At 33.3% G+C, this 57,671-nt stretch carries 48 protein-coding genes (2 of these 48 only partly in view); 27 read left to right on the top strand and 21 right to left on the bottom strand.

Annotated elements, in window-relative coordinates; genetic code table 11:
* Together I5M07_RS02855 and I5M07_RS02850 are read right to left on the bottom strand one after the other, a co-directional pair.
* Nucleotides 1-707 carry the 5' portion of a hypothetical protein gene (locus I5M07_RS02855; RefSeq protein WP_200104677.1) on the bottom strand. The gene continues 241 nt to the left of window position 1, outside the view, so only the first 707 of its 948 coding nucleotides appear in the window; its start codon is at nucleotides 705-707; the stop codon falls past the left edge of the window.
* The gene (locus tag I5M07_RS02850) at nucleotides 691-1,671 is read right to left on the bottom strand and encodes a stage II sporulation protein M (RefSeq protein WP_200104676.1); all 981 of its coding nucleotides are present in this window, start codon (nucleotides 1,669-1,671) and stop codon (nucleotides 691-693) included. Before I5M07_RS02850 ends, I5M07_RS02855 begins: the two co-directional genes overlap by 17 nt.
* A gap of 19 nt (nucleotides 1,672-1,690) precedes the next feature.
* Here I5M07_RS02850 and I5M07_RS02845 point away from each other — a divergent pair, with 19 nt between their 5' ends.
* From I5M07_RS02845 to I5M07_RS02820, 6 genes are all read left to right on the top strand, one after another.
* Complete coding sequence (locus I5M07_RS02845) at nucleotides 1,691-2,434, top strand: RDD family protein (protein ID WP_200104675.1); 744 nt, start codon at nucleotides 1,691-1,693, stop codon at nucleotides 2,432-2,434.
* 7 nt (nucleotides 2,435-2,441) lie between these two features.
* Nucleotides 2,442-3,053, top strand: coding sequence for a trimeric intracellular cation channel family protein (locus I5M07_RS02840; RefSeq protein ID WP_200104674.1), 612 nt, complete (start codon nucleotides 2,442-2,444; stop codon nucleotides 3,051-3,053).
* Nucleotides 3,020-4,030: a GNAT family N-acetyltransferase gene (locus tag I5M07_RS02835; RefSeq protein ID WP_233621921.1), complete on the top strand. Its 1,011-nt coding sequence runs from the start codon at nucleotides 3,020-3,022 to the stop codon at nucleotides 4,028-4,030. Before I5M07_RS02840 ends, I5M07_RS02835 begins: the two co-directional genes overlap by 34 nt.
* Complete coding sequence (locus I5M07_RS02830) at nucleotides 4,027-5,124, top strand: DegT/DnrJ/EryC1/StrS family aminotransferase (RefSeq protein ID WP_200104673.1); 1,098 nt, start codon at nucleotides 4,027-4,029, stop codon at nucleotides 5,122-5,124. The genes I5M07_RS02835 and I5M07_RS02830 overlap by 4 nt, the downstream gene beginning before the upstream one ends.
* A 207-nt stretch (nucleotides 5,125-5,331) precedes the next feature.
* The gene (locus I5M07_RS02825; protein WP_200104672.1) at nucleotides 5,332-5,694 is read left to right on the top strand and encodes an acyltransferase; all 363 of its coding nucleotides are present in this window, start codon (nucleotides 5,332-5,334) and stop codon (nucleotides 5,692-5,694) included.
* Nucleotides 5,691-6,980, top strand: coding sequence for an O-antigen translocase (locus I5M07_RS02820; protein WP_200104671.1), 1,290 nt, complete (start codon nucleotides 5,691-5,693; stop codon nucleotides 6,978-6,980). The genes I5M07_RS02825 and I5M07_RS02820 overlap by 4 nt, the downstream gene beginning before the upstream one ends.
* Before the next feature lie 93 nt (nucleotides 6,981-7,073).
* Here I5M07_RS02820 and I5M07_RS02815 read toward each other — a convergent pair whose 3' ends face one another.
* On the bottom strand, nucleotides 7,074-7,958 hold the full coding sequence (locus tag I5M07_RS02815; RefSeq protein ID WP_200104670.1) for a glycosyltransferase family 2 protein: 885 nt from the start codon (nucleotides 7,956-7,958) through the stop codon (nucleotides 7,074-7,076).
* Between the two features lie 266 nt (nucleotides 7,959-8,224).
* Between I5M07_RS02815 and I5M07_RS02810 the strand changes: the two genes are divergently transcribed.
* Genes I5M07_RS02810 through I5M07_RS02800 form a run of 3 tightly spaced genes read left to right on the top strand, consistent with a single transcriptional unit; the run spans nucleotide 8,225 to nucleotide 10,593 of the window.
* Nucleotides 8,225-9,337 carry a glycosyltransferase gene (locus I5M07_RS02810; RefSeq protein ID WP_200104669.1) on the top strand — a complete coding sequence of 371 codons (1,113 nt, stop codon included), beginning with the start codon at nucleotides 8,225-8,227 and terminating at the stop codon, nucleotides 9,335-9,337.
* Between the two features lie 52 nt (nucleotides 9,338-9,389).
* Nucleotides 9,390-10,187 carry a glycosyltransferase family 2 protein gene (locus tag I5M07_RS02805; RefSeq protein ID WP_200104668.1) on the top strand — a complete coding sequence of 266 codons (798 nt, stop codon included), beginning with the start codon at nucleotides 9,390-9,392 and terminating at the stop codon, nucleotides 10,185-10,187.
* Nucleotides 10,180-10,593, top strand: coding sequence for a sugar 3,4-ketoisomerase (locus I5M07_RS02800; RefSeq protein ID WP_200104667.1), 414 nt, complete (start codon nucleotides 10,180-10,182; stop codon nucleotides 10,591-10,593). Before I5M07_RS02805 ends, I5M07_RS02800 begins: the two co-directional genes overlap by 8 nt.
* On the opposite strand, the gene I5M07_RS02795 is transcribed toward I5M07_RS02800, so the two are convergent.
* Genes I5M07_RS02795 through I5M07_RS02785 form a run of 3 tightly spaced genes read right to left on the bottom strand, consistent with a single transcriptional unit; the run spans nucleotide 10,570 to nucleotide 13,063 of the window.
* Nucleotides 10,570-11,496, bottom strand: coding sequence for a glycosyltransferase family 2 protein (locus I5M07_RS02795; protein WP_200104666.1), 927 nt, complete (start codon nucleotides 11,494-11,496; stop codon nucleotides 10,570-10,572). The two genes, I5M07_RS02800 and I5M07_RS02795, sit on opposite strands and share 24 nt — an antisense overlap.
* Before the next feature lie 5 nt (nucleotides 11,497-11,501).
* The gene (locus tag I5M07_RS02790; RefSeq protein ID WP_200104665.1) at nucleotides 11,502-12,380 is read right to left on the bottom strand and encodes a glycosyltransferase family 2 protein; all 879 of its coding nucleotides are present in this window, start codon (nucleotides 12,378-12,380) and stop codon (nucleotides 11,502-11,504) included.
* Nucleotides 12,380-13,063, bottom strand: coding sequence for a cell division ATP-binding protein FtsE (locus I5M07_RS02785; RefSeq protein ID WP_200104664.1), 684 nt, complete (start codon nucleotides 13,061-13,063; stop codon nucleotides 12,380-12,382). Before I5M07_RS02785 ends, I5M07_RS02790 begins: the two co-directional genes overlap by 1 nt.
* A gap of 245 nt (nucleotides 13,064-13,308) precedes the next feature.
* On the opposite strand from I5M07_RS02785, the gene I5M07_RS02780 reads away from it, so the two are divergent.
* Nucleotides 13,309-16,323 (top strand): tetratricopeptide repeat protein, encoded by a 3,015-nt coding sequence (locus I5M07_RS02780; RefSeq protein ID WP_200104663.1) that lies wholly within the window; start codon nucleotides 13,309-13,311, stop codon nucleotides 16,321-16,323.
* Between the two features lie 45 nt (nucleotides 16,324-16,368).
* The gene (locus I5M07_RS02775) at nucleotides 16,369-18,123 is read left to right on the top strand and encodes a TonB-dependent receptor (protein ID WP_200104662.1); all 1,755 of its coding nucleotides are present in this window, start codon (nucleotides 16,369-16,371) and stop codon (nucleotides 18,121-18,123) included.
* 117 nt (nucleotides 18,124-18,240) lie between these two features.
* Here I5M07_RS02775 and I5M07_RS02770 read toward each other — a convergent pair whose 3' ends face one another.
* Complete coding sequence (locus I5M07_RS02770; RefSeq protein ID WP_200104661.1) at nucleotides 18,241-18,789, bottom strand: DUF2911 domain-containing protein; 549 nt, start codon at nucleotides 18,787-18,789, stop codon at nucleotides 18,241-18,243.
* Between the two features lie 243 nt (nucleotides 18,790-19,032).
* Nucleotides 19,033-19,773 carry a DUF6261 family protein gene (locus tag I5M07_RS02765; RefSeq protein WP_200104660.1) on the bottom strand — a complete coding sequence of 247 codons (741 nt, stop codon included), beginning with the start codon at nucleotides 19,771-19,773 and terminating at the stop codon, nucleotides 19,033-19,035.
* A 424-nt stretch (nucleotides 19,774-20,197) separates the two neighbouring features.
* On the opposite strand from I5M07_RS02765, the gene I5M07_RS02760 reads away from it, so the two are divergent.
* From I5M07_RS02760 to gatB/aspS, 9 genes are all read left to right on the top strand, one after another.
* Nucleotides 20,198-21,139, top strand: a complete 942-nt coding sequence (locus I5M07_RS02760) for a DUF4238 domain-containing protein (RefSeq protein WP_200104659.1) — start codon at nucleotides 20,198-20,200, stop codon at nucleotides 21,137-21,139.
* Between the two features lie 425 nt (nucleotides 21,140-21,564).
* Nucleotides 21,565-21,810, top strand: coding sequence for a type II toxin-antitoxin system ParD family antitoxin (locus tag I5M07_RS02755; RefSeq protein WP_200104658.1), 246 nt, complete (start codon nucleotides 21,565-21,567; stop codon nucleotides 21,808-21,810).
* A complete protein-coding gene (locus tag I5M07_RS02750; protein ID WP_200104657.1) occupies nucleotides 21,810-22,109 on the top strand; it encodes a type II toxin-antitoxin system RelE/ParE family toxin in 300 nt (99 codons plus the stop codon). Before I5M07_RS02755 ends, I5M07_RS02750 begins: the two co-directional genes overlap by 1 nt.
* 127 nt (nucleotides 22,110-22,236) lie before the next feature.
* Nucleotides 22,237-22,767, top strand: coding sequence for a hypothetical protein (locus I5M07_RS02745; RefSeq protein WP_200104656.1), 531 nt, complete (start codon nucleotides 22,237-22,239; stop codon nucleotides 22,765-22,767).
* A gap of 241 nt (nucleotides 22,768-23,008) precedes the next feature.
* The gene (locus I5M07_RS02740; RefSeq protein WP_200104655.1) at nucleotides 23,009-23,233 is read left to right on the top strand and encodes a DUF2683 family protein; all 225 of its coding nucleotides are present in this window, start codon (nucleotides 23,009-23,011) and stop codon (nucleotides 23,231-23,233) included.
* 146 nt (nucleotides 23,234-23,379) lie between these two features.
* On the top strand, nucleotides 23,380-23,829 hold the full coding sequence (locus tag I5M07_RS02735) for a hypothetical protein (RefSeq protein WP_200104654.1): 450 nt from the start codon (nucleotides 23,380-23,382) through the stop codon (nucleotides 23,827-23,829).
* Nucleotides 23,830-24,011: 182 nt separating this feature from the next.
* Nucleotides 24,012-24,281 (top strand): Asp-tRNA(Asn)/Glu-tRNA(Gln) amidotransferase subunit GatC, encoded by a 270-nt coding sequence (locus I5M07_RS02730; RefSeq protein ID WP_200104653.1) that lies wholly within the window; start codon nucleotides 24,012-24,014, stop codon nucleotides 24,279-24,281.
* Between the two features lies 1 nt (nucleotide 24,282).
* Nucleotides 24,283-25,680, top strand: a complete 1,398-nt coding sequence (locus tag I5M07_RS02725; RefSeq protein ID WP_200104652.1) for an amidase family protein — start codon at nucleotides 24,283-24,285, stop codon at nucleotides 25,678-25,680.
* Nucleotides 25,680-29,012 carry a bifunctional amidotransferase subunit GatB/aspartate--tRNA ligase AspS gene (gene gatB/aspS / locus I5M07_RS02720; protein ID WP_200104651.1) on the top strand — a complete coding sequence of 1,111 codons (3,333 nt, stop codon included), beginning with the start codon at nucleotides 25,680-25,682 and terminating at the stop codon, nucleotides 29,010-29,012. Before I5M07_RS02725 ends, gatB/aspS begins: the two co-directional genes overlap by 1 nt.
* A 175-nt stretch (nucleotides 29,013-29,187) precedes the next feature.
* On the opposite strand, the gene I5M07_RS02715 is transcribed toward gatB/aspS, so the two are convergent.
* Complete coding sequence (locus tag I5M07_RS02715; RefSeq protein WP_200104650.1) at nucleotides 29,188-29,646, bottom strand: RNA methyltransferase; 459 nt, start codon at nucleotides 29,644-29,646, stop codon at nucleotides 29,188-29,190.
* A 216-nt stretch (nucleotides 29,647-29,862) separates the two neighbouring features.
* On the opposite strand from I5M07_RS02715, the gene asnB reads away from it, so the two are divergent.
* The 5 genes from asnB to I5M07_RS16040 all read left to right on the top strand — a co-directional run bounded on the left by asnB (nucleotide 29,863) and on the right by I5M07_RS16040 (nucleotide 38,482).
* Nucleotides 29,863-31,476, top strand: coding sequence for an asparagine synthase B (gene asnB, locus I5M07_RS02710; RefSeq protein ID WP_200104649.1), 1,614 nt, complete (start codon nucleotides 29,863-29,865; stop codon nucleotides 31,474-31,476).
* 259 nt (nucleotides 31,477-31,735) lie between these two features.
* Nucleotides 31,736-33,676 carry a DNA topoisomerase (ATP-hydrolyzing) subunit B gene (gyrB, locus tag I5M07_RS02705; protein ID WP_200104648.1) on the top strand — a complete coding sequence of 647 codons (1,941 nt, stop codon included), beginning with the start codon at nucleotides 31,736-31,738 and terminating at the stop codon, nucleotides 33,674-33,676.
* Nucleotides 33,677-33,716: 40 nt separating this feature from the next.
* Nucleotides 33,717-34,652 carry a malate dehydrogenase gene (locus tag I5M07_RS02700; protein ID WP_200104647.1) on the top strand — a complete coding sequence of 312 codons (936 nt, stop codon included), beginning with the start codon at nucleotides 33,717-33,719 and terminating at the stop codon, nucleotides 34,650-34,652.
* A 229-nt stretch (nucleotides 34,653-34,881) separates the two neighbouring features.
* Nucleotides 34,882-37,854: a protein translocase subunit SecDF gene (secDF, locus tag I5M07_RS02695; protein WP_200104646.1), complete on the top strand. Its 2,973-nt coding sequence runs from the start codon at nucleotides 34,882-34,884 to the stop codon at nucleotides 37,852-37,854.
* Nucleotides 37,855-38,209: 355 nt separating this feature from the next.
* On the top strand, nucleotides 38,210-38,482 hold the full coding sequence (locus tag I5M07_RS16040; RefSeq protein WP_317191309.1) for an acyloxyacyl hydrolase: 273 nt from the start codon (nucleotides 38,210-38,212) through the stop codon (nucleotides 38,480-38,482).
* A 51-nt stretch (nucleotides 38,483-38,533) separates the two neighbouring features.
* Here the strand turns inward: I5M07_RS16040 and lgt are convergent, their stop codons facing one another.
* The 5 genes from lgt to I5M07_RS02665 all read right to left on the bottom strand — a co-directional run bounded on the left by lgt (nucleotide 38,534) and on the right by I5M07_RS02665 (nucleotide 43,501).
* Nucleotides 38,534-39,463 carry a prolipoprotein diacylglyceryl transferase gene (gene lgt / locus I5M07_RS02685; RefSeq protein WP_200104645.1) on the bottom strand — a complete coding sequence of 310 codons (930 nt, stop codon included), beginning with the start codon at nucleotides 39,461-39,463 and terminating at the stop codon, nucleotides 38,534-38,536.
* Between the two features lie 67 nt (nucleotides 39,464-39,530).
* Nucleotides 39,531-39,773 (bottom strand): membrane protein insertion efficiency factor YidD, encoded by a 243-nt coding sequence (yidD, locus tag I5M07_RS02680; RefSeq protein ID WP_200104644.1) that lies wholly within the window; start codon nucleotides 39,771-39,773, stop codon nucleotides 39,531-39,533.
* Between the two features lie 106 nt (nucleotides 39,774-39,879).
* The gene (gene cysS, locus I5M07_RS02675; protein WP_200104643.1) at nucleotides 39,880-41,361 is read right to left on the bottom strand and encodes a cysteine--tRNA ligase; all 1,482 of its coding nucleotides are present in this window, start codon (nucleotides 41,359-41,361) and stop codon (nucleotides 39,880-39,882) included.
* Nucleotides 41,362-41,432: 71 nt separating this feature from the next.
* Nucleotides 41,433-42,104, bottom strand: coding sequence for a GTP cyclohydrolase I FolE (gene folE, locus I5M07_RS02670; RefSeq protein ID WP_200104642.1), 672 nt, complete (start codon nucleotides 42,102-42,104; stop codon nucleotides 41,433-41,435).
* Between the two features lie 197 nt (nucleotides 42,105-42,301).
* Nucleotides 42,302-43,501 carry a pyridoxal phosphate-dependent aminotransferase gene (locus tag I5M07_RS02665; protein ID WP_200104641.1) on the bottom strand — a complete coding sequence of 400 codons (1,200 nt, stop codon included), beginning with the start codon at nucleotides 43,499-43,501 and terminating at the stop codon, nucleotides 42,302-42,304.
* Between the two features lie 120 nt (nucleotides 43,502-43,621).
* Here I5M07_RS02665 and I5M07_RS02660 point away from each other — a divergent pair, with 120 nt between their 5' ends.
* Nucleotides 43,622-44,947, top strand: coding sequence for a PDZ domain-containing protein (locus I5M07_RS02660; protein ID WP_200104640.1), 1,326 nt, complete (start codon nucleotides 43,622-43,624; stop codon nucleotides 44,945-44,947).
* Nucleotides 44,948-44,963: 16 nt separating this feature from the next.
* On the opposite strand, the gene I5M07_RS02655 is transcribed toward I5M07_RS02660, so the two are convergent.
* Nucleotides 44,964-45,347 (bottom strand): DUF1573 domain-containing protein, encoded by a 384-nt coding sequence (locus tag I5M07_RS02655; protein WP_200104639.1) that lies wholly within the window; start codon nucleotides 45,345-45,347, stop codon nucleotides 44,964-44,966.
* 164 nt (nucleotides 45,348-45,511) lie between these two features.
* On the opposite strand from I5M07_RS02655, the gene I5M07_RS02650 reads away from it, so the two are divergent.
* Nucleotides 45,512-48,148: a valine--tRNA ligase gene (locus I5M07_RS02650; protein WP_200104638.1), complete on the top strand. Its 2,637-nt coding sequence runs from the start codon at nucleotides 45,512-45,514 to the stop codon at nucleotides 48,146-48,148.
* A gap of 97 nt (nucleotides 48,149-48,245) precedes the next feature.
* Here the strand turns inward: I5M07_RS02650 and pheT are convergent, their stop codons facing one another.
* The 6 genes from pheT to I5M07_RS02620 all read right to left on the bottom strand — a co-directional run.
* Nucleotides 48,246-50,666: a phenylalanine--tRNA ligase subunit beta gene (pheT, locus tag I5M07_RS02645; RefSeq protein ID WP_200104637.1), complete on the bottom strand. Its 2,421-nt coding sequence runs from the start codon at nucleotides 50,664-50,666 to the stop codon at nucleotides 48,246-48,248.
* Nucleotides 50,667-50,847: 181 nt separating this feature from the next.
* Complete coding sequence (locus I5M07_RS02640) at nucleotides 50,848-51,414, bottom strand: hypothetical protein (RefSeq protein ID WP_200104636.1); 567 nt, start codon at nucleotides 51,412-51,414, stop codon at nucleotides 50,848-50,850.
* 234 nt (nucleotides 51,415-51,648) lie between these two features.
* Nucleotides 51,649-52,512 (bottom strand): bestrophin family protein, encoded by an 864-nt coding sequence (locus tag I5M07_RS02635; RefSeq protein WP_200104635.1) that lies wholly within the window; start codon nucleotides 52,510-52,512, stop codon nucleotides 51,649-51,651.
* Between the two features lie 28 nt (nucleotides 52,513-52,540).
* Entirely contained in the window at nucleotides 52,541-53,854 is a 1,314-nt protein-coding gene (locus tag I5M07_RS02630; protein WP_200104634.1) for a TolC family protein, read from the bottom strand.
* A gap of 4 nt (nucleotides 53,855-53,858) precedes the next feature.
* Nucleotides 53,859-56,960: an efflux RND transporter permease subunit gene (locus I5M07_RS02625; RefSeq protein ID WP_200104633.1), complete on the bottom strand. Its 3,102-nt coding sequence runs from the start codon at nucleotides 56,958-56,960 to the stop codon at nucleotides 53,859-53,861.
* Between the two features lie 72 nt (nucleotides 56,961-57,032).
* Nucleotides 57,033-57,671: the 3' portion of an efflux RND transporter periplasmic adaptor subunit gene (locus I5M07_RS02620; protein ID WP_200104632.1), read on the bottom strand. Its footprint extends 420 nt past the window's final position; only the last 639 of its 1,059 coding nucleotides appear in the window; the start codon falls outside the window, past its right edge; it ends in the stop codon at nucleotides 57,033-57,035.

The following is a 57,671-nucleotide window of genomic DNA, read 5'->3' as shown; positions in this document are numbered from 1 at the left end:
AAATACGGAATCATTGTGATGATACCTTGAATGATTTGAATGAGAATTAAAACCACCATTGTTGTTCCAGTAACAGCCCAAAATTTTTGTTTTACCATGTTAAAACCAATTCGCAAGGATTCAAAAAAGCTTGTTTTTTCAGATAAATACGAATAAAAGCTAAAGTTGATCCAAGCCAATGAAGCGGGAATAGCGACTAATAATAAAGGCAATCCGATAAGAATGAAAATCATTACAAACAATAAAATGAAAAGTAACATTAGCAACGGAAAAACCAAAAAAAGCATACCTAAGAAAAACAATAAAATTCTTCCTGTATTTTGAATGAGTTGCGAAATTATTTCTTTGCTACTAAAATTGATCGTTTGATTTTCGGACAAAAAGCGCAAGTACAAAACTGGAAAAGCAAAATTAAGTAGCGAAATAATGACGATTAGTACTATAAAAAATACCAACGAACCAATGAATAATCCCGCATTCGAATCAAAATATTGAATAAAATAATTAGAGTTTGAGGTTCCTATTGAAGAAAAAAGCACTTCGAAATATACTTTAATAAGGAAGTAGAGCAAGAATGAAAGAATCAATAAAAAACCGCCGTTTATGAGCAAATAATTCTTAAAATAATGCCCCCCGAATTGCTTGAAAAACGAAATGGTATCCGAAATATAATCACTAAAATTTCTTTTTTTATAAAGTTGAAACATGGGCTTTGGTTAGTTTTTTATGAACAATTTGAGGGAAAATTAAATAATAAAAAGAAATGCAACCTAAGGTGATTAAAATGATTGCAGTGCTTAGCCAAATAGGCATGTCAACCGAATAACGGGTAATAAAACCTTCTAAAAATCCGGCCGAAAAAGTAAACGGTAACGTACTCAAAAATATCTTAAAACTGTTTTTAAATCCAATTTTAAACGAATTGAATCGGCTGTATGTTTTGGGGAATAAAATGGAGGCGCCCAAAATAAAACCGGCTGCGGTTTCAATAACGATAGCAAAAATTTCCATAGAACCGTGAATCCAAATCCCGCGAACACTTTGCCAAAATACGTTTTCTTGATAAAAAAAATACTGAAAAGCACCCAACATAATTCCGTTTTGCAAAGCCACAAAAAAAGTGCCTATTCCCGCAAAAATGCCATACAAATAACATCGAGCCCCCACATAAATATTGTTAGTTGTAATTCCGATAAAACTTCCCCAATTGCTTCCGGAGCCATAAACAGCGACTGGATTTCCTTCTTTAATGTTTTCTAAGGTCATATTTACATAAGCATCACTCAGAATCAATCGAACAAAATTTTGATCAAACTTTGCCGAAACCACTCCAATTCCAACCGTGGCAAAAAATAAAATGAAAGCATATAAAAGGTACCTTTTGTACTCATACAACAATAGCGGGACTTCGATAGAAAAAAAGTGAACCAACTGGTTTTTTTCGGTACGCTTGGTTTTGTAAATTTTTTGGTAAATCTGAGAGGCCAAATAATTCAGATAAACAACTGTTTTGCTTTTTGGATAATACGTTTGTGCATAAGCCAAATCATTCATCATTTGAATGTATAAATTGGCCAATTCATCAGGATTTTTTTTAGCTTTACCAAAAATAGCAAGCTCAAAGGCAAGCCATTTTTCTTTGTTTTGTTTTATGAAGGCAACTTCTCTCATTGGAGCTAAAATATAAAATATGTCAGAATTATCTATAACGACAACACAAAATGTAGTAATTAATTTTAAAGCTGCCACGGTAGGCGAGCGTTTACTGGCTTATTTCATTGATTTAATTATTAAAATAGCCTATGTCATCGTGATAGCAACCGTGTTTTTTTATGTGTTCGATTTCCCTAAAATGTTTCAGTCGATGGACCAATGGTCTATTGCAGCTATCGTTTTTTTGTTGTCCTTTCCACTAATTGTTTATACCATTACTCTGGAATCAATTTTTGAAGGACAAACAATGGGAAAAAAATGGACTAAAATTAAAGTGGTTAAATTAGATGGTTATCAAGCGGGCTTTGGCGACTATGTAATGCGCTGGTTTTTTAGAATTGTAGATATCAGCATTATGAATGGCATTGTGGCAATTGTAAGTATTATTACGAGTAAAAACAGCCAACGTTTGGGCGATATGGTGGCCGGAACAGCCGTAATTTCGCTAAAAAGCACCATCGATATCAATCATACTATTTTAGAAGAAATTGGTAATGAATACGTTCCGACTTATCCTTTGGTTATCAAATTATCCGATAACGATGTCCGTATCATTAAAGAAACGTTTGCCCAAGCGCAACTGAAACATGATTTTGAAACCATCGAAAAATTAGTAGCTAAAATTGAATCGGTAACCGGTATCAAAAACCAAACTGAGGGTAAGGCCGAATTTTTGCGAATTGTTTTAAAAGATTATAATTTTTATACCCAAAATATGTAAACCCTACATGACCGTTTTTACCCTTATAGAACAAATAGGAACTATTGCTTTTGCCATGTCTGGAGCGCTTACGGCTATGAATAAAAAATTAGATCCGTTTGGTGTTTTTATCATTGCTTTTGTAACTGCGGTTGGTGGCGGAACACTTCGGGATATTTTAATTGGAGTGGCACCAGTTACTTGGATGTTGGATATTAAATACGTTTACTTAATTGGTATTGCCTTTTTCTTGTCGATTGTTTTTCGAAATAAATTTGATAAACTTCGAACTTCGTTGTTTTTATTTGATACAATTGGTTTGGGAATTTTTAGTATTATCGGATTTGAAAAAGGGATTGAAGTCAATTTGAGTCCGATAATTTGTATTGCTTTAGGTACAATGACAGCTTGTTTTGGAGGTGTTATCCGAGATATTTTATGTAACGATATTCCGGTAATTTTTCATAAAGAAATTTACGCAACAGTATGTATATTTGGCGGAATTATTTTTTTTGCCTTGAAATTTTTTGAATTTGCTAACGATTTAATTTACGTTATTACAGCAGTAGTTATAATTTTAATACGCTTGTTAGCCGTTCGATTGCAATGGAAATTACCACCTATAGTACCACACAACTAGTGAAACAATTTACAGTTCGAAAATACCAAGATGCCGATTTTATACTTTGGAATGATTTTATAGCCAAAGCCAAAAATGCTACGTTTTTGTTTCATCGTGATTTTATGGAATACCACAAAGATCGTTTTGAAGATTATTCGCTGTTGGTTTTTGAAGGAGAGAAATTAGTCGCGCTTTTACCAGCCAATAAAGTTGGTAATACAGTTTTTTCACATCAAGGTTTGACTTACGGAGGCTTGATTTTGCAGCCAAGTTGTAAATTAAAAAGCATCATTCAGATTTTTAAAAATATTTTGAATTTTTTAAATCAGCAGGATATTTCGAGTTTGTATTTAAAGCAAATTCCTTCCATATATTGCAGTTATCCGTCGGACGAAATCAATTATTTGATGTCTGTTTTGCAAGGAAAAACGGTTATGAAGCATAATGTTTCGGTAATAGATTTGAGACGAAAAATTTTAATTTCAAAATCGAGAAAAGAATGCATTCGACGTGGACAAAAACTCGGTTTGCAAATTAAAGAAGAAACCCAAATCGATGCATTTTGGAATACGCTTTTAATTCCAAATTTACGGGATAAATACCAATCAAAACCAGTTCATTCAGCAGCCGAAATAAAAAAGCTTATGCAATTATTCCCAGCTAATATTCGGCATTTTAATGTCTACCATCAAAACGAATTAGTTTGCGGAACCACTTTGTTTATAACACCTTTTGTAGCAAAACCGCAGTATATTTCGGGTAGTGATAAAAACAATCTTTTAGGAAGTTTGGACTATTTATATGATTATTTAATTCATGAAATAGCTAAAGAAAAAGACTTTTTTGATTTTGGTCCTTCGCATGAAAATAACGGTTTGCAAATAGTAGAAAATATTAATTTTTGGAAAGAAAGTTTTGGAGCGCATTCTTTGGTTCAAGATTTTTATGAAGTACCAACAGTCCATTTTAATCGTTTAGACCGCATTTTGATATGATTAAATTTCTCGACTTAAAAAAAATAAATGCTCCTTATGAAATCGAATTTCAGAATAAACTGAAATCGGTTTTAGAAAAGGGTTGGTATATTTTAGGAGATGAAGTAAAAACATTTGAAAAAGCTTTTGCTACCTTTTGTGATGCCAACTATTGCATTGGTGTTGGAAATGGTTTTGATGCTTTGGTATTAGTATTTAAAGCTTACATTCAACTCGGAAAATTGCAAAAAGGAGACGAGGTCATAGTACCCGCTAATACGTATATCGCCAGTATTTTAGCCATTGTTGAAGCTGGTTTAATTCCGATACTGGTAGAGCCAAAGTTAGAAACGTATAATATAAATCCAGATTTAATTTTAGAAAAGATTACTTCAAAAACAAAAGCAATTCTGGCGGTTCATTTATACGGTCAATTAGCTGAAATGGATGAAATTCATAAAATTGCACTTCAAAATAATTTAGTTGTTGTTGAAGATGCTGCGCAAGCTCACGGCGCTACAATGCACAACTCACAACTCACAACCCATAATTCAGCAGTTGCTTATAGTTTTTATCCCGGAAAAAATTTAGGTGCTTTAGGTGATGGTGGAGCAGTGGTTACAAATGATTCTAATTTAGCTGAAACCATTCAAATACTTCGGAATTATGGTTCTGAAATTAAATACCACAATCAATATAAAGGGGTAAACTCGCGTTTAGATGAATTACAAGCGGCATTTTTAAATTGTAAATTACCTGACCTAAATACAGATAATCAAAAGCGAAGAGCAATTGCAACACGCTATCTTTCTGAAATAAAAAACAAAAAAATCGAGCTTCCTTTTTGGGATTTTTCCGAAAATCATGTTTTTCATTTGTTTGTTATTCGTACTTCAAATCGAAGCGATTTACAAAAGTATTTAGCCGAAAATGGTATTGAAACCATGGTTCATTATCCAATTCCGCCTCACAAACAAAAAGCTTTTTTAAATTGGAATGATTTGTCTTTTCCTATCACCGAGAAAATACACAATGAAGTTTTAAGTTTGCCGATGAGTCCTGTATTGACTAAAGACGAGGTGAGTTTTGTAATTGAGGTTTTAAACAACTATTGAATGAGACTAAATAATAAGATTAAACAATTTTTCTTTGTTGTTTTAAGGGTGAAAAAATATCAGTTTTTATCTAACTGTGAAAGAGTTAGCGGGAATCCGATATTATATCATCCTTTACTAAAAGTAGGACAAGGGCAAATTTTTTTTGGATCAAATGTACAGATGGGTGTTCGCTATGCGCCAAACTATTATTCTCATTATTCATTTATGGAAGTACAGAATAAAAATAGCGAGATTCATATTGGTAATAATGTGGCTATAAGTAATGCTTTTTCGATAGAATGTATGACTAAAGTTAGTATTGAAGACAATGTGTTGATAGGTCATAATTGTTCTTTGTTAGATAACGATGGACATGATCTGAATATTGATAAGAGGAGAAATGGTGTTGTAAAGTCGGAGCCAATACATATTTGTCAGAACGTTTTTTTAGGTTCCAATGTAACTGTTCTTAAAGGTGTTACCATTGGAGAAAATTCGATTATAGGTAATGGTTCTATTGTTACTACCAATATTCCAAGAAATGTAATTGCTTGTGGAAATCCAGCAAAAGTAGTACGGGAATTATGATTTTTAATAAAATTAAGGATAATAAACTTTTAAAAGTTTTGTCAGTCAACTCTTTATCGGTTGCAACTAGTTTTATTTTAGGGATGGCATCTACAAAGATTATTTCTTTTGTTTTAGGAACATCCGGAATGGCAATTTTAGGGAGTTTTAGAAACTTCACTTCTATGCTTAAATCCATTACAACTTTAGGAATGAATACTTCATTAATTAAGTTGTATGTAGAAAACAAAAATAATAAAAATGAGCTTTCGGTTATTTTATCTACTTTTTTCTGGTTTTTTCTAATTATAGCATTAGTGGTGGGTTTTTTAACACTCGTATTTGCAGAATTTATTTCCGATTTTATATTCTTTAATTTAAATTTTGTACTTCCTATCCGTGTTTTTAGTTTGCTTTTACCTGTTATTGTATTAAATGTTTTTTGGTTAACAATTTACAACGGACTAGAAAAAATTAATAGAATTGTAGCGATTCAAATAATTTCAAATATCTTCATTTTCTGCGTTACTGCTATTTTGGTTTGGAATAAAAATATTAAAGGCGGATTGTATGCTCTTGTTTTAGGAGAATTATTGATGTTTATAGTTACGTTTATTTTTGTAAAGAAAGATAAAGATTATTTTACGTTTGAACTTAAAAAGAAAATTAATAGTAAGTACCTGAAGATTATTATTAATTTTTCATTTATGGCTTTTTTGAGCGCTTGTATAGTTCCTTTAACACTCATTTTGATCCGTAATTATATTGTAAAAATGCATTCTGTAAACGATGCTGGTCTATGGGATGCAACAACCAAACTATCTTCTTTTTATATGTCTATTTTTAGTTCAGGGTTGGCATATTATTATGTGCCTAAGCTGACATCCTTAAAAAGCAATTCAGAATTTAAAACCGAATTAAAAACGTATTTCCAGATTTTTGTTCCTTTATTTGCTATGATGTTACTAATTATTTATTTGTTTAGGGGTTTTATTTTGAATCTTGTTTTTACTGATGAATTTCTAAAAATAAAGGAAGTATTAATTTGGCAATTATTGGGGGATTTGGTGCGGGTTATGACTTTGGCTTTTGGATATCAAATTTTAGTAAAATCCAGATTTAAGGATTATTTCATTATCGAAATATTATTTAATGCGTCCTATTTAATCATATCGTATTTTTTTGTTAAAAATTATTCTTATCAAGGAGCGCTTCAATCTTATTTTTATGCTAACTTAATTACATTAATTGTAATACTTTTTATGTTTAGGGAATTGTTTATAAGTAAGATTGGCACAAATAATTAGCCCAATTTGGTTGCTAAATATAAGATATTACTGATAAAACTACCTTTGTTTTGAATCGATTAACTGTTAAAGATAATATTGAAAATACATTGGTTAAAGCGTTTTTAAGCCAAGTCTTAATCGCAGGTAGCAATTTTTAAGCATTACAAGATAGTTTTGGGTGCGAAAAGAGTTGCGTATTTCAATATTAACTCTTGGAATTAATATCTTATGTTCGCTTTTGTTTCTGTTGAGTTTATATGCTTTTCGTAAAATGATGTAGGTAGAATTACTGTTTTTATTTTTTTTGAGATAAAATGAGGCATGTAAGGAGTTAGGCGTTATTCTTTTTTGAACTAAAACGGCATCAATATATTCGATATTATATGCTCTTGAAGCACGAATCCAATAATCAAAATCTTCATACGATAATGTGGTATCATAGCCATTGAGTGCATCAAAAACTGACTTTTTGTACATAGAGGAAACAGAACATAAAACGGTTTCACTGCTAATTACTTTTGAATAAATATCTCCAGAAGGTCGTGAAATCTTGGATTTTAAGTGTTCATCCACTTCAAAATAATAGGAGAAGTGATTTCCGTCCTCGGTTATGTTTTCAGCATTTCCGTAGACCATTGCAAGGTTGGTGAATTTACTTGTTTTAAATGTATTTAGTTGTATTTCAATACAATTGGGTAGTAAAATATCATCAGCAGCGAGGTCTATAAAATACTCCCCTGTAACATATTGCAAGGCATTGGTTACAGATTGTGTTAAACCAATGTTTTTTTTGTTTTTGATAAATATAATTTCTGGAAAATTTAAGATAAAATTTTCTATTACTTCAACAGAATTATCTGAACTAAAATCATCAATAACAATTAATTGGATGTTGTCGTGAGATTGATTCAGGACAGATTCAATACTTTTACAAACATATTCTGCATGATTGTAGCAGGAGCATAATACAGTTACGATAGTAGTAGAATGAGGCATTAATTTTTTTGTTCTAAATTTAGTAAAATATACTTTTGATTACGTTTTTAGGAAATAAAGTAGCTAATTCTAAAATGTAAAGGACAAAAAAAATTTCAATAATATCAACTATATAACATATACCATTAGGGCTATAAGAAAAAATAAATGTTAATATTGCAGGATAGAAAAAAACAAAAATAACTTTAAATGGAAGTTTCATAAGATGTCTTTTTTCAGCAAACACATTGGATGTTAAATGTTTTTTTGTTAGCAATTTACAATTAATGAGTAGTTTAGATAAAACACATAAAATATTTTTATTGGCAGATCAACTCTCCAAGGGAGGTGCAGAACGTTCTGCAGCATTTTTATCTAAATATCTTGCGAGTAAAAACATTGTTGTTAAAATCATGGTTAATAATGATGAAATAGAATATGAATATGCAGGAGAGGTTTTAAATCTTGGAAAAATCAGGGCCAATAATACAAATTATTTCAATAAGTTCAGGCGGCTATATATCTTTTATAAATTTATTAAATCTAATAGGTTTGATTATATAATTGATTTTAGAATGAAACGTTTTGATTATCAGGAGTTTTTGTTTGCCGTTTTATTGTTTAAATCAAAGCTTATTGTTACAATACACAGTTATATGATTTCGTACTATTTTCCTCAAAATAAATTTTTGGCGAAAAGGATTTATAAAAAAGCATACAAAATTGTAACGGTCGCAACAAAAATTAATTCAAAGATTATTTCTGATTATAATTATGATTCAACTCAAATTCAAACCATTTATAATCCGATTGATTTAGAGTATATTACAATTTGGTCTAATGTGCCGTTGGAAATTGAGTATGACTATATTATTGGCATTGGAAGCATGGGGCATGCTAATGTAAAACAATTTGATAAATTAATCGAAAGTTATCTTAATTCAATATTGCCAGAAAGAGGCATTAAACTAATGATTCTTGGTGATGGAGTCCTAAAAAAAAAATTGGAAGCAAAAGTCGAAAAGTTAAATAGGAGTAATGATGTTGTTTTTACAGGATTTGTAGACAATCCCTATAAATTTATGAAAAATGCTAAATTCATGGTGTTGGCTAGTAAATTCGAAGGATTTCCCATGGTTCTTATTGAAACGTTAGCCTGTGGTACCCCAGTAGTTGCTTTTGATTGTTTTTCGGGGCCAAGCGAGATAATTTCTCAAGGGAAAAACGGGCTTTTAGTTGAAAATCAGAATTTTGAAAAACTAACAGAAGCAATAAATACAATGGTTTCAGATAAAGAATTGTATCATGTTTGCCAGCAAAATTCTAAAAACAGTGTTGCCCAATTTTCATTAGAAGCGATAGGTAAAGAGTGGTTAAATCTTATGGGGTTAAATATTTAAAAGCGTGCATAATTCATTTACAGAACATGACTTAGAGATTGTAATTGCTACAATGAAAAGAGATAATCTGGATTTTTTAATTCCAATGTTTCCTTTTTGTCATTTTTCTAATTTTTCAATTTTGATTATTAATCAAACGGATGATGAATATTTGCTGACTTCTGAATTTCCAACTGTAAGAGTCATTAATTCAAACGAAATTGGATTGTCAAAAAGTAGAAATCTAGGATTAAAGAATGTTACAGGTAAAATTATTTTGATTGCAGATGATGATGTGGTTTTTTTTGAAAATTTTCAAGAAAATATAATAATAGAATATAATCAAAACCAAGATTTTTCGGCAATTTGCTTTCAAACCATAACTAAAAAAGGTCACTTATACAGCAAATACCCGAAAGAGAGAAAAAAGTTAAATAGTAAGGAATTAAGGAAGGTTTTGTCTATAGAATTGACTTTTAAAATTGAAGATGTAAAAAAGGAAAATTGTCTCTTTAATGAGTTTTTTGGTTTAGGGGGCAAATTTCAAGATTCAGAAACATTTTTCTTTCTAAAAAGGATGGTACATAATGGATGTAAAGTAATTTTTATTCCTCTGCCAATAGTAATTCATGAAGCCTTTTCTTCGAGTGATGATGCAAGCTCAGATCGGGTAATATATGCAAGAATGGCGGGTTATTGTAAAAGTCATGGAATTTTTGCTTATTTCTTTCTGTTTAAGTATATGTTCTTTTTGCTACGAAAATATAATTTATCTGTACCTGAAATGAAGAAAAAGTTTGGAATTGGCTTATCCGGAATATATGATTATAAATTAATTTTAAATAAAAATTTAGATTCACGCTATGAATAAATCTCCTTTTACTGAACTTATAAATATTCCCAAAATAGAAGACCGTAGAGGGAATCTTTCTGTTATTGAAAATGATATTATTCCTTTTGAAATCAAAAGGGTTTATTATTTATATGATGTTCCAAGTGGTGCCGAAAGAGGAGGTCATGCTCATAAAGAACAATTAGAATTCCTCATTGCTTTAAGCGGTAGTTTTGATGTAATTTTAAATGATGGGAATGAGCAAAAAAAAATTACTTTAAACCGACCAAACGTTGGGCTATTGATTTCAACGGGGATATGGAGAGAATTACAAAATTTCTCTTCGGGTTCGGTTTGTTTGGTTCTGGCTTCTGCCGTTTTTGAAGAGGAGGATTATATTAGGGATTTTAATGAATTTGTATCATTTAAAAACGGAATTTCCTAATCCTACATTTGCAAGTACAGTTTTTAAAGCAATTAAAGGTTTAAGTAGAATCGAAGGAAGAGTTAGTAAAAATCTTTTTTTAAAGCTTAAATTAGATAAATCTATATTCCTATAAAATTTTCTATAACTATTTTCATCTTGTAGCAGTTTTGCTTTTATCGCTAGTGAAAAACGATTTAAATCAAGAAATTTTTTTAAATCAGGATTTGTTTTTTCTAGCAAAGCATATTTTGAAAAATCAATTGATTGTAAAGATGTTTTGTAGTTTTTAGAGAGACTTTTTTCATCAAGTACATATCGAGCGAGAACTTTCCAAGAAAATAAAATAGGATAAATTAATCCAACTCTAATCCATAAATCAGTGTCTTCACCACTCTTTAGTTTTGTGTCAAATACACCTGTTTTTTTGAAAATGCTTTTATGAAAAACACTAGAAGAAGAGCTCAATACAGTTCTTTTTCTACTTGCCTTAAAATAATTTACAATTTCATGGTCGGCAGTTTTTTCTATAGAATACTCGGATTGCAATATTCTTTTCGAAGTTTCCATTTCGATAGCCACAGTAAATGCTTTTATTTTTGGAAAGGCATTAATATTATTGTACATTTCTTTTAGATAATCCGGATACCAATAATCATCTGCGTCTAAAAAAGCAATATATTTTGATTTTGCTTTATCTATGCCAAAATTTCTTGCTGAAGAAACCCCTCCATTTTTAATATTAAAAATTTGAATTCTAGGATCTTTAAATTGCAATACTTTTTCTTCACTTTTGTCAGTTGATGCATCATTTATAATGATAATTTCATAGTCAACGAAGGTTTGCAATAGGACACTCTTTAATGTATCAGATATAAATTTTTCTTTGTTATATAAAGGAATGACAATAGAAAAGTAGGGCATAAGCTTTATTTTAAAGTGCACATATAACCCAATCGATAAACATCAAATAAAACCAAATTAGGGTTTTGCGTTAAAATTCTATTTTTAAGAATTGGTTCCGAAATTTTAAAAAAAACAGTTACAATTGGTATTAAGTGATAACGTTTTATTTTATTATAACTTTTAATCAACGGACTTATTTTTTCGATTTGTTCACAATTGACAAGAAATTTTTTTCTACTTTCTACTGCCTTTAGGCTTTTTTTAAAGTATATTTCGTTCGTTTCTAATCCTAAGTGGTAGATAGGGTTTTCGATATGAAGCACTTTTATTTTTTTTATAAAAAGTTGGTATGAAAAATAAATATCCATACCATAAAAGTTTTTATCTTCTTTAAAACTAGTTTCTAAAAAAGTTTTCTTTTGAATTAAAAAATTACCTGAAAAAATAAATTGGTATGGATTAATATTACGTTCTAATGCCGATTTCTCTTCTCTTTTTCTTCCGTATTTGTATCTAAATTCACTGTTTAAATCAGGATTGATTTTCTGATACTGGTACCCTCCGAAAATAACATTATAGTTCGAATTAAATTCAGAAATATAATTTTTTACGAAGTCTTGATGGACCGGAATTACATCCGCATCCAAAAATAGTAACCAATCGTATGCAGCCGTATTAACTAATTTGTTTCTTGTTGTTGTACGCCCAACATTTTTATCACTTTTTAAAAAGTGACAATTTTGAAATTCATTTATTTTATTGTTTTCATTGTCGAAATAAATAGAACCATCATCCTGAACCAAAATCTCAAAATTAATTCCAGTTGCTACACATTGTTTGTGCAATTCCAATACAAGAGGAAAAGCGTTGTAGTTGTAGACAGGAATTAAAATAGAAAGCATTATACGGTTCGTTGTACCACTTCAAAAATGCGTTCGTCTTCGCATTTTAAAGTTTTTGATGGGTATTTCATTAATAAAGCGTAATCGTGTGTAACCATGATTACGGTTTTACCATTGGCATTAATTTTTCGTAAAACTTCCATTACCTCGGCGCTGGTTTGTGGGTCTAAATTTCCAGTTGGTTCATCGGCCAAAATAAATTCGGGGTCGTTTAAGATGGCTCGGGCAATGGCAACTCTTTGTTGCTCGCCTCCAGATAGTTGGTGCGGCATTTTATTGGTATGCGCTTTCATTCCTACTTTATCAAGAACTTCGTCTATTTTTTGTTCCATTTCGGCCTTTACAGTCCAACCAGTAGCTTTTAAAACAAACAACATGTTGTCCTTGATACTTCTATCAGGAAGCAATTTAAAATCTTGGAATACGATACCAATTTTACGTCTCAAATACGGAATGTCACTTTCTTTAAGTGTGGCCAAATCAAATTCAACAATATGGCCTTCTCCTTGAGTTAAAGGTAAATCGGCATATAATGTTTTCATGAAACTACTTTTTCCTGAACCCGTTTTACCAATAATGTAAATAAATTCACCATGATGAACATCTAAATTAATGTGTGATAAAACTTCTCTTCCTTCTTGAAATATAGTGACATCTTTTAAAGACAGTACGGTTTGCGACATAATGGTATTGATTTGAATGGTAAAAGTACTAAGTTAATGATTGTATTCAAAATAAATTTAAATTGTTTTAAAAAGAAAAAAAGCTACAAAAAATTGTGTTTTTTATAAGATATGAAAAAGAACTAATTAGGGTAAAAAGCACCCAAATTTGGCAAATGTTTAAAATTTTGTTCATAATAAAAACTCAAAAAGTTCCGTTATTAGGCATAGAAATTGATACATTTGATTACTAAACAAAAAAAACAATGCGAAATCTGTCTACGTTTATTGTGTTGCCTACTCTGGTAGTTTCGGGAGTAGTTTCGGCACAAAAATCTACCATTTATACTTACGAACTTAAAAATTTTGATAAAGCACTTTATTTATACAACGACCATCAATACAAATCGGCACAATTGCTTTTTGAAAGTGTCAAAGGCAAAGAAGTTTCCGAAGAAATAAAAGCGGATTGCGCCTATTATATAGCAAACTGTGCCATCAGAAACAATGAGCCTAATGCTGATGTTTTGATGGAGCGTTTTGTAAACGATTATCCAACGAGTACAAAACAAAATCAAGCTTATATTGAGGTAGCTCATTATTATTTTGACCAAGCCAATTATCCTAAAGCGTTGCAATGGTTTGATAAAGTTGATGAAGGATATCTTTCGCAATCGGATTTGGACAAATACAATTTTCAAAAAGGCTATAGTTATTTTAACGCCAAACGAAAAAAAGAAGCAACCACTTATTTTAATAAGGTTTTAAACTCGAAAGAATACGGTTCACAAGCCAAGTATTATTTAGGTTTTATGGCCTACGAAGGGGATGATTACAAGGAAGCTACCAAATATTTTGATGAAGTTTCGGGAGAAGAAAAGTACAAAGAAAAATTATCGTACTACCAAGCCGACATGAATTTTAAGTTAGGTAATTTTCAAAAAGCAATTGATTTAGGAAACCAAGCTATGCCAAAATCGAATGCCTTAGAACAATCGGAACTTAATAAGATTATTGGAGAAAGTTACTTTAATTTAAAAAAATACGACCAAGCCATTCCGTTTTTGGTAAAATACAAAGGAAAAAAAGGAAAATGGAACAACACTGATTATTATCAATTGGGTTATGCGTATTATCAGCAAAAAGACTATGAAAATGCCATTTCGCAATTCAATAAAATTATTGAAGGGAATGATTTTGTAGCCCAAAATGCCTATTACCACTTGGGTCAAAGTTATTTAAACACTGATAAAAAACAACAAGCTTTAAATGCTTTTAAAAATGCATCCGAAATGCCTTTTGATGCAGCGATTCAGGAAGATGCGAGTTTGAATTATGCTAAATTAAGTTATGATATCGGAAATTCGTATCAAACGGTTCCGGCAGTTTTATTGGATTTTTTAAATAAATATCCCAACAACGCGAGTAAAGCTGAAGTCGAAAAATTGCTAATAGACTCTTATATTTCGACTAAAAATTACTCGGAAGCTTTGGTTTTATTAGAGAAAAACAAATCGGCTGAAAATAAATTAGCCTATCAAAAAGTATTATTTTATAGAGGCTTAGAGCTGTATTCGCAAGGAAGTTATGACGAGGCTTTAAACATGTTTAAAAAATCAATAAGCGAAAATAAAAGTCAGGAATTTACAGCACGCGCTACCTATTGGAAAGCAGAGTCTGAATATACTACGAATAAATTCCAAGAGGCATTGTTGAGTTACAAACAATTTCAAACCATGGCCAACGCCAAAGAAACGGTCGAATTTAAAAACAGCAATTACCAAATTGCCTATGCGTATTTTAAATTAAAAGAATACGATTCGGCGGCAAAATCGTTTCAGTTGCAAATTGATCAAGCCAAAGAAGATAAAATGCGATTGACCGATTCGTATATGCGTTTGGGCGACTGTCAGTTTGTTTTAACCAAGTATTGGCCGGCTATGGATGCGTATAACAAAGCCATCGAACTAAAAAGTGTTGATTCCGATTATGCCTTTTTTCAAAAAGCAATTAGTTACGGATTTGTTGGTAAAAACGATAAAAAAATTGAAGAGTTAAACACTTTTGTTCAAAACTATAAAAAATCGCAATACCGTGATGATGCGCTGTATGAGTTAGGTAATACCTATGTTGCCGATCAAAAAGAAGCTTTAGGTATTAAGGCCTACGATCAATTGATTTCAGAATACAAAGGCGGTTCTTTTACAGCAAAAGCCATTTTAAAAGAAGGATTGATTTATTATAATTCGGACAGAAACGACCAAGCTTTAGTGAAATTTAAAAAAGTAGCTGCCGATTATCCTAAAACCCCCGAAGCTTTAGAAGCTGTAGCCACAGCACGATTAATTTATGTAGATAACGGAAAAATTGATGAATATGCGACTTGGGTTCGTACATTGGATTTTGTTGATGTAACCAATGCCGATTTAGAAAACGATACTTTTGAAGCTGCTTCGAAACAATTTGATCAAAATAATACCAAGCAAGCTATTGCGGGTTACAGTAATTACATTTCGAAATTTCCTAATGGCATGCATGCATTGGAATCTAATTTCAAACTAGGGCAGTTGTTATTTGATGAAGGTTCAACGACCAAAGCCATTCCGAATTACGAATACGTAATCAATCAATCGCGAAGCGAATACACAGAACAATCTTTATCGCGATTGTCATCGATTTATTTGAAAGAGAAAAATACTGATAAAGCCATTCCGGTTTTATTGCGTTTGGAAAATGAGGCTGAGTTTCCTCAAAATAAAACCTATGCACAATCTAATTTGATGAAATTGTATTACGATAAAAAGGATTATGCCAATGCGGTAAATTATGCGGATAAAGTTTTAGCAAATCCTAAAACCGATGAAACCATTAAAAGTGATGCGCAAATTATAGTGGCAAGAGCCGCAATGCAAACCGGAAATGAAGATAAAGCAAAAGAAGCCTATGCCAAATTAGCTACAACTTCAAAAGGGGAGTTAGCTGCCGAGTCGTTGTATTACGATGCTTATTTTAAAAATAAAGAATCCAAATTTGAAGCGTCTAACGAGGCTATTCAAAAATTAGCTAAAAATTATTCAGGATATAAATATTTTGGAGCAAAAGGATTGGTTGTAATGGCTAAAAACTTTTACGGTTTAAAAGATAGTTACCAAGCAACGTATATTTTGGATAACGTAATTCAGAATTTTAAAGATTATCCAGATGTGGTTTCGGAAGCTCAAAATGAACTTGCTCGTATCAAAGCAGAAGAAGCCAAAACAAATTCGTCAATTGTAAAATAAAAACATTCCGAACACAAAAAAGAATGTTTCAATAAATAGATAAGAATGATTTCGATTCAAAATAAAATTAGTATTGCTTTATTACTTGTTGTACACTTTGGTTTTGCTCAGGAAAAGGACAAAACAATTGGTTCGCAAACAGTAAATGTAGTAAAGCCCTACACACCCACTATTTCGGATGCCTACAAAATAAAAGACAATCCTCCTTTGGAAGACGAAGGAAATAAAGCCAAAGAAACCATTAATTACAACATTTTTTCATTTCCAGTAGCTTCTACTTTTACACCATCTAAAGGTAAAGCAGAAGGAGTTGAAAAAGCCAAACGCGAACGTACTTTTGGTAATTATGCTACTTTGGGTGTTGGAAATTACGGTACTTTAATTGGCGAATTATTTGTTACGCAAGATTTAGGAAATAACGATTATGTAGCAGGAATGTTTCGTCATCATTCTTCGCAAGGCGGAATTAAAGAGGTTGAATTGAATGATGAATTTTACGATACTTCATTAAATCTGGCTTACGGAATGAACGATCGTTATATGTCCTGGAATGTTGAAGCCGGTTATCAAAATCAAATTTATAATTGGTATGGTTTACCAGAGGGTTTTGGCTCGACTTTATCTTTAGATGATAGAGAAATGCTGCTTGAAAGTATTTCGCCAAAACACGTGTATAATACGATAACTTTAGGTGGAAATATAGCATTTTCGGAAAGCGTTTTTGAAAAAGTAAACGTTAATTATACCCGATTTATGGATGGTTTTGATTCGGCCGAAAACCGCTTTTATGTCAAGCCTTCTTTTAAAGTGAACATCATGGATTTTGATATTAAAACCGATGTAATTGTGGATTATGTGGGTGGCAATTTTAAAAACAACTACCAACAAACAAATGTTACCGATATTAAATACGGTTTTACCAACTTTGGAATCGTGCCTAGTTTTGTTTTAAATGAAGACGATTGGACTTTAAAATTGGGTGCCGGATTGTTTTACAGTATGGATAACGAAGGTTCTAGAAATAAATTCTTTGTGTATCCTCAGGTAAATGCGTCGTACAAAATCGTAAATGATTTGATGATATTTTATGCTGGGGCACAAGGGACTTTAAACCAAAATTCGTATGCTAATTTAGTAAGTCAAAATCCGTTTTTATCTCCCACTTTATTAATTGAGCCGACCAGTAATTTATACGATGCTTTTGTTGGCTTAAAAGGTAAATTGGCTAATAATATCAGTTATAACATTAGCGGTTCGTATCTTTCTGAAAACAATAAAGCTTTGTTTAAAAGTAATAATTTTACCGAAAATAGCGCAAATCAAGACTATGCTTTTGGAAATTCTTTTGGGGTAGTGTATGATGATATTAGTACGACCCGTTTTTATGCGGAATTAAAAGCCGATTTTTCGGAGAATGTTACTTTCGGAATTAACGGTACTTTTAACAGTTATAAAACCGATGAGCAGCAAGAAGCCTGGAATTTACCCACTATGCAATTGAGTTCGACTCTTGATGTACAAATTACTCCAAAATGGTTTGCCGGATTTAATATCTTTTATGTAGGCGAGCGTAAAGATTTACAAATTAATTCTGATTTGGCCACTTTTATTAATTATGCACCGATTACTTTAGAAAGTTATTTTGATGCCAACGCACATGTAGGCTACAAACATAGCGAAAGACTTACGGCTTTTTTACGTTTTAACAATATCGCCAACCAGAATTATGAAAAATGGTTGAATTATCCGGTTCAAGGATTTCAGGTAGTTGTGGGAGCAAATTATAAATTTGATTTTTAACAGCACTTTATATCAGAAAGGGATGTAAAGATTTTAAAAATTCACATAAAAAGAGCGCAAAGATTTAGAAGTAAAATTCAAAATCTTTGCGCTCTTAGCTGTTAAAAGGGTGTTGTTTTATTCTGTGAAAGGAATTGCCACTCTAAATTTATCCCAACCCATATTCAAAATAATGCCATTGGTACCTTTTGTAAAAACCATAGAAAAAGCTTCTAATTTTTCATCACCTTGAGACAAAGGAACATTTAAACGTGCTACATCATTTTTTTCGTTGTAGGTATAAGCTCCCCAAACATTCAAATCTTTGCTAATGATAACCGTGCACGAATTGTCTTTTTCGGCCAAAGTAAACAAGGTATAAGTCCCCGCTTTTAATTTGGTGTTTCCTAATTTTACATCTTTGTAAAAAGTAATTTCGCATGCTTCGTTAGCACCTGTACGCCAAACTTTTCCTTGCGGAATTAATTCTGTCAAACTACGACCATTTAATTGCGGACGGCTGTAAATTATTCTTGCTATTTTGTTTGCATCTTTATAATCATTAGGATAAGACGCCATGTCCATTGGGCTCTTGTCTAAGTTTGGGAATTTTTGTGCTTGTACATTCGAAGATAAAAGCATGGTAATTCCAAAAGCAACAGAAGTAATAAATGTAGTTGTTTTCATAGTATAATTAAATTAATTAAAAAGCTAAAATTATTGATTGCATTACTAAAAAAAGATAAATACGTGTTAAATTTTGTTTTCACTAAAATGATTTTGATTTAAATAAATAACCGCAAAGTTCGCAAAGAAATACGCAAAGGTTCACAAAGCTTTGTAATCCCAATGGTTAATTATAAAAGTTGATATTTTTTCTTTGCGCTCATTGCGGTTAAATGTAGTCAGTTGAAAATCTGTGTATGAATATTAATTGACAGCCGCTGCGTCAGTTGTGGTTTTGTTATTGCGGCGCGCCAGCATATCCGAGTAATATTTTCGGGTGGTGTTTAGTAAGTTCAAAGAGCGGTTGTATTGCTCCGAATCCAACGCTTTGGAAAGACTCAAAACATAATTCGATAAATCAGTATAGACTTTAGTAATTTCCTGACGAAGCAATTTTACATCATACACTTCCTTGTTGGCTTTTTCCTGAGTACGCTCAGAAAATAGTAGCTTAAATTGGTCGTTGGCAATTTTGATACGTTCTACAAAAGAGGTCATGGTCAAAGTAGTTAGATGCTCACTGTATTTTTGAGTTTCCAATTCTATCAGCAGATTATCGATGCCGTTGGTTTCTTCTACAAAATTCCAGTTTTGAATGCCTTTATAATTAGTAAACAAATTAAAAAGGCTAGTGTACGCTTCCAACTCAGCCGTATTATCCGAAAGTTCAAAAACGTTAAGGATGCGTAACAAAGCCGTAATGGCGTTATCTCTTTGCTTATCGGCTTCAACAATTTTGGCAGTGGCATCGCTTTTGGTAATCTGAAGTTGTGATTTATCATAATCGGCAGACTTGGCAGCTAGCATGTTGATATAATTTACGAATACCTCGTCGGTGATGTTAAGTCCGGCTGAATTTGCAAGTTCGTCACAAGTGCTTTTTAAGAGTTGCCCGAATTCTAGGTTTGATAAACGCGCTAGATTTAAGCGTTCTAGTTTTTTCATAATTATTTATTTATGGTTAATAGTTAAGGATTAAATGTAGTAAAAAAGCTATAAAAAATGTAATAGATTGATTATTTGGAGTGTTTTTTTTAAAAACAGTGCTGTAGTAAGTCTGTCAACCGAGTATTTAAGGTAATCTTGGTTCTTTTCAGGCTAGATACTTGGTATCTGAGGCAAACTGATTTCTTTTCATACTAGATACTCGGTATCTGAAGCAAATGGAATTCATTTAATACTAAATACTCAGTATCTGAGACAAACTTGATTTAAAACTAAATAGATACCGAATATTAAGTTTGAAGATTTGCAAGAAAAAATAATATATTTGAAACAAAAAGGTAAACCTGCGAATAACATACTGTTTTAGAGTTGAGTAGGTTAATTTTATGCGAGTGTAAATGAGTTAGCAGTTATTTTATAAAAAATGAGTACTAAAAGAAAACATCATTATGTTTGGCGAGAATATTTACGCTCTTGGAGTTGTGAAGAAAAGATTTATTCATATATAAAATCTAAAAACAAAATTGCAAAACCAAACTTAATGGGTGTTGCTCAACAAAGATTTTTTTATTCGTTGGAAGAATTTTCACTTGAAGAAGAAATAATACTTAAAGAATTAGTTAAACAATACAGTAATTGCAACGTATCTTTAAAAATAAATCTTGAGCTGTTAAACATTTACACATCATACTCAAGATTAAAAAGATTAGATAAAGAAAATGTATTCGAAACTAATTCAGAAAAACAAATTGAGAAACTATCCCAAATATTAGAATTATTAAGAACAAATTTATTTGAAGAATTTCACACAATTATTGAAAATTACGGACAAAAGGTTGTCAAAATAAAAAATTTTGAAGACTTAAAAATGTTTGAAAATGATGATGAATTATTCTTCACAATGATTTTTTTATGTTCTCAATTTTTAAGAACTAAAAAAATGAAAAATAGTTTAGAATTAGTTTTCAATAAAAGTGAATTTATAATACCAAAATACACCAACATCATATCTTTAGTTTTTGCAAACTCTTTAGCTGTTTCATTATCCCAAAATGAAAACATAAAATTTATATTTTATGAAAACGAAACTGAAATAAAATTTTTAACATCAGACCAACCATTAATGAATTTATTAATCAATGACAAAGATGAAAACAGTAAGGTGAAAAATTTTGAGTTATATTATCCAATAAATCCGAAAGTAGCAATTGTCATACATTTTGAACAACAAAATTTGAAATACGAACGAATAAAAATTGACAAGCAAAAAGTGACAAAGCTTAATGATTTTTTATTTGAATATGCAGAAGAATTTGTATTCGCAATTAATGAAGAACAACTGACAAAATATAAAAACAGCCGCTAACAGCTAAGCCCCACTCTTCGAGAAGTTCTTTTTTTAAAATAAAGTTGTCGTGGTGGCTGTGCGAATGCCCCCGCTCTGCGAGGAGTTTTTTAAAATAAAGTTGTCGTGGTGGCTGTGCGAATGTCTCCGACTTCGCATCGATTTCAATAGACACCCAACAAGAGAAAATACGCTCTAAAGACATTCACGGAAAAAGTTGGGAGACTTTTGGATGATTTACTTTTTACAATAACATTTAAAAAAGTTCGAAGTCAGGAGACTTCGAAGAGCGGGTTTTTGGTTTTTATAAAAGGATTAAAATCTTTAGAATTAAGTAGGTCAATTTTATGTGATTATAAATGAGTTAGCTGTAACTTTTGTGTAAAAAACTGAAAAAAAAATAAATTTAATACCAATTATTGGTACCTTTGGTAAAAAGAAAAATTATGGCACGAAATACATCAATATTATTAGGAGACTATTTTGAAAACTTTATCAATGAACAAATTGCTACAGGAAAATATAATTCAGTAAGCGAAGTTGTTAGAACTGCTTTAAGAGTTTTTGAGCAAGAAGAAACTAAAACAAAATCTCTAATCAATGAACTAAAAATTGGTGAAAAGAGTAATAAAATTAAAAACTTTGACCGCAATAAAAATCTTGAAATGCTAAAAACTAGTTTTCAAAAATAATGTCAAAATATATAATTAGTGAAAAGGCATTAGAAGATATTAATAACATTTGGATTTATACAGCAGAAAATTGGTCTGTCGAACAAGCAAATCGATATTATAACTTAATTATTGACGAAATTGAATATATCGTCGATAATTTTGATATGGCTCGTGACTTCGGAAAAATTCGAAAATCATATAGATTTTCAAAAGTAAAATCGCATTTAATTTTCTTTAAAATAGACAAAACAAATGAAATTGAAGTCGTTAGAGTTTTACACGAAAGAATGAGTATTGAAAACAGATTAACGGAATAAATAAAAAAGCTACTGCTAACAGCTACAAGGATGCTGGGGAATAATATATTAAGAATTAAGTAGGTTATTTTATGCGAGTATTAACAAGTTGCCTGCAAGCTTCCCAGGCCATTAAAATCAAACTACTATGACATATTTATTATGGGGTTTATTAAACATTGGACTTTTCTTGTTTTTTATTTTAATCTGTTTTAAAGCGACAAAACTTATTCGTGAAAAACTTGGACTATTTGCTTCAATAATTTTTGTATTTGGACTTTTATCATATGTTGGACATTCCAATGGCGACAATGACAATAAAGAGCCAAACTCAAATCAAATCAAAACTTGGAAATTTGTTTCAGAAGACAGTTTAAAAAGTAATGACACTTATTTAATTGACATTGACTTGGAAAAAACATTGATTTCAAAATATTACTTAGGCATCAAGTATAGTAAAGACAAAGAAGGACAAGTTAATATTCCAATCAGCGCATACTCTTCAACAACAGGCTATGTCAGTGGGACAAACTGGAAACCATTATCAATCATTGTGAACACGACAAACGACAATAACAAATTTGAATATTTTGTTCACGGTGTAGTAGAATGGAAACTACTTGGTGCGACAATTTATTCAGAACTAAAAGAATATAAGGGCGTCGCATTTACAGAATAAGCCAACAGACAACACGTGTTTTACGCCCGGTCTGCGAGGAGTTTTTTAAAATAAAGTTGTCGTGTTGGCTGTGCGAATGTCTCCGACTTCGTACCGATTTCAGTAGGCACCCAACAAGAGAAAATACGCTCTAAAGGCATTCACGGAAAAAGTTGAGAGACTTCAAAGAGCAAACTCTTTAGCAGGGTAGTTATTGTTGTTTTTTCGTTACTTTTGTATAATTCATTAAACCAGAAAGAAAATGGAAAGTATTACAATTTATCCGAAAAACGAAAAGCAAAAGTCTTTGCTGAAATCTTTGTTGGAAGAAATGAAAGTTCGTTTTGAAATTCAGAATTCAGATGAACCAACTTTATTAAGCGAAAGTGAATATATCTCAAAGATTGATAAGTCAATTCAACAGGCTGAATCCGGTAAAACGAAAAAGCTAACACAAGATCAACAAAAACAACTTCTAGGTTTATGAGTTATTCGATAGAATCTCGATAGCGTTTATTTATAAACGTGTCCACAAAGAAAATCAAAAAGCCACTTCATAAAACGGAGTGGTTTTTGGGTTTTATAAAAGGATTAAAATCTTAGTATCTTTGCCACTTAGCAACTTAAAAAGAAATGACTTTCAAACAAAAAATACACGAATATTACGTACAATTGGTTCAAGATAAAATAGATGCTTTTAGTGATATGATTACTGCTTTGACGGAGGATTCAAAAAATGATGCCAAAGGTTCTGCCGGTGATAAACACGAAACAGCATTGTCAATGATGCATATTGAACAGGAAAAAATTACCCATAAATTAAAAGAAGTTTTAGCACAAAAAGCTATTTTAGATAAAATTAATGCTGAAAAAACAAACACAAATATTAGTCTTGGAAGTTTGGTAAAAGCCAATGGAATTTATTTGTATCTAAGTGCAGCATTGCCTAAAATTACTATTGAAGGAATTAACGTAATTGCACTTTCGCCTCAATCGCCGTTAGGCAATAAATTGATGGGAAATCAAGCTGGTTTTACTTTTGAAATTAATGGAACAAAATATACTATTGAAAACGTTGAATGATGTTTTTTTTGGATAAAAAAGTATTTCTAAAACTGAAATAGTATAGAATACACAAAGTGTTGATGATTTGTTAAATTCTGTGTATTATAAGCAGGTTAAATCCTCAAAAAAGTAGGATTCCCTAATAAAACTTTTGTATTTTCGCCAACCTATAAGTTTAATTTTTAAACTAAATTAATATCATGAGCAAAATAATGACAGTCGACGTTTTGTCGAGTATTAAAGGAGCACAGCCTTCAGAGAGCGTGAACAAATTATTTGATGTAATTAAAAATGCACAACCATCAAATGATAATTCCTTAAATAATGTCAATCGAAATTGCGTGTCAGTAAGTGATTTGAGAGATGATGTAGTGATAGAGAGTTCGGCTATCGAAAAAGAAATTATTTTGGAAAACTTCCCGAACAAAAAAAATGGTTTTTTAGTAGTTGCAAAAGTTATAGAAAGTTAAAATGGATTCGCAGATAAAAAAAATACACCAGCAATTGGTGGCAAAAGAAATAACTTGTACGGCTTTGGTACAAGAAAAATTAGAATTACTGAAACAAAATAAATACAATTCTGTTAATTCACTTTTAGATACTTTGGCTTTGGAATTGGCTGCAAAAGTGGATGCTAAAATTGCAAACGGAGAAGAAATTGGCTTGTTAGAAGGAATTCCGTTTGGAATTAAAGATGTATATATGGTTCAAGGAACCTACACGACAGCAAGTTCTGAGTTGTTGAAAAACTACAAATCTGCCTATACAGCAACTGCTATTCAAAAATTATTGAATGCCGGTGCGATACCGTTGGTAAAAGAAAACTGCGACAGTTTTGGTCACGGTTCTTCAAGTGAGAATACCATTTTTGGAGCGGTAAAAAATGCTGTGAATCCAGAATTAGTAGGTGGTGGTTCAAGTGGAGGTTCTGCTGTAAATGTCGCTTTAGATTATACGGTGTTTTCTATTGGAGGAGATACTGGAGGTTCGATTCGTCAGCCTGCGGGATACAATCATATTTATGGTTTGAAACCAACTTATGGTAGAGTTTCTCGATTTGGACTAATGGCGTATGCTTCTTCTACAGATTGCGTTGGACCTTTGGCAAAATCAATTGAAGATATCCGAATTGTATTGAATGTCATGAGCGGAAAAGATCCAAAAGATCAAACGACCATTACTTCAACCGAAATTACAGAAGAAGCGGTAAAATTTTCTACTGTGAAAACTATCGGGTACTTTAAAAATTTCGTAGATAGCGAAGCAATCGACTCAAAGATAAAAGCGGATTTTTTAGCTTCTATCGAAAAAATAAAAGCAAAAGGAATCGAAGTAAAAGAGTTGGATTTCTTCCAATCGGATATTTTGGTTTCAACCTATTATACTTTGGCAATGGCCGAAACCGCTTCAAATTTATCTCGTTTAGACGGAACCAATTACGGAAATCGTATCGAAGGAGAAAATTTAATTGACAGTTATGCGGTGACTCGTTCTGAAAACTTTTCAGAAGAAACCAAACGCCGAATCGTTGGAGGGAACCAAGTATTATCACAAGGTTTTTCGGATGAAATTTATTTGAAAGGATTGGCTGTAAGAGATCAAATTTCTGAAAATTTCAGTAAAGATTTTCAAGAGGTAGATGTGATTTTGTCACCAGTTACACCAAGTACACCTCCTAAAATTGGAGATAGTTTAAAAGATCCTTTGGCGATGTATTTGTCGGATGCTTATACCGTTGGTTTTAGTTTGGGACAATTACCAACGTTAACCGTGCCACAAGGAACAATCACAGGACTGCAAATTACAGCAGCAAAAAATAATGATGAATTAGTATTGCAATTTGCAAACTTCTTAAAAGATATACTATAATGGAATTAGAGCAATTAACAGCGGCATTAAAAGCCCACGATTTAGAATTGGTTATCGGACTGGAAACGCACGTTCGATTGAATACCAAAACCAAGTTGTTTTGTTCTTGTCCAAATCAAGAAGTTGAAACACCTAACCAAAATATTTGTTCGGTTTGTACCGGACAAATGGGCGTGTTGCCTGCCGTTAACAAAGAGGCGGTGACCAAGGCCATTTATTTCGGAAAAGCAGTCGATTCGTCTTTTAGTAACGAAGTGATTTCATGGGATAGAAAGCATTATGAATATCCGGATAATCCAAAAAATATTCAGATTACACAATTTCATAATCCGATAATTCCTGATGGACACGTTTCTTGTTACCGAAATGATGGTACACAATTTACGGTGAATTTAACTCAGGTGCATATTGAGGAAGATGCTGCGAAATTGATGCACGAAAAGAAAATTTCGTTAGTTGATTTTAACAAAGCGGGTGTTCCGTTGATTGAAATTGTAACCGAGCCTTGTGTTCGTAATATCGAAGATGCTTCGACTTATGCGCAATACATTCAACGTATTGTTCAGAATTTAGGAATTTCTGAAGCAAATTTAGAAAAAGGAGAATTCAAATCGGATGTTTCGGTTTCGTTGCGTAAAATTAATTCGAATACTTTAAATCCAAGAACGGAGATCAAAAACCTGAACTCGTTTAAGTTTATGATTGAAGCTTTGAAAGAAGAAGTAGAGAAGCAATTCAATTATTTCATCGAAAACAAAGCGTTCAGACCAGATCAAACAACGGTTTTATGGGATGCTGATTTGAAGCAAACCAAAACCATGCGTAAAAAGGAATTTGAAGCCGATTACCGTTTCATTTCCGAGCCAGATTTACCTTTTGTAAACATCAAAAAAGATATTGAGGCTATTCGAGTTGATATGGCTGCGTTACCTTTTGCAGTAGAATCTATTTTGATTAATGGTGGCGTTTTACCACAAGATGCGAAGTTCTTTACGGCAGACGCATTGCGTTCAAGAACTTTTGTTTCCTTGAACAATTCGATTAATGATCCGTCATTTGTGGCTAAAACTTTATCGAATAATATCAAAGCAGAGGATTATGATAAAATCCATGATATTGAGCATTTGATAACCATTTTTGCTTTGTTTAAAGCGGAGAAAATTACGGCTGTTTTGGTTCAAAATGCGATTACAAACTATCTAAAAGACGCCACTTTTGACTACACTAAATATTTTGAAGAAAACACAATTTCCGAAGATAAAATTCAAGAAGTTATTGCTAAAGTAATTTCTGAAAATGAGGCTGTATCGGTAGCTATCGCTGCTGGAGATCAAGGAAAAGCAGGTATTCTGGTTGGTAAAGTTTTAGGTGTTTTGGGTAAAGGAGCCAACGGAAAAGTAATTCGTCAGGTTATTTTAGACCAATTAGGAAATAAAGTTGTTGCAGATAATAAGCAAGCAACTGAGAAAGCCTCGAAAGAAACCATTTTAGAACAAAAAGAAAGTCAAGAAGAAGTACTTCCTGAAATTCCTGTAATTGTAAAAGAGACTTATAGAACACATAAAATATCGCAATTATCTGAGGAAAGTATCAATCAAGAAGTGGTCTTATCGGGTTGGGTTGCGAGCGTTCGTGATCACGGTGAGTTGATGTTTATCGATTTGCGTGATTCTAGTTTTGAGGTTTTCCAAGTGAATATTAGTAGAGAAACGTTTCCTAATATCGATGAGTTGGTAAAATTAAAGCCAGAATCGGTTATTTCGGTAAAAGGAATTGTGGTTGGGCGTAATGCAGATGATTACAATGCAGGTTTACGAACTGGTAAAATCGAATTAAAAACATCCGAATTAGAAATTTTAAACTTGTCTAAAACTTTGCCTTTCGAAATTAAAAGAGCGGCCAAAACAAATGAAGCGACTCGTTTTCAATACAAGTTTTTGGATCACCGAAATGAAGAAGTTCGAAGAGCAATTGTAAACCGTCATAAAGTGATCAAGTTAATTCGTGATATTTTAGACGAAGAAGAGTTTTTAGAAATAGAAACGCCAATTTTAAGTGCCGGAACCGACGAAGGAGCACGTGAATTCATTGTGCCTTCTCGTAAACAAGCTGGTGCGTTTTATACCTTGCCACAAGCGCCACAACAATTCAAGCAAATGTTGATGGTGAGTGGTTATGAGAAATATTTCCAAGTGGCTCGTTGTTTTAGAGATGAGGATTCTCGTGGAGATCGTCAGCCAGAATTCACACAATTGGATATGGAAATGGCTTATGGTAGCATGCAACAGATCATCGATTTGAATACCAAATTGTTTAACGAAGTCGTAACTCGAATTTATGGTAAAAAATGGATTTTGCACCCGTTTGAAGTACTGACATACAAAGAGGCAATGGATTATTATGGTTGTGATCGTCCAGATTTGCGTTTTGGTTTGAAAATGCAAGACATTACCGAAATTGTAAAAGAAACGACTTTCCAAGTTTTTAGTAAACCAATTGAAGAAGGCGGAATCGTAAAATGTATCAAAGTTTCGGCCAAAGAACAAGGAAATAAGCGTATGTCCAAAGGTCAGATTGAAGCCTTGACTGCTGTTGCGCAACAACACGGTTTAGGTGGATTGGCTTATATTATTGTGAATGAAGATGAGTTGCAATCGCCAATTATTAAGTTCTTAGGAGAAGAAATTGCAGCTGGAATTATAAAAGTGACGAATGCTGAAGTTGGAGATATCGTATTCTTCTCTGCGGCAGATTATGCTACAGCAAATAAAGCTTTAGATGCTGTTCGTCAGGAAATGGGTAAAATGTTGCATTTGATTAACCCTAAGGAATTACGTCCGGCTTGGGTAGTTGATTTCCCAATGTTTGAAAAAACCGATGAAGGAAGATGGACATTTACGCATAATCCGTTTTCAATGCCTGCTGTTTATGATTTAGAAAAGCACATGAATGGTAAAGAAGAAGAAATCGGTACCATCATTGCGCAACAATACGATATTATCTTGAATGGTTACGAAATTGGTGGAGGTTCAGTTCGTGCACATAAATCAGAAATTCTGGAAGCTACCTATAGAAATATGGGTTACAACAAAGAAGAAATGATTAAAAGTGTCGGAACGATGTATAAAGCTTTCCAATACGGTGCGCCGCCACACGGAGGAATCGCTTGGGGAATCGATCGTTTGATGATGATTTTGGAGAAAAAAGTTTCGATTAGAGAGGTGATGGCTTTCCCGAAAACAGGAACCAGTGACGATTTATTATTTGGAGCACCAACATTACTTTCTGCTAAAAAAGTCGAAGAAATGAATGTTCGTATTATCAATAACTAGATTTTAAATCGAATAATATAATAAGCGGATTTGTATCGAATGGTATAAATCTGCTTTTTTTTATGAAAGAAATTAGTCTTTTAGTTTGTCACATCGAGCGAAGTCGAGATGTATTATTTGTTCTCGACTGCGCTCGAACTGACAGCAAGAAATTCTATAAAGAATAAGAAATGGTTTATGACCTCGGCTTATTAAGTCCTCTATCATACATAACAATACTTCCTGCTACCGATACATTCAGACTTTTTTCCGATTTGAATTTCACTAAAGAGTGACATTTTGCGATGGCTTGTTTCGAAAGGCCATTGTCTTCTGCGCCTAATAAATACACACAACGACGCGGATGTTCGAAAGTTTCTAAATCTTCCGCTCTGTCGTCTAATTCCACACCAACCAAGCGAGCGCCTTTTGGTAAGTTCTTAAAGAATTCTTCGAAGTTTTCATAATGAAAATAAGGCATCGATTTTACGGCATTTTCTGTATCACAAGCTTGTTTAGCATAGCGATTTCCAATAGTAAAAATATAACTAGCTCCTAAGTTTTGCGCTGTTCGCCATAAAACCCCTAAGTTTTCAGGAGTTTTACCATTTTGTATGCCTATGCCGAAAAATTCGGTTATAAAATTATCGTTCATGCTGCAAAAATAAATACAACTTCCAATACCGCCAAATGGAATTGTATTTGAAAGGTAAATAAAAGCCTTATACGAGAAGTATATTTAATTTGTTAGAAAAAAAATAAATTGGCTTGTTTTTGTGCAATATTTTTAAAAAGCATTGCACTACTATAATTTATTGATAAATTTGATTTTATAACAATAAGTTAAAATTATTTAAAATAGAAAAGGAGTATGGGCGGGATTTTAGGCATCATCGGAAAAGGAAAAGATCCGAAATTAGTACAACAAATTTCATTGCGTATGTCGCACCGCGGTCCCGATGAAAATGGTTTTCAAGTAACAGAAAAAGGGCATATTTTATCGCATCAGCGACTTTCTACAATTGATTTAAAAACAGGAAAACAACCCATTCAAGGAACTCAAAATGCTTGGATGGTACAAGATGGTGTGATTTACAACCATCAAGAAATCAAGGATAGTTTGCTAAAAGAGGTTACTTTTAGAACCAAATCAGATGCAGAAGTAATTGTGCATTTGTATGAAAAATTTGGTTATGAATTTTGTGATAAATTAGATGGTTCGTTTGCCTTTATCGTAATAAATGGTGACGATTTTATTGCTGCTCGTGATCCTTTGGGCGTAAAACCATTGTATTATGGCTTAGATGAACGAGGCCGTATTTATTTTGCTTCCGAAATGAAAGCAATTGCCGACCAATGTAAAACATTCTCTACATTTCCTCCAGGACATTATTATACGCCTCAAACAGGTTTTGTTAAATATTATATTCCTGAATATGAAGATTATGAATTAGCTGATCAAAAATTAGATTTAACTTTATTGAGAGACATGTTAACCGAGTCCACTCGTAAACGTTTAATCAGTGATGCGTCTGTTGGAGTATTGTTATCAGGAGGTTTAGACTCCTCTATAACAGCTTCAATTGCAACTCGATTGATGAAAAAAGAAGGCAAACAAATAAAATCATTTGCAATAGGACTGGATGCAGATGCGCCCGATGTTTTGGCTGCCAGACAAGTAGCTGACTTTTTAGGCACTGATCATCACGAATTTTATTTTTCAGTTCACGAAGGAATCGCTATTTTAAAAAACCTAATTTGGCATTTGGAAACCTACGATGTAACTTCCATTCGTGCTAGTGTGCCGATGTATTTTTTATCTAAAGCCATTGCTGAGACAGGAGTTAAAATCGTGTTGTCGGGAGAAGGTTCGGATGAAATTTTTGGCGGTTATTTGTATTTTAGGAATGCACCCTCAGCAGAAGAATTTCAAAAAGAAACTATTGAAAGGGTGCAAAAATTATTTACGGCAGATTTGCTGCGAGCCGATAAAGCGACTATGGCAAATGGTTTAGAAGCACGATTTCCCTATTTAGATAAAGCATTTTTAGATGTAGCTGTTCGTATTAAACCAGAAGAAAAACAGCCTAAAACGTATGAAGGTAAAGAAAAATACATTTTAAGAAAAGCATTTGATACAGCTGAAAATCCGTATTTACCTCAAGAAGTCTTATGGCGACAAAAAGAACAATTTTCGGATGGAGTAGGCTATAACTGGATTGATGAATTGGTTGAATATTGTAGTTCGCAAATTTCGGATGAGCAATTCAATTCTGCTGCTGAGGAATTTCCGTACAACACACCAACAACCAAAGAAGCGTATTTTTACCGGATGATTTTTAACAATTTATTTCATCAGAATAGCGCTGCACAAACGGTTAGAAAATGGATTCCAAAATGGCAGGAAAACCTTGATCCGAGTGGTAGGGCAAATAAAGCACATATTAAAACCAAGTTGTTAGCTAACAGTGAAGTAACTTTATAAAACAAATAAAATCCAAAACCGAGTCTATTGATTTCGGTTTTTTTATGAATTAAGTAAACGATTTGATTTCCAAAAAAGAAAGTAGTTTTTTGTTTTACGGAGTATTTATTATATAAAACAAAAAGGTATGTAAAAATGATGCTTTTTTTTGATAATATGTTAATAACTTCGGGCTTTAAAGGTAGAAATTAATGGGTATATACCTTGCGTTTTTATATATTTGCGTGTTAGACAATAAATATATTTTATAATAAAACATATGAGCGAAGAAATCAAGAAGAACAATTATTCAGCAGATAGTATTCAGGCACTAGAAGGAATGGAGCACGTAAGAATGCGACCATCGATGTACATTGGAGATGTAGGTGTTCGAGGACTCCACCATTTGGTTTATGAAGTTGTTGATAACTCTATCGATGAAGCCATGGGAGGACATTGTGATACTATTAGTGTTGCAATTAACGAAGATGGTTCTATCACAGTTGAAGATAACGGTCGTGGTATTCCGGTTGATTTACATAAAAAAGAAGGCGTTTCGGCACTTGAAGTTGTAATGACTAAAATTGGAGCAGGGGGAAAATTTGATAAAGACTCTTATAAAGTTTCTGGAGGTTTGCACGGGGTTGGAGTTTCGGTGGTAAATGCGCTTTCGGTTCATATGAAATCTACCGTTTTTAGAGAAGGAAAGATTTACGAACAAGAATACGAAAGAGGAAAATCTATTTATCCAGTAAAACAAATTGGAGAAACAGAGAAAAGAGGAACACGACAAACATTTTATCCAGATCCTACTATTTTCCAACAAACTATTGAGTTTTCTTATGAAACCTTATCAGCTCGTATGCGTGAATTGTCTTTTTTAAATAAAGGAATCACCATTACTTTTACCGATAAAAGAGAAGTTGACGAAAAAGGCGAATTTAAACAAGAAGTTTTTCACTCGACAGAAGGATTGAAAGAATATATTCGCTATTTAGATGGTAATCGCGAACCTATTATTTCGCACGTTATCAGTATGGATCATGATAAAGGAGAAATTCCGGTAGAAGTGGCTTTAATTTATAACACAAGTTATGGTGAAAATATTTTTTCTTATGTAAATAATATCAACACACACGAAGGAGGAACGCATTTACAAGGTTTTAGAAGTGGTCTTACACGAACACTTAAGAAATATGCCGATGCTTCGGGAATGTTGGATAAATTAAAATTCGAAATTGCGGGAGATGACTTTCGTGAAGGTTTAACCGCTATTGTTTCGGTAAAAGTAGCCGAACCACAATTTGAAGGTCAAACCAAAACCAAATTAGGTAATCGTGAGGTGGTTTCGCCGGTTAGTCAAGCAGTAGCAGAAATGTTAGAGAATTATTTAGAAGAGAATCCAAATGATGCTCGTACAATAATTCAAAAAGTTATTTTGGCTGCTCAGGCCCGTCACGCTGCCAAAAAAGCACGCGAAATGGTACAACGCAAAACCGTAATGGGTGGCGGTGGATTACCAGGAAAATTATCAGATTGTTCTGAACAAGATCCGGAAAAATGCGAAGTATATCTTGTCGAGGGAGATTCGGCGGGTGGAACTGCAAAACAAGGTCGCGACCGTAATTTTCAAGCTATTTTGCCATTAAGAGGTAAAATTTTGAACGTTGAAAAAGCCATGCATCATAAGGTTTTTGAAAACGAGGAAATTCGTAATATTTTTACGGCATTAGGAGTAACTGTAGGAACCGAAGAAGATAGTAAAGCCTTAAATATTTCGAAATTACGCTACCACAAAGTTATCATTATGTGTGATGCCGATGTTGATGGTAGTCATATTTCAACACTTATTTTGACATTCTTTTTTAGATTTATGAAAGAACTAATCGAAGAGGGACACGTGTATATTGCGGCTCCACCTTTATATTTAGTTAAAAAAGGAAATAAAAAAGAATATGCTTGGAACGATGTTCAACGTGACCAAGCCAATGAAAGAATGGGAGGTAGCGCGGCAATTCAGCGTTATAAAGGTCTTGGTGAAATGAATGCAGAACAATTGTGGGAAACTACAATGGATCCAAGTTTTAGAACATTACGCCAAGTAACAATTGAAAGTTTAGCCGAAGCAGATCGTGTTTTTTCAATGTTGATGGGAGACGAAGTCCCACCACGTAAAGAATTTATTGAAAAAAATGCCGTATATGCCAATATAGATGCGTAAATTAGGGGTAATTATTAATTAACCTTAAATAAAGCACACTATGAAAGTTACTATTGTTGGAGCAGGCAATGTGGGAGCAACCTGCGCAGATGTCATTTCTTATCGAGGAATTGCTAGTGAAGTAGTCTTATTGGATATTAAAGGAGGTTTTGCCGAAGGAAAAGCGTTGGATATTATGCAATGTGCAACCAATACAGCTTTCAATACAAAAGTTTCAGGAGTTACCAATGATTATTCAAAAACAATAAATAGTGATGTAGTAGTAATAACTTCGGGAATTCCTAGAAAACCAGGCATGACCCGAGAAGAATTAATTGGTATTAATGCAGGAATAGTAAAATCGGTTGCTGAGAATGTTTTGCAATATTCGCCTAACGCTATTATTATTGTGGTTTCAAATCCCATGGATACTATGACCTATTTGGCGCTTAAAGCAACAGGTTTGCCTAAAAATAGAATTATCGGAATGGGTGGTGCGCTTGATAGTTCTCGATTTAGAACCTATTTATCACTCGCGTTAGATAAACCTGCAAATGATATTTCGGCAATGGTTATCGGAGGGCATGGAGATACGACCATGATTCCTTTGACCCGTTTGGCTTCCTATAATGGAATTCCGGTTACGCAATTTCTTTCCGAAGCTGTTTTGCAAAAAGTAGCAAACGATACGATGGTAGGTGGGGCTACTCTTACCAAACTTTTAGGAACTTCGGCATGGTATGCGCCTGGAGCTTCGGTAGCCTATTTAGTAGATAGTATTTTAAATGATCAAAAAAAGATGATTGCTTGTTCTGTAATGGTCGATGGAGAATACGGAGAAAGTGATATTTGTATTGGAGTTCCCTGCATTATTGGGAAAAATGGTGTAGAAGAAATCATACAAGTGGAATTGAATCAAGACGAAAAAACACTATTTGCTAACAGTGCAAAGGCGGTAAGAGCGATGAACGAAGCCTTAAAAGAGATTCTCGTATAAAGCAATTATATAGATACTAAAAAAAGACTGCATTTTTGCAGTCTTTTTTTTGATATTAATGCATAAATAAATTGGTTAATCTTTTCGTTAATTATATATTTGCTCGGTTCAAAAAAAATCAGGAGATTAGCGACCTTGATTTTTGGAGAATCTAAGCTTGTTTAAAATTAGTGTTTCAATCAAATTAAAAACAATTACAAACATAAAACATAATTAATTTTTAGTAATAATGCAGAATAAAGGACTTATTAAATTTTTTGCAATTCTATTTGCATTGGTAAGTATTTACCAACTTTCCTTCACTTTTGTGGCCGACAAAGTCAAAAGTGATGCTAAAACTTTCGCAGCAGGAAACTCTGAGAAAGAATTAAAATATTTAGATTCCATTAGTAAAGAGAAAGTTTTTAGTCTTGGATTTACCAATTTTACTTATGATGAAGTAAAAAACAAGCAAGTAAATAAAGGTCTTGATTTAGAAGGAGGAATTAACGTAATTCTTCAAATTTCTATTAAAGATGTTTTAAAAGGATTGTCAAACAATTCGAAAAATCCAATTTTTAATAAGTCATTAGCAGATGCAACAGCTAATACACAAGGAAACAAAACCTATTTAGATAAGTTTTTTGAAGCTTTTGAAGCGAATTCAAAAGGAACTGTAAAATTAGCTTCACCTGATATTTTTGCAAACAGAAGTATGCAAGGAGAAGGTGGAATTGATTTTCAAATGAATGACGACCAAGTTAAAGTTGTTATCAGAAGAAAAGTAGACGAATCTATTGAAAGTGCTTTTAAAGTATTAAGAGAGCGTATCGATAAATTTGGTGTAACACAGCCTAATATTCAAAAATTAGGGGCAACTGGACGAATTTTAGTAGAATTACCAGGAGCTAAAGATGTTGACCGTATCAAAAAATTATTAGGTGGAAAAGCACAATTAGAGTTTTGGGAAACGTATAAAATTGACGAAGTAGGGAACTATTTAATGTCGGTTAATGAAGCTTTAAAGAAAACAGAAGTTGCTACAACTGAAACCAAAGCTGTTGCAAAAGATTCATTGAGCGATTTATTAACGAATGATAAAGATTCGCTAGATGCTAAAAAAGGGAACAATCCTTTATTCGATAAATTAATCGGTCAAGGTGGTGGTCCAGTATTAGGACTTTTTGCTCCAAAGGATACAGCGACTATTAACGGTTATTTTAAAAGATCGGATATTAAAGTTTTATTACCAGCTCAATTGAGTTTTGTGAAATTTGTATGGGGGAAACCTTCAACTACGACAGATGCAAAAGGTAAAGAAATTGAGACGGTAGAATTATATGCTTTAAAAGGAAACAGAGACAACGTAGCGGCTATGAGTGGTGGTGTTGTTACTGATGCTAAAGATACTTTTGATCAAATGGGAAAACCAGCAGTATCTATGCAAATGAGTCCGCAGGGAGCAAAAATTTGGGAAGAACTAACAGGTAGAGCTTATTCGCAAAAAGGATTCATTGCTATTGTTTTGGATAATGTGGTATACTCAGCGCCAGGTGTTTCTAGTGGGCCAATTGCTGGAGGAAGATCAGAAATTACAGGATCTTTTGATGTTACAGAAACGAAAGATTTAGCAAACGTTTTAAATGCCGGTAAATTACCAGCATCAGCCGATATCGTTCAGTCTACGGTTGTGGGTCCTTCGTTAGGACAAGCGGCAATTGACGCAGGTACTATTTCATCTGTATTAGGATTTATTTTAGTATGTATTTGGATGGTGTTTTACTACGGTAAAGCAGGTTGGTATGCTAACTTAGCATTGTTGTTAAACTTGTTGTTTATTTTTGGTATTATGGCAAGTTTTGGTTTTGTATTAACCTTGCCAGGTATTGCCGGTATCGTACTTACTTTAGGTACAGCGGTAGATGCTAATATTATTATTTACGAAAGAGCAAAAGAAGAATTAAGAGATGGAAAATCGTTAGCAGAAGCTGTTGCTACTTCCTACGGTTGGCACGGCGCAATGCGTTCTATTATTGATGCAAACGTAACGCATATTTTAACTGGTGCTATCTTGTTTATTTTTGGAACAGGACCTATTAAAGGATTTGCTTTAACTTTATTAATTGGTATTATTACGTCTTTATTTACTTCAATTTTCATTGCTCGTATTTTTATTGATAAAAATATTGCTGGAAAAGCTGATTTAACTTTCTGTACTAACATTACCAAAAATTGGTTTACAAACTTCCATTTTGATTTTATCAAGATTAAAAAATTCACTTACATTTTTTCAGCAATTGTTGTAGTAGTAAGTTTGGTTTCTATATTTTTTGTAAATGGTTTAGATGAAGGTGTTGATTTCGTTGGAGGAAGAACTTTTCAAGTGAAATTTGAGCAACCAGTTGATGCATCTGTAGTTTCAGAAGAATTAACGGCTGAATTTGGAACTCCTGTCGAAGCAAAAGTTTTAGGCGAAGACAATCAATTAAAATTAACTACTAAATATAAAATCAAAGAAGAAGGAATTGCTGTTGATAAGGAAGTTAACGAAAAGTTATACGAAGGTTTGAAAAAGTATTTTCCAAATACTTCATATGAAAACTTTACTAATACTTTTGATGGAAAAAAAGTAGGTGTATTGCAATCTGCTAAAGTTGGTGCTGCCATTTCAGAAGATATCAAAAACAACTCTTATTGGGCAGTATTAGGTGCAATGGCGGTTATCTTTTTATACTTAATGATTTCATTCCGTAAATGGCAATATTCATTAGGAGCTATTTTAGCTGTTGCTCATGACGTCATTTTTGTACTTGGAATTTTCTCTTTATGTTATAAGTTTATGCCTTTCCACATGGAAATGGACCAACATTTTATTGCAGCTATTCTTACTGTTATTGGTTACTCTATGAATGATACTGTAATTGTTTATGACAGAATTAGAGAGTTCTTGTTAGGAAACCGTAAAGGTACTTTCAAAGATATTGTGAATGCCTCTATTAATACTACACTTTCAAGAACATTGAATACTTCTTTAACAATGATTTTAGTATTATTAATTATGTTCGTTTTTGGTGGAGAATCAATCAGAGGGTTTATTTTCGCAATGTTAGTGGGTATTGTAGTTGGAACTTATTCTTCTTTATTTATTGCGACTCCAGTTTTAGTAGATACTATATCTGACGCAGACAAACATAATATTGAAGAAAAACACAATCAAGAATAATATTATCTTCTATTAATTAAAAGGATTCAGCATTTGTTGAATCCTTTTTTTTTTTTTTTTTTTTGATTTACAGTTGCTTATATATTAATAAAAAAGTTTTTGAATTTGGATTTTGAGGCGCTACGTTTATTTCCTTATTGTATGTCTTAAAACATTTAGCTTCTATAAAATACAAGTTTATTATACGGTTAAAAAAAACTCTAATTTTCAATTTCAAGTTTTAGTACAACCAGAAATTAATTTGGCATAGCACCAATTGAAAAATCTGTATTTTGTCAAACCAGAGGAGGTCAATTTTGAAGAAAAGCGGGCTGTTTACACGAAATTAAAAGACGTTAATGAATACGTTTTAAATGTGAGTTTTTTAGTTAGAAAACCTCTTTTCAAAAAGATGAGCATATATGTTTTAGGGAGTATAGGTCCTTTGATAACAGATACCGAAACCGAAAGAATGTCCTCAGGTTTTTCTTTTGCAGATGTAGTGGCTATGGGTATCTCGAATAAAATCAATCGTTTTACTATTGATTTTAGACCCAGTTTGCGCCATGTTTTTAATGCGGGTATTCAATCAAAAAATTCGGGTTACAATACTAAGAATATTGAATTTGGAATTTATTACCCATTATAAAAAATCCGAAACAAAATTTGCTTCGGATTACTTTTTTTAGGAGTTATGTTTTTAAACCGTTTTCGGAAGATTATTGGCTCTTATCATGAAGTATATTCCAACAATGATAAAAGGAATACTGAGCCATTGTCCAGTTGAGAAAATACCTAATTCGTTTTCAAATCCACCTTGGCTTTCTTTCACAAATTCCACTATAAATCGTACTACAAACAAGAGTACTAAAAAGAGTCCAAATAAATACCCCGATTTTTGTCGAATGTTTGTTTTCCAATATAAATAAAATAAGATTGCAAAAACAAATACATAACAAAATGCTTCGTACAATTGAGTTGGGTGTTTCGCCGGAACTTGAGCTAATAAATCAGCAAATTTTGGATCATTTATAATAGCATTATATGCCGCTTTGGGATTGGGCATTTGAGTTGCATTTACCGCCTCTCTAGGATTAAATTGATCGTGTAAAAATCGAATTCCAAAAACAGAATCGGTTTCTTTTCCAATAATTTCAGAATTGAAGAAGTTTCCTAAACGGACAAAAACAGCACCACTCGAAACGGGAATTACAATGCGATCTAAAATCCATAGTAAAGGGCGTTTTAATATTTTTTTGCTAAAAAAATACATGGCTACAATAATAGCAATTGCTGCTCCGTGGCTTGCTAAGCCTTGATAGCCAGTAAATTCAAAATTCGGACTAAAACGAAAAGGTAAAAATATTTCGGCAATATGGTTTCTAAAATATTCCCAATCATAAAATAAAACATGCCCTAAACGAGCTCCTATTAAGGTGGCTAAAACCGACCAAACAAACAATGAATCCAGTTTATCAATCGATTCACCTTCGCGAACGAAGATTTGTTTCATTAAATACCAACCTAAACCAAAAGCAATTACAAACATTAAACTGTAAAAACGAATCATAAAGAAACCTAAATCGATACCTTCTGATGGATTCCAAATCATATGTAAAGCTGTTGTCATGAAGTTTTATTTTTTTGTTTAAGTTGTAAAAATAGCCTTTTAAACTAATGTTTTTCGTTAAATAAAGTTAATCTTTGCGGTGTTTTTTAGGAACTGGATCATATCCTTGTCTGCCCCAAGGATGGCAACTCAATATTCGTTTTATACCCAAAAAACCACCGTATATCAATCCGTGGGTTTGTAATGCTTCAATCATATAACTTGAACATGTTGGCTCAAAACGACAAGCAGCTGGCATAAAAGGGGATATGGCTACTTGGTAAAACCGAACGATTAGTACAAATGGATATGTGAGAATTTTATTAAACATACCGTATTCAGAGCATTAGGAATAAATATATTTTAAATGGTTGGTTTACAAATGGGTTAGTAAGTTTATTTCAATTACTAACTGATCTATGTCAACTACAATCAGTTTACTGAATACTAAAAGTAGTTCCTTCTTTACCATCTTTCAACTGAATGCCTAACGCAATAAGTTGGTCTCTAATTTGGTCCGAAAGAGCAAAATTTTTGTCGGCTCTTGCTTGATTACGCATTCCAATTAACATCGAAATCATTCCTTCTAATTTAGAGATAGTGTTATCGGAAGATTTTTCTTCGTTTAAACCTAGAATATCCAAGATAAAAACTTGCATGGTTTTGGTAAAATCGATTAAATCATTCGTACTAATGGTTTCTTTGTTTTCGTTGAGCAAGTTGATGAATCGAACACCTTCAAATAAATGTGCAATTAAAATAGGGGTGTTAAAGTCATCATTCATGGCGTCATAACAATTTTGTTTCCACGCTGCAATATTTAACGAAGTAGTTGAATTTGTTGCGAGATTGGGTAAAATTGTTAAAGCCTCCATTAAACGTTTATATCCTTTTTCGGCAGCTAATATGGCATCATCTGAAAAATCTAAAATACTTCGGTAATGAGCTTGTAGCATAAAAAATCGGGTAACCGCAGCAGAAAAAGGTTTGCTTAAAATGGTATTTTTCCCCGATAAAATTTCGCCTGGCAAAATATTATTTCCAGTTGATTTGGACATTTTTTTGCCATTCAGCGTAAGCATATTGGCATGCATCCAATAATTTACCGGCGTTTGACCAGTACAAGCTTCATTTTGAGCAATTTCGCATTCGTGGTGAGGAAATTTTAAATCCATTCCGCCTCCATGTATGTCAAAATGATTTCCTAAATATTTGGTGCTCATGGCTGTACATTCTAAATGCCATCCCGGAAATCCATCACTCCAAGGAGAAGGCCAACGCATAATATGTTGTGGTTCGGCTTTTTTCCATAGGGCAAAATCTTGCGGATTTTTTTTGTCCGATTGACCATCTAAATCACGTGTATTGGCCAACATATCTTCAATGTTTCGACCACTTAGAATTCCGTAATGCTTGGTTTCGTTGTATTTCTTTACATCAAAATAAACCGAACCATTAGATTCATACCCAATCCCGTTGGCTATGATTTTTTTAATGATTTCTATTTGTTCAATAATATGTCCTGTAGCAGTAGGCTCAATACTTGGTGGTAAAAAATTAAAAGCTTTTAGTATTTCATGGAAATCAACGGTATAACGTTGTACGACTTCCATCGGTTCCAATTGCTCTATTCGTGCTTTTTTAGCAATTTTATCTTCACCCTCATCCACATCATCTACAATATGTCCTACATCGGTAATATTTCGAACATAACGGACTTTGTATTCTAAATGCAACAGGTATCTAAAAATAACATCAAAAGACATAAAAGTTCGTAAATTTCCTAAATGCACATTGCTGTATACGGTTGGTCCGCAAACATACATTCCGATATTTCCTTCGTGAACGGGACTGAAAATTTCTTTTTCTCCAGTAAGTGAGTTGTATATTTTTAGGCTTTGTTTGCTGTATAAAGGCATATTTTAGTTTCTTCTTTTTTGGCTTAAAATAATTTGAGTATCGTAATTTACGAAGATGAAGACGTGGTGTTTTAGAATTGGGTGTCTAATTGAATGTAATCTAAAAATTCTCTTCGCGTTTGAGGATTTTTAAATTGCCCTCCAAATTCAGAGGTAACGGTACTACTTTCAATATCTTTTATTCCTCTAGAATTTACACAAAGGTGTTTGGCATCAATTACGCAGGCCACATCTTCGGTACCTAAGGCTTGTTGCAATTCTTGTACAATTTGCATTGTCAATCGTTCTTGCACTTGTGGTCTTTTGGCATAATGTTCTACAATACGATTCATTTTTGATAAACCAATTACACGACCACTAGAAATGTATCCGACATGAGCACGTCCTATTATAGGCAATAAATGATGTTCACAAGTAGAGTATAATGTAATGTTTTTTTCAACCAACATTTCTCCGTATTTATAATTGTTTTCGAAGGTAGATGCTTTTGGCTTTTTATTTGGATTTAGACCTCCAAACAGTTCTTTTACAAACATTTTAGCTACTCGATTTGGAGTTCCTTTAATGCTGTCATCGGTTAAATCCATTCCTAACGTTTGTAGAATGTTTTCAACGTCTTTTTTAATTTTTTCTATTTTTTCATCATCAGATAATGCAAAAGCATCATTTCGCAATGGGTTTTGTGCGCTGGTTGCAATATGGTTGTCACCTATTTCGTCTGAAAAATCGTTAGTATCTATCATTAAAAATTTTGTTATTAAGGGTATTGCTTTTAAAGGCGGTAAAGATAATTAATAAATAGGAAACATTTTGAAACGTTTTTACTATTTAATACTTGTTTGTGAATGTTAGTTGGTCTATCATCAATTCATCATATTTTATAAATAAAAAAGGCAATAACGTGTATGGGTTATTGCCTTGTAAAATTATTTGGATAACATTAGTTTTTTTTATTGTAAACCAATAAGGCTTCTTTTAAGATGTTGACGGCCTTTTTTAGATCATTTTGATTTAAAACATACGCAATTCGAACTTGATTGAGTCCCATTCCTGGGGTTGAATAAAATCCTTTAGCTGGAGCAATCATAACGGTTTCTCCCTTTAAATCATAACTTTCTAAAAGCCATTGTGCAAAAGCATCCGAATCATCGATCGGTAATTGTGCAATGCAATAAAAGGCACCTTTTGGTTTGGTTACAATCACGCCTTCAATTTTATTTAATTCAGCGATTAAAGTATCTCGACGTTGTTTGTATTCCGAAATCACTTCGTCAAAATAGCTTTGTGGCGTGTCTATAGCAGCTTCGCAAGCAATTTGTTCGATAGTTGGCGGACTCAAACGCGCTTGGGCAAATTTCATTACAGTGGCCAATACACTTTTGTTTTTGGTTACCAAACAGCCAATTCGAGCACCGCACATGCTGTAGCGTTTGGATACCGAATCGACCATGATTACGTTTTGTTCAACGTCTTCTAAATTCATAACCGAAAAATGAGCATCATCACCATCATACAAAAACTCACGGTATACTTCATCGGCTATCAAATACAAATCGTGTTTTTTGATTAAGCCAGCCAATTGTTTTATTTCTTTTTCGGCATAAAGGTAGCCCGTTGGATTTCCTGGATTGCAAATTAAAATTGCTTTGGTTTTAGGGGTAATCAAACGTTCTACTTCGGCAATACTAGGTAATGCAAAACCGTTTTCGATTGTAGAAATAACCGGGACCACAGTGGCACTTGTTGAAGATGCAAAAGCATGGTAATTAGCATAAAAAGGTTCAGGAATTATAATCTCATCTCCTGGATCGGTAATAGTAGCTAAGGCAAATAACAAGGCTTCGGATCCGCCTGTTGTAATGATGATATCTTCGGTATTTACATTCACATTCTGACGTTGGTAAAATGTTGCTAATTTTTTACGATAGCTTTCGTAACCAGCAGATGGACTGTATTCAATTATGTTTAAATCAATATTTTTTACCGCCTCAATGGCCACTTCGGGTGTCTTAATATCGGGTTGACCTATATTTAAATGATACACTTTGTGTCCTTTTTGTTTTGCAATATCTGCATAAGGAGCAAGTTTACGTATCGGTGACTCAGGCATGTTTCTGCCTTTATTTGAAATTGTTGGCATGTTAAAATTATTGAGGTGCAAATTTGCGTATTTTTTTTGAAATTAACGCTAAAATTAGGGATATATATTATTTTGTAGCGATTCATAATATTTTTACTAATTTTATGAGAAATTCCTAAAATGAAATCCTTCTTTTTTGTTATTTTTTGGTATATGTCTATTCTCCAAGTTTGGGGACAAGATGATTTTGTACTTCAAAAGCAGAAGAGTAGCGCTGTGATTCCGTTTAAATTAATTAATAATTTGGTTTTTATTCCTATAAAAGTAAACGGAGTAGAGCTTAATTTTATTTTAGATTCGGGTGTTGCCGAAACGGTTTTGTTTAGTTTAGAAGACAAAAAGGAAGTGAATGTTTTTAATCCTGTCAAAATAAAATTGCGAGGATTAGGTAGCGAAAATTCGGTTGAAGGAATCAAATCAACTCAAAATATTTTAGAGACGCATGGTTTGCAATCAACCAATCATATTATGTATATTATTTTAGACCAATCGTTTAATATGTCTTCGCATATTGGCATTCCGGTAAACGGTATAATAGGGTATAAATTTTTCAAAAATAAGGTGGTTAAAATCGATTATCATGCAAAAAAAATATTTGTTTATGATGGTATTGAAAAAATTAAAAATTCTAAGCTAAAAAAGTTTACTAAAATTCCGTTGAAAATAGAATTATTTAAGCCTTATTTAGAGGCTGATATCGGGTTAAACGGCAAATCGAAAAAGGCTAAATTATTGGTCGATATTGGTAATAGTGATGCCATTTGGATGTTTCAAAACGATACCTTGCAATTGCCGGAAAAAAAGTTTGAAGATTTTTTAGGAAAAGGATTTAGCGGCGATGTTTTGGGTTACAGAGCCAAAATCGATGCTTTTTCATTGGGAGGTTTTGAGTTTGAAAAACCCATTGCTGCCTTTCCAGAAAAAGCTTCTATAAAAAATGTAGCCATGGTTCCAGATCGCGTTGGTTCTGTTGGTGGAGAAATTTTAATGCGTTTTACCGTTATTATAGATTATCAAAATCAGCATTTGTATTTAAAGAAAAATTCGAATTTTAAAAATCCTTTTCAATACAATCACAGTGGTGTCGTGATACAGCATAACGGTTTGCAATGGGTACAAGAAACGGTAGGTATGAATTCGGTGCGAAATAATTATTTTATTTCAGATGAAACTACAACGACTACTAAAACAAAAAGTTTTAATTATGAATTCAAGTTAAAACCTGCTTTTGAAATTGCCAATATTCGTAAAAATTCTGCAGCCGAAAAAGCAGGTTTAGAAGTTGGAGATGTGGTTTTAAGTATTAATAAAACCAATATTCATCGTTTTACATTGCAACAAATCAATACGCTTTTAAAATCTGATGACGAGCGATTTATCACGATAGAAGTGGAGCGAAAAGGTAAAATCTTGAAATTTAAGTTCGAATTGATTAATGAATTGTAAATGAGAAGTTTGATGTTTAATTTTCGACATCACCTTTAAGTTTTATTGCCACGCGACCTTCTGGATAATTTACAGCATTGGTTTCAATTGTAATGGTTTTTCGAATTGGCCCGAGAGCCATATTGTATTTAAGCACTATTTTATCCGATTTTCCCGGACCAATTGCCGAAATTGGTTTCGACATAATGGTAATTCCAGATGTAGATTGTACCGAAATTATTTCAAGAGCTTCATCGCCTTTATTGGTAAAGTTTACTTCTCGAACACCATTATCACTTCCTTTTTTTATTGTTCCATAATCAATTGTATTCTCAGAATGAGCAAAATGAATTTTAGCTCCTTTTTGAGCGGTTGCAATAAAACCAAGCAAAAGTGTGAAACAAAATAAGAAATTTTTCATAAAGGGGTAGTTTTGTAGGTTAGAAAGTAAATATAGGCTCTTTTAATTAATAGACAAATTATTATTTCCCTTTTTATAGTGTACTTTATTATTTACTTTTGCCCTCGAGATACATTTACAAATTTCAAACCAAAATTTTAATTGGTACTAAATAGTTACTTTTTATGAGTATTCCCGCACAATTCGACGCTAAAACCATTGAGCAAAAGTGGTACGATTACTGGATGAAAAACAATTACTTTCATTCTAAACCCGATCACAGAACACCGTATACCATTGTTATTCCACCACCTAACGTAACGGGGGTGTTGCACATGGGGCACATGTTAAACAATACAATTCAGGATGTTTTAATTCGTCGTGCCCGCTTAAGAGGGTTTAATGCTTGCTGGGTTCCCGGAACGGATCATGCCTCTATTGCGACCGAAGCAAAAGTGGTGGCCAAATTAAAGTCGGAGGGAATCAATAAAAACGATTTAACTAGAGAAGAATTCTTGTCGCATGCATGGGATTGGACCAATAAATACGGTGGTGTTATCTTAGAGCAACTTAAAAAATTAGGAGCTTCGTGCGATTGGGAAAGAACCAAATTTACGATGGATCCTGATATGTCGGCTTCTGTAATTAAATCGTTTGTCGATTTGTATAACAAAGGCTTGATTTACCGTGGTTACCGAATGGTGAATTGGGATCCTGAAGCCAAAACTACTTTGTCTGACGAGGAAGTAATTTACGAAGAACAAAACGGAAAATTATTTTTCTTAAAATATAAAATTGAAGGTTCAGAAGATTTTCTGACAGTGGCTACAACACGTCCCGAAACTATTTTTGGAGATACTGCCATTTGTATCAATCCAAACGATGAACGTTTTGCACATTTAAAAGGAAAGAAAGCGATTGTGCCTATTTGCGGTCGTCTAATTCCGATTATTGAAGATGAATATGTGGATGTTGAATTTGGAACAGGTTGTTTAAAAGTAACGCCTGCTCACGATGTAAACGATAAAACATTAGGTGAAAAGCACAATTTGGAAATTATCGATATTTTCAATGAAGATGCTTCGCTAAATAGTTTCGGATTGCATTATCAAGGAAAAGATCGTTTTGTAGTTCGTGCTGAAATTGCTAAAGAATTAGAAGAAACGGGCGCTTTAACTAAAACGGAAATCCATTTGAATAAAGTGGGAACTTCAGAAAGAACCAAAGCCGTTATCGAACCAAGATTATCAGATCAATGGTTTTTGAAAATGGAAGATTTGGTAAAACCAGCTATCAAAGCGGTTTTAGAAGATGGCGAAATCAAACTACACCCAAAACGTTTTGATAATACGTATGCTCATTGGTTAAATAATATTCGCGATTGGAATATTTCCCGTCAATTATGGTGGGGACAACAAATTCCGGCTTATTATTATGGAGATGGAAAAGAAGATTTCGTAGTTGCTGAAAGCATTGAAGAGGCGCTAGTTTTAGCCAAAGAAAAAACCAATAACCCACAACTAACAACCGATAGCTTAAAACAAGATGCTGATGCGCTTGATACTTGGTTTTCCTCTTGGTTGTGGCCAATGTCGGTTTTTGGTGGAATCATGAATCCGGAAAACGAAGATTTTAAATATTATTACCCAACCAATGATTTGGTTACAGGGCCAGATATTTTATTTTTCTGGGTTGCCCGAATGATTATTGCAGGTTATGAATATACCGATAAGAAACCGTTTACCAATGTGTATTTAACCGGTTTAGTTCGCGATAGTCAACGTCGTAAAATGTCGAAATCACTAGGGAATTCGCCAGATCCTTTGGACTTAATTGAAAAATTTGGTGCTGATGGTGTTCGAGTTGGATTGTTATTAAGCGCTTCGGCAGGAAACGATATTTTATTCGATGAAGAATTATGCAACCAAGGAAAAGGTTTTTCAAACAAAATATGGAATGCTTTTAAATTGATTAAAGGTTGGGAAGTTTCAGCAGCAATTCCGCAACCAGAATCTTCTAAAGTAGCTGTTGAATGGTACGAAGCTAAATTGCAACAAACATTAACTGAAATTGAAGATAATTTCGAAAAATACCGAATTTCGGATGCTTTAATGGCTATTTATAAATTGGTTTGGGATGATTTTTGTTCGTGGTTTTTAGAGATGATTAAACCCGCCTACCAACAACCAATAGATAAAGTTACTTTTGATAAAGCAATTGAAATGCTGGAAAATAACTTGAAATTGTTGCATCCGTTTATGCCATTTTTGACTGAAGAAATTTGGCAACACATTGCCGAACGAACTCCGGAAGAAGCCTTAATCGTTTCGACATGGCCAGAAATAAAATCTTTTGATGCCAAATTAATTTCAGATTTTGAAAATACCATCGAGGTAATTTCTGGAATCAGAACTATTCGTAAAGACAAAAATATTCCGTTTAAAGATACCATCGAATTAAAAGCCATCAACCACGAAAATACGGCTACGTATTTTGATAGTGTGGTTTCTAAATTAGGTAATCTTTCTAATTTTGAATATGTATCAGATAAAGTAGATAATGCCTTGTCTTTCCGAGTAAAATCGAATGAATATTTTATTCCAATTTCAGGCGGAAATATTGATATTGCGGCCGAAATAACAAAGTTAGAGGAAGAATTAAGATACGTACAAGGATTTTTAAAATCGGTACAATCTAAATTAGCAAATGAAAAATTTGTGAGTGGTGCACCCGAAAAAGTGATTGCTATGGAACGCAAAAAAGAAGCCGACGCTTTAGCAAAGATTGAAACAATTGAGCAAAGTTTGGCTGGATTAAAATAACCGAATTTAAAGGTAAAATTAAAGGCTGTTTCGTTTTAGAAACAGCCTTTTTATTTTAATCCAATTTATGAAAATTGCTTAAAATCGAATTTAGGTTTTATCGTAATGTTGCCCCAAGTTCGGTTTCAAAACTTTTTTGCAATTTGTTCATAATTTTATCAATTTGAACATCGGTTAAAGTTTTGGCGTTGTCCTGAATGGTAAAACTCAACGCGTATGATTTTTTCCCTTCTGGTAAATTTTTTCCTTCGTACACATCAAACAAATTGACATCTTTTAAAAGTGATTTTTCGGTTTGTTTGGCCAAGGCAAAAATAGTATCATACGAAATATTTTGATCAAGTAACAAGGCTAAATCACGTCGAACTTCAGGGTATTTCGGAATGTCGCTGTATTTGATTTTTCCGGTGATGATTTTTAAAATTAAATCCCAATTAAAATCGGCATAATATACTTCTTGTTTGATGCCAAACGATTTCAGAATGGATTTTTTAATCACACCCATATTCACTAAGGTTTCATGACCATAATGAATAGCAGTTCCTTCCGAATAAACATCTAAATCGGTTGGGTTGTTTGTTAATTTTTGAATTCCCAAACGATTTAAAATGGCTGTTACATATCCTTTCAATAAGAAAAAATCTGTTGGTTTAGAGCCCGACGTCCAGGTTTCTTTGTTGCGATCTCCCGTAATAAAAAGACTCATGCGTTTGTGCTCTTCAAAACCATTCAAGAATTTGTGATACGTTTTTCCGAATTCAAATAATTTCAAATCGGAATTCTTACGGTTGATGTTGTATGAAATAGCTTCTAATCCAGAAAATAAAAGCGATTGACGCATAGTTGCCAAATCTGCACTTAACGGATTTAACATGTTTACATTGTGTTCTTCTTTTAACAAAGTCGACAATTTAGCATAATTAGCCGTAGTGAGCGAGTTGTTCATCATTTCATGAAAACCTTGCGAATTTAACTGACTCGCAATGATATTTTGAACTTTGTAATCCTCAGTTCTAGGCGAGTTGGTAACTGTAGCGTTTAGTTTGTTCGAAAAATTAACATTATTGTATCCGTAAACACGCAAAATTTCTTCAATAACATCAATTTCTCTTTGAACATCTACTCTAAAAGCAGGAATTGTTAAGCCCAAACCAGCTTCCGAAACGCTATTTACTTTGATGTCTAACGAAACCAATATTTTTTTGATAGTGTCTTTTGGAATTTCTTGGCCAATGATTTTGTATACATTTTTAAAATTCAAAAACACCGAGAAATCTTCTACTTTTTTCGGGTAAACTTCAATAATATCCGAAGTAATTTCGCCGCCAGCCACTTCTTTAATTAATAAAGCCGCACGTTTTAAAGCATATTCGGTAATGGTAGGATCAATTCCTCTTTCAAAACGGAAAGAAGCATCGGTATTTAGTTGATGTCTTTTTGCTGTTTTTCGAATGCTTACGGGGTTAAAATAAGCACTTTCTAAAAATATAGAAGTCGTACTTTCGGTAACGCCCGATTTTTTTCCACCAAAAACACCGGCAATACAAAGAGGTCCTTTTTCATCGCAAATCATCAAATCTTCTTCGTGTAAAGTTCTCTCTACATCATCTAGAGTGACAAATTTGGTTCCGGCAGGTACTTTTTTTACAATAACTTTTCCGTTAATTTTTGTCGCATCAAAAGCATGAAGTGGTTGCCCTAATTCGTGTAAAACATAATTCGTTACATCAACGATATTGTTTTTGGGAGTTATTCCGATGGCTTTTAAACGGTTTTGTAACCATTCAGGCGAATCTTGAATACTCAGACCTGAAATCGTTACTCCGCAATATCGTGGTGCCAAAGTAGGCTCTTCAACGGCAACATCAATTTTAAGGGTACGCATATCGACTCTAAAATTACTAACCGAAGGCGTAATTAATTCTACATGAACTCCCTTTTGTAACATACCTGCTCTTAAATCGCGTGCTGTTCCGTAGTGGCTCATAGCATCGGCGCGGTTAGGCGTAAGGCCAATTTCAAAAACTTCGTCATTAACAATATTAAAAATAGTAGCGGCGGGAGTACCTGGTTTTAGTTTTGCATCCAAAACCATAATACCGTCATGACTGGTTCCAAGTCCTAATTCATCTTCGGCACAAATCATTCCGAAAGATTCTTGTCCGCGAATTTTACCTTTTTTTATGGTAAATTCATTACCGTCTTTATCATATAAAATTGTTCCAATAGTAGCAACTGGAACTTTTTGTCCGGCGGCAACATTGGCAGCTCCACAAACAATTTGTAGTGGTTTTTCTTCTCCAATATCTACCGTTGTAATATTCAATCGATCGGCATCTGGATGTTTCTCACAAGTCAAAACATGACCTACTACGACACCTTCTAAACCACCTTTTACAGATTGGTATTTTTCAACTACTTCTACTTCAAGACCTAAATCGGTTAATAAAGCTGCTGTATCTTCTGAAGGATTGTCTATTTTAATGAATTGTTTTAACCAGTTGTAAGATATTTTCATGGTAACGTAATTATTCTTTTTTTAGTGTGTAAATATAAGGATTGCTTACGTGAGTAGGAAACAATTTTTTGTTTTTGTGCGGTCTTTTGTAGTGTTTTGAAAACCGTTGATTTTGATTTGTTTTAGAAAAAGAATAGAGGCCTTATTGCTAAAGCCTCTATTTTTATTGGTTGTTTACTATTTAAAATTCTTTTAATTCCGATTCGTTTTGTTGTTGAGGCGGACAATAATGAAAATAAGTACCCCAATTGTCTTTTGAATAGGAAATGTCGCCCGACCAACATTCTTCTTCTTCTAAATTGGTAGTATCTTCGGTATTTTGTACCATCACTTTAGAACAAATACAGATGCACTCAAAAGCTTCTTTTGAAATTTTAAAAAGTGGAACTGTAAATTTATACGTAGTTTGTGTGTTTTTAAAATTGGCTTGATGCGGAAATTCAGCTGCTGAAAGTGCTTCTTTTTTTATAGGAATACTGGTTTCTTTTCCTACAAATAAAGAAATGTTTTTTAAAGTCCATTTTGAATCTACTTTATACGTAATGTAGAGGTTTCCTTCGGTATTTATGACTTGCATGTTTCCGACTACGGTATTATTTGAAGTAACTATTTTTTGACTAATTTCCGGGGTAGTAGCGGTATAACCATAACTAGTAGGATTTTGACTAGTTGGTGTTGACGTGTTATCATCATCATTAGAACAACTGATGAAACATAACATTCCTAAAATAAAAGCCCATTTTTTCATTTTACCATTTGTTAATTTTTTAAAACATTTAAAAAGTTTCAAGTAATAGATTGATTTTCAGTTCAAATGTGATTATTATTAATCGAATAAAATAAAAAAAACGTTTAATTGTAAGTTTAAATAGTTGAAATACAGTTGTTTACATTGTGTTAAGGTTGCCTTAACAATTTAGGTGTTTAATAAATGTGATCTTATTGAAAAATATAACTTTAGTAGGTATGCCTAGTAATTTACTTACAGGATTTCTTCGATGTGTTTTTTGATATTTTCGGCCATTTTAGGAGTCGGTAAATCATTTTCATCCATTCCAAATGGGTCTTCGATTTCCTCGGCAATCAATTCTAAACTAGCGAAAGCATAAAAACAAAATACCACAACTGGAATAACATAATAGCCCAAACTCAGCGAAAAGCCAAAAGGCAACGTCATCGTGTAAAAAAAGATAAATTTTTTGATGAAAGCACTGTAAGAATAGGGAATAGGGGTGTTTTTTATACGCTCGCAAGCTCCACAAATATCGGTGAAAGATTGTAATTCGCTGTTTAAAACAATGAGTTGGTCGCCGGTGATTTTTTGACTTGTATACAAATCATTAATTTTGCTATACATCATTTTCATGACCTGATTTGGGCGGTGTTTATAATGATCAATTTGAAGATCTACATCATCAAAAAGTTGTTTTCCGGTATCTTCATTGCGTAAATGTTTGCTTAAAACCGAAGCATATGAAGGAATTGTTTTTCTGAAAAAAACTTTATCATGTTCGTCTTTTAGCATTACCGAAAGTTTTAAGGCTAAATTGCGACTGTTGTTTACTAAACCGCCCCATAATTTTCGTCCTTCCCACCAGCGATCATAAGCTGTGTTGGTTCTAAAAACCAACAATAGCGAAAGTACAAAACCCAACATGCTGTGCATAATGGTGATGTTTTTTATCTGATTATTTTCGCTTAATTTAAAGTATTCTACCTCGGCATATCCCACAGCATACGAATAGAATGCAATAGCAATCATGATGGGAAATAATTTTCTAACGGTATCCGAGCGGTGAAAACGAAAAATAAAGGTAAACCACTCTTTGGTGTTGTACGAAATCATATTTTAAATCTTTACCTACAAATTTAGCTTAAAAACCAATAGTTCCGGCTAATTCTTTTAAAGCAATTTCGGATAATTTAGCTTGAAATTGGGCATTGTTGTAGCGCAATTTGGCATTGATGTAATTGAGCTGAGCGGTTCTGAATTCTAAAGTGGTTATGGTCCCTATTTTGAATTTATCTACCGTAATTTGAAGGTTTTGTTTGGCAATAGTTTGATTATTGTCTTCTAAACCAATCAAATCAAGGTTGGTGAGATAGGTTTGATAAGCCGTAGCCAATTGTGTTGTTAACGCCTGATTTTGTTGTGCAACAGCTAATTTGGAGTTGTTAACATCCAACAGGGCATTTTTTTCATTTCGATTTTGATTGAACCCATCAAAAATATTCATGCTAGCGGTAAATCCGTAGTTAAATCCTTTTGAATTGGATTGTCTGGCAAAACCCAAACTCGATTGACTGTCGGCAAAATTATAACCCGAATTTAAGGTTACTAAAGGATATCGATCGGCTTTGACTTGTTTGAGTTGCAATTCGGCTATACGATTGGAGATGATTTGTGCTTGCAGTTGCGGATTTTGTTTTTGAGCTAATTCTAATAAATTATCATATAATAATTGGTTGTCTACGTTAACTTCATCTACCACTACAAATTCAGTTTTAGTAGGTCTAGCCAATATTTGATTTAATAAAAATTTCGTGTTTTGATAGGTTTCTTTTTGTCGAAGTAATGCCACTTGATCGGTATTGAGGTCTACTTGTGCATTTAAAACTTCTAATTTGGAAGCTTTTCCAATTCCGAAACGATTTTGAGCTAACTCCAAACGTTCTTTCGAAAGTGCGATACTCGAATCAAGTGCAGCGAGTTGTTGCTGTTGCTGCACCAAATCATAATAATTGAGGTTTACTTCTCCGATTTTTTGTAACACAGTGCGCTTTAATTGGGCTTCGCCTAATTTTGATAATTCTTTTAATTGATCGGCTTTGGCAAACATTTTTAAACCATCAAAAACGGTCCAATCCAAACTTACACCGTAATTTAAACTATTGTTTTTGGCGTTGTCTAAAGAAACGCTAGTCCCATCCGTTCGGGTTTGTGACGTATTTTGAACACTGTTATTATCCAAAACCGAGGCAGCAGCTTGTGGCAACATACCGGCGTTTCCAATAGTATTGTTGTTCTTTGCTATTTTTAAATTATTTGAAGCAATTTGGATATCAAAATTATTATCTAAAGCTATTTTAATTGCCGATTCTATGGTTAAAACTTCTTGTGCCTTGCTTGTATTGATAACAGCAATTAATACAAAAAAAATAAGACGTATTTGGATGTTGCAGTTCATAAGATTAATGCTTTTTTGCTTCTTTTTCATATTCTTCAATACGATCAAATTCGGGGTAATGTTTACGTGCTTTTGACCACATAAAATAAAGTGCTGGGATAATAAACAACGTTAAAACCAACGAAAAAATAGTACCGCCTACAATAACAACGCCCATTCCGATTCGGCTTGTGGAGGCTGCTCCTAAAGAAAGAGCAATAGGTAAAGCACCCAACGAAATAGCCAAACTGGTCATTAAAATGGGGCGTAAACGAGCTTCTGATGCTTCGATTATGGCCTGGTATTTATCCTTACCTTCCTCGCGAAGTTGATTGGCAAATTCCACAATTAAAATTCCGTTTTTGGTTACCAAACCAATTAACATAATAGTTCCAATTTGACTAAAAATATTCCAGGTTTGATCAAATAACCAAAGCGAAAATAAAGCTCCTGCAACAGCCATTGGTACGGTAAGAATTATGATAAAAGGATCAATAAAACTTTCAAATTGTGCCGACAGAATTAAAAAAATCAATAATAAAGCCAACCCAAATGCAAAGGAAGTATTGGAACTACTTTCTACAAAATCCCTAGATTCGCCACCCAAATCGGTAGTAAAAGTATCATCTAACACTTTTTCTTTTATCTGATTCATCGCTTCAATTCCGTCGCTAATACTTTTTCCGGGCGCCAAGCCAGCTGAAACTGTGGCCGACATGTAACGGTTATTGTGGTACAATTGCGGCGGATTGCTTTTTTCGTCAATAGCAACTACATTGTCCATTTGAATCAAATCACCTTTGTTGTTTTTAACAAACATCGACGTTAAATCCAATGGTTTTGAGCGGTCTTTTTCATCAAATTGTCCAATGACTTGATATTGTTTTCCGTTTTTAATAAAATACCCAAAACGTTGACCACTCAAAGAAAGTTGCAAAGTTTCGGCAATATCTTTGATGGAAATTCCTAAACTTTCGGCTTTTTCGCGGTCTATGGTTACGTTTATTTCGGGTTTGTTGAATTTTAAATTCACATCAGTCATCGAAAACACATCACTTTTGGATGCTTCTTCCATAAACAACGGAATTTTTTCTTGGAGTTTTTCAAAATTCTGAGCTTGGATAATATACTGAATAGGTAAACCCGCTCTACGATTTACCGAAATAGTAGGTTGTTGGGTTACCGAAGTTTTGGCTTCGGGGTATTGACTCGTCCACTTGGACAATTTATCAGCAATTTCTTGTTGCGAAAGTTCTCGTTCGTTTTTTTCTTTTAATGATAATCGTATAAAGCCGCTGTTCACGGATGAAGAGCCATAACTAGGAGAGGAAACCACTAAACTTACTTTTTTCTCCGGAATAGAATCATCAACTAATTTTGAAATTTCTTGCATGAAACGATCGGTATATTCATAAGAAGAACCTTCTGGAGTACTCATTCGCATAATTATTGAACTGCGATCGTCATAAGGAGCTGTTTCTTTTTTCAAGACATTAAAAAACAAATAAATCAATCCGAAACAAGCAATTAAAATGGGAAAACTAAGCCATTTTCTTTTCATGAATTGAATTAAAGATGAAGCATATCCTTTGTTTAATTTCTCGAAATAAGGTTCTGTAGTTACATAAAATTTGGATTTTTTTTGTTCGCCACCTTTCATCAAATACGCATTTAACATTGGGGTTAAGGTTAGCGATACAAAGGCCGAAATCAAGACTGCTGCTCCGATGACTACTCCAAATTCTCTAAACAAACGACCTACAAATCCTTCTAAAAAGATTACGGGTAAAAATACAGCTGCCAATGTTATGGAAATGGAAATTACCGCAAAAAAGATTTCGTTCGAACCTTTAATGGCCGCTTCAATAGGGCTCATGCCTTCTTCTACTTTTTTAAAGATGTTTTCGGTAACTACAATTCCGTCATCCACAACCAAACCAGTTGCCAATACAATTGCCAGTAAGGTTAACACGTTTATCGAAAATCCAAAAAGCCACATGATGAAAAAAGTAGCAATTAAGGAAACCGGAATATCAATTAAGGGTCTAAAGGCAATTGCCCAATCTCTGAAGAATAAATATATAATCAGAATAACCAGAACAATCGAAATTCCAAGTGTTTCAACAACTTCCATAACCGATTTTTTTACAAAAATCGTGTTGTCTAAGGCAATATTCAGGGTTATGTCTTCAGGCAAATCTTTTTTTAAAGCCTCAAATTTTTTATAAAATTCATTCGAAATATCCAAATAATTCGCCCCTGGCATTGGCACAATAGCCAAACCAATCATCGGTTTTCCGGATTGGGTTAATTTAGTTTCAATATTTTCTGGACCCAAAACGGCGTTGCCGACATCGCTAAAACGAACGGTTTTTTCGCCTTCGGAACGAACAATGATGTTGTTGAATTCTTCTGCAGTAGATAAATTCCCGATTGTTTTTACGGTGAGTTCGGTGGTGTTTCCGGTTAATTTTCCTGATGGGAGTTCAATATTTTGCGCATTTAAAGCATCTCGAACTTCGGCTACCGTGATACCGTATGAGGCTAATTTAACGGGATCAATCCACAAGCGCATGGCGTATCTTTTTTGTCCCCAAATTTGAACCGCACTAACACCGGGAATGGTTTCAAGTCTTTGCGAAATCACATTTTCGGCATAATCACTCAATTCTAGTTGTGATCGTGTGTCACTCTGAACGGTCATCGAAATAATAGCATCGCTATCGGCATTCGCTTTAGAAACAACAGGGGGAGCGTCTATATCTTTTGGTAGATTTCGGATGGCTTGCGATACTTTGTCTCTTACATCATTTGCCGCTTCTTCTAAATCTTTATCCAAGTTAAATTCGATGGTAATATTGCTGGTTCCCTGATTACTGGAAGACGTAATATTCCGAATGCCGTCAATCGCATTAATGGCTTTTTCGAGCGGTTCGGTAATTTGCGATTCGATAATATCCGAATTGGCTCCGGTGTAACTCGTTCTTACCGAAACCTGCGCCGGATCAATCGAAGGAAATTCCCGCACTCCTAAAAAAGTATAACCAATAAAACCAAACAAAATGATGGCTACATTGAGTACAATGGTCAAAACGGGTCTTTTGATGCTAGTAGTAGATAAACTCATTATTTTTTGGGTTTGAGCGTTTTTTAAATAGAGTTCGTTCTGAATTGGAACGAAAACGCTTGTTTTTGTGAATTATTCTAAAGTTACTTGTATCGAATCGTCGTTTTTTAAACTCATGACACCATTGGTTATCAAAGTATCGCCAACTTGTAAACCGCTATAAATTAAAATATCCGATTCTGTTCTTGTACCTGTTTCCACTTTAATTTCTTTTGCTTTTCCATTTTTAGCCACAAAAACCTTTTTTCCACCCTGAATTGGAATTATGGCTTCGGTTGGAATTACAATGGCATCCTGAATAATGGTTAAAGGCAACTGTACATCGGCAAAAGTACCTGGAAACAATTTTCCATCTACATTATTGGCCAAAGCCCTTATTTGCAACGTACGAGTTTGAACTTCTACTTCTGGCTCAATGGCATAAACCGTTGCAGTATGCACTTCGTTTGAACCGGATACTGTAAACTGAATTTTAGTATGATTTTGAACTTGAGTTGCATATTTTTCGGGAACCGAAAAAGTGATTTTTAATTGTTGTGTGTTTACTAATTTGGCCACCAATAGGCTAGGGGTAATGTAGGTTCCAGGCGAAATAGAACGCAATCCGATTTTACCAGAAAAAGGCGCTTTTACAGATGTTTTGGCAATTTGCGCTCTAATTAATTGGGTTTGTGCCGTTGTAGAAGCAAAATCAGCATTGGCAACATCAAA

The sequence above is a fragment of the Flavobacterium agrisoli genome, assembly GCF_016522065.1.
GTDB classification, from domain to species: Bacteria; Bacteroidota; Bacteroidia; order Flavobacteriales; family Flavobacteriaceae; genus Flavobacterium; species Flavobacterium agrisoli.
Note: the sequence above shows the minus strand (reverse complement) of the source record. Positions and strands in the feature narration are given on the sequence as shown.

Coding starts and splice junctions, on each gene's coding strand:
- I5M07_RS02850 (WP_200104676.1), bottom strand. CDS start 1,671: ATGAGAGAAGTTGCCTTCATAAAACAAAACAAAGAAAAATGGCTTGCC.
- I5M07_RS02845 (WP_200104675.1), top strand. CDS start 1,691: ATGTCAGAATTATCTATAACGACAACACAAAATGTAGTAATTAATTTT.
- I5M07_RS02840 (WP_200104674.1), top strand. CDS start 2,442: ATGACCGTTTTTACCCTTATAGAACAAATAGGAACTATTGCTTTTGCC.
- I5M07_RS02835 (WP_233621921.1), top strand. CDS start 3,020: ATGGAAATTACCACCTATAGTACCACACAACTAGTGAAACAATTTACA.
- I5M07_RS02830 (WP_200104673.1), top strand. CDS start 4,027: ATGATTAAATTTCTCGACTTAAAAAAAATAAATGCTCCTTATGAAATC.
- I5M07_RS02825 (WP_200104672.1), top strand. CDS start 5,332: ATGGAAGTACAGAATAAAAATAGCGAGATTCATATTGGTAATAATGTG.
- I5M07_RS02820 (WP_200104671.1), top strand. CDS start 5,691: ATGATTTTTAATAAAATTAAGGATAATAAACTTTTAAAAGTTTTGTCA.
- I5M07_RS02815 (WP_200104670.1), bottom strand. CDS start 7,958: ATGCCTCATTCTACTACTATCGTAACTGTATTATGCTCCTGCTACAAT.
- I5M07_RS02810 (WP_200104669.1), top strand. CDS start 8,225: ATGAGTAGTTTAGATAAAACACATAAAATATTTTTATTGGCAGATCAA.
- I5M07_RS02805 (WP_200104668.1), top strand. CDS start 9,390: ATGAAAAGAGATAATCTGGATTTTTTAATTCCAATGTTTCCTTTTTGT.
- I5M07_RS02800 (WP_200104667.1), top strand. CDS start 10,180: ATGAATAAATCTCCTTTTACTGAACTTATAAATATTCCCAAAATAGAA.
- I5M07_RS02795 (WP_200104666.1), bottom strand. CDS start 11,496: ATGCCCTACTTTTCTATTGTCATTCCTTTATATAACAAAGAAAAATTT.
- I5M07_RS02790 (WP_200104665.1), bottom strand. CDS start 12,380: ATGCTTTCTATTTTAATTCCTGTCTACAACTACAACGCTTTTCCTCTT.
- I5M07_RS02785 (WP_200104664.1), bottom strand. CDS start 13,063: ATGTCGCAAACCGTACTGTCTTTAAAAGATGTCACTATATTTCAAGAA.
- I5M07_RS02780 (WP_200104663.1), top strand. CDS start 13,309: ATGCGAAATCTGTCTACGTTTATTGTGTTGCCTACTCTGGTAGTTTCG.
- I5M07_RS02775 (WP_200104662.1), top strand. CDS start 16,369: ATGATTTCGATTCAAAATAAAATTAGTATTGCTTTATTACTTGTTGTA.
- I5M07_RS02770 (WP_200104661.1), bottom strand. CDS start 18,789: ATGAAAACAACTACATTTATTACTTCTGTTGCTTTTGGAATTACCATG.
- I5M07_RS02765 (WP_200104660.1), bottom strand. CDS start 19,773: ATGAAAAAACTAGAACGCTTAAATCTAGCGCGTTTATCAAACCTAGAA.
- I5M07_RS02760 (WP_200104659.1), top strand. CDS start 20,198: ATGAGTACTAAAAGAAAACATCATTATGTTTGGCGAGAATATTTACGC.
- I5M07_RS02755 (WP_200104658.1), top strand. CDS start 21,565: ATGGCACGAAATACATCAATATTATTAGGAGACTATTTTGAAAACTTT.
- I5M07_RS02750 (WP_200104657.1), top strand. CDS start 21,810: ATGTCAAAATATATAATTAGTGAAAAGGCATTAGAAGATATTAATAAC.
- I5M07_RS02745 (WP_200104656.1), top strand. CDS start 22,237: ATGACATATTTATTATGGGGTTTATTAAACATTGGACTTTTCTTGTTT.
- I5M07_RS02740 (WP_200104655.1), top strand. CDS start 23,009: ATGGAAAGTATTACAATTTATCCGAAAAACGAAAAGCAAAAGTCTTTG.
- I5M07_RS02735 (WP_200104654.1), top strand. CDS start 23,380: ATGACTTTCAAACAAAAAATACACGAATATTACGTACAATTGGTTCAA.
- I5M07_RS02730 (WP_200104653.1), top strand. CDS start 24,012: ATGAGCAAAATAATGACAGTCGACGTTTTGTCGAGTATTAAAGGAGCA.
- I5M07_RS02725 (WP_200104652.1), top strand. CDS start 24,283: ATGGATTCGCAGATAAAAAAAATACACCAGCAATTGGTGGCAAAAGAA.
- gatB/aspS (WP_200104651.1), top strand. CDS start 25,680: ATGGAATTAGAGCAATTAACAGCGGCATTAAAAGCCCACGATTTAGAA.
- I5M07_RS02715 (WP_200104650.1), bottom strand. CDS start 29,646: ATGAACGATAATTTTATAACCGAATTTTTCGGCATAGGCATACAAAAT.
- asnB (WP_200104649.1), top strand. CDS start 29,863: ATGGGCGGGATTTTAGGCATCATCGGAAAAGGAAAAGATCCGAAATTA.
- gyrB (WP_200104648.1), top strand. CDS start 31,736: ATGAGCGAAGAAATCAAGAAGAACAATTATTCAGCAGATAGTATTCAG.
- I5M07_RS02700 (WP_200104647.1), top strand. CDS start 33,717: ATGAAAGTTACTATTGTTGGAGCAGGCAATGTGGGAGCAACCTGCGCA.
- secDF (WP_200104646.1), top strand. CDS start 34,882: ATGCAGAATAAAGGACTTATTAAATTTTTTGCAATTCTATTTGCATTG.
- lgt (WP_200104645.1), bottom strand. CDS start 39,463: ATGACAACAGCTTTACATATGATTTGGAATCCATCAGAAGGTATCGAT.
- yidD (WP_200104644.1), bottom strand. CDS start 39,773: ATGTTTAATAAAATTCTCACATATCCATTTGTACTAATCGTTCGGTTT.
- cysS (WP_200104643.1), bottom strand. CDS start 41,361: ATGCCTTTATACAGCAAACAAAGCCTAAAAATATACAACTCACTTACT.
- folE (WP_200104642.1), bottom strand. CDS start 42,104: ATGATAGATACTAACGATTTTTCAGACGAAATAGGTGACAACCATATT.
- I5M07_RS02665 (WP_200104641.1), bottom strand. CDS start 43,501: ATGCCAACAATTTCAAATAAAGGCAGAAACATGCCTGAGTCACCGATA.
- I5M07_RS02660 (WP_200104640.1), top strand. CDS start 43,622: ATGAAATCCTTCTTTTTTGTTATTTTTTGGTATATGTCTATTCTCCAA.
- I5M07_RS02655 (WP_200104639.1), bottom strand. CDS start 45,347: ATGAAAAATTTCTTATTTTGTTTCACACTTTTGCTTGGTTTTATTGCA.
- I5M07_RS02650 (WP_200104638.1), top strand. CDS start 45,512: ATGAGTATTCCCGCACAATTCGACGCTAAAACCATTGAGCAAAAGTGG.
- pheT (WP_200104637.1), bottom strand. CDS start 50,666: ATGAAAATATCTTACAACTGGTTAAAACAATTCATTAAAATAGACAAT.
- I5M07_RS02640 (WP_200104636.1), bottom strand. CDS start 51,414: ATGAAAAAATGGGCTTTTATTTTAGGAATGTTATGTTTCATCAGTTGT.
- I5M07_RS02635 (WP_200104635.1), bottom strand. CDS start 52,512: ATGATTTCGTACAACACCAAAGAGTGGTTTACCTTTATTTTTCGTTTT.
- I5M07_RS02630 (WP_200104634.1), bottom strand. CDS start 53,854: ATGAACTGCAACATCCAAATACGTCTTATTTTTTTTGTATTAATTGCT.
- I5M07_RS02625 (WP_200104633.1), bottom strand. CDS start 56,960: ATGAGTTTATCTACTACTAGCATCAAAAGACCCGTTTTGACCATTGTA.